We start from the raw sequence: 56,575 nt of genomic DNA, 5'->3' as shown, positions 1-56,575 counted from the left end.
CGAGGATGCGGGAGTCGTCGGCGGCGGCGGTGCGCAGTTCGAAGAGCTGGCGTTCGGCGGCGGCGACGGTGTCGGCCAGCAGCGCGCTCAGGTCGTCGGCGGTGCGGTCGAGGTCCTCGGCGGTGAGCCGGCCGGTGGCGGTGGCGAGGGCGGTGGGGCCGGCGGCGGACGCCGCGCCGTGGACGGCGGCGGCCTGGGCACCGCCCTGCGGGCTGCCGGGGGCTCCCGGGCCGGCGGCGCCGCCCTCCCCCGCCGTTCCGGGCCGGCCGGGTGCGGCGGGGCCGTCGCCCGAGCGGGGTGACGGGACCGGGGCGTCCGCGGTCGAGGGCAGGCCCAGGAGCTCGGCGAGGCGCGGGGCGGCGGCGAGGGAGGCGGCGGCCCGGTGTTCCGCGTCGTGGGCGGCTTCGGCCGCGTCGGCCGCGTCCGCGGCGCGGGCGGCGGTGAGTTCGGCGCGGGACTCCGCGGCGGCGGCCTCCCGGGCCGCCTCGGCGGCGGTACGGGCGGCCTCGCGGGCCTCGTCCCAGGCCGACACGGCGGTCTTCTCGGCGTCGGCGGCGGCGAGCGCCGCGCGGGCCGGGTCCGCGTCGGGGGCGGAGTCGTCGAGCCAGCCCGCCCGGACGGCCTCGGCGGTCTCCTGCTGGACCTCGCCCAGGCGTGAGCGCAGGTGTTCCGCCTCGCTGCGGGCGCGCTGCGCGGCCGTGGCGGCGGAGGTGGCGTCGCGGTGGGCGGCCTCGCCGGTGGCCTGGAGGACGGCGGAACGCTCCTCCTCCTCGTTGGCGACCCGTTCGCCCTGCTCGGCGGCGGTGTGCAGGGCCCGTACGAGCTCGGCGGCGGCCCGGGAGCGGGCGGCGAGCGCCGGGGCGGCGTCCCGCTCGGCCTCCAGGATCGCGGCGGCGACCCGGGCTGAGCGGTCGGCGGCGGCGCGGTGGCGCAGCACGTTCTCGGCGGCCTGCCAGGCGGAGTGCAGCGTGCGCGCTTCGAGGAGTTCGCGGCGCTGGGCGGCGGCGGCCCTGTCGGCGACGGTCAGGGCCAGCGAGGCGTGCCGGTAGGCGAGTTCCGCGGACACGGCGGCGCTGCGGGCGCGGGTGGACTCGGCGGCGGTGACCTGGTGGGCGGCGGAGGTGACCCGCTGGGCGAGGTCGGCGGCGCGGCCGCGTTCCTCGGCGGCGCGGGCGGACAGCCGCCGGGCGAGGGTGCGCGTACGGCGCTCGGCGCCCGCGTGCACGTCACGGAGGCGCGAGCGGGTCGCGGCGGCGTCGACGATGCGGTTGAGGAGGTCGACGGAGCCGGCGGTGAACTCGCGTTCGGCCATCAGCTCGGAGCGGCGACCGAGCTTGTTGCCGAAGCCGTGGACGAGGTCGGCGAGGCCGTCGGTGTCACGGGTGTCGGTGACGGCGCGCAGCAGGAGGTCGGTGAAGTCGGAGTCCTTCTTGACCGCGAAGAGGCCGGCGGCCTCGCCCTCGTCGGCGTTCATCTCGCGCTGGTAGCGGAAGAGTTCCGGGTCGAGGCCGAGCTCGGTGAGGTGCTCGTTCCAGCGGTCGTGGATCTCCTCCCAGCACACCTCCAGGTGCGGGTACGCCTTGCCCGCGTCGGTGAGGGCGTCGCGGAAGCCCTTCATGGTGCGGCGGCGGCCCTGGGCGCGGGAGGCGCCTTCGACGGGCGGGCGGACGGCGGTGGCCTCGGCGACGGGGAGGTTGTCGAGGCTCAGCCCGGGTCCGGGGCGGAAGGAGTACCAGGCCTCGGCGAACTTGCGCGGGTCGTTGGAGACCTGGCGGCCGCGCCATTCGCTGACCTTGCCGACGACCACGCACTCGCCGGTCCGGGTGTGCTGCCACTCCAGGGCGACGTGACCGCAGTCGTCGGCGAGGAGGAACTTGCGGAGCACGCCGGAGCTGGCGCCGCCCAGGGTGTTGCGGTGGCCGGGGAGCATCACCGAGAAGATCAGCTTGAGGAGGACCGACTTGCCGCCGCCGTTCTCCAGGAAGAGCACGCCGGCGGGCGCGGGACGGCGCGGCGGGCCGGTGGGCTCGTCCTCGAAGAACTCCGCCTGAGCGGGTGCCGGGTGGGGCACCGGCTCACCGACTCCGCGCAGGTCGAGCACCGTGTCGGCGTAGCGCGCGCCGGCGGGCCCGATGGAGTAGAGGCGGATCCGGGACAGCTCGTACATGGCGGCGGACTCTCGTGGTCTCTCGTGGGTCGGTCGTACGGGGGCGGGTGGCGCGGGGGCCGGTTCCCGGGGCGGGGCTCAGGCGTGGAAGGGGAGTCCGGCGTCGGCGGCCAGGTCGAGGTCGTCGCCCTCGGGCGGGGGCAGCAGGGTGGCGCTGCCGTCGCTGACGGGGACCACGCCGAGTTCCAGGAGTTCGGCCATGGCCGAGCTGCCCGCCATGTCGCGGACCTGGAGCTGGTAGCGCGGGGTGGTGCGGTAGGTGCCGCCCGCGTCGTCCCCGGTGCGCTGGAGGAAGCCGGAGTCCGTGAGGAAGGCGGCGGCCTTGCCGACGATGCCGGTGGTGGAGCCGGCGAGGCGGCGGGCGTCCTTGGTGGCTCCGGTCGAGCTGCGCCGGGCGTAGACGCGCCAGGCGGCCTCCAGGCCGGGGGCGTCGCTGGCCGGGTCGGTGTTCTCGCCCAGCTCCTCGGCGCGCTCCTCCAGGCGGCGGCAGGTCTGGCGGACGAAGGCGTCGACGCCGTTGACGGTGATGCGGCCGATGTAGCCGTCGTCGGCGAGGTCCTCGGGGCGGGGGAACGCGAGGGCCGCCACGGCGAGGTGGGCCAGGCCGTGCAGGAAGCGGTCGGCGGAGTCGGCGGTGGTGCGGCGGGCGTAGTCGCCCATGCGGACGGCGAAGACGGAGTCCTCGCCGGCGGCGACGGCCATGCCGGCGCGCGGGGACACCTCCAGGACGACGAGACCGAGGCCGGTGGCGACGGCGTCGGCGAGGCGGCCGAAGGCGGGGTCCTCGCGGTAGCGGCGGAGCAGCTCGGCGTACTCGGCGTCGCGGGCGGGCAGCAGCTTCGGCTGCAGCCCGAAGGCGACGAGCCGGGCCGCGTCGGCGGCGTCGGCGGGAGTCACCGCCGCGGAGCCGGGAGCCGGGGCCGTCGCGGGACCGGCGGAGGCGTCGGGCTCGCTCCACGCGGGGTGCTCGGCGTGGTGGTCGCTCACTGGTACGTCTCCTCGGCGGTGCGGTGGGCGGCGGAGCCGCCGGTGGCGGTACGGGTGCCGGAGCCTGCGGCGCCGGTACGGGTGCGGGGGCCGGCGGCGCCGGGGGTGTGGTCGGCAGGGTCGGCGGCGGGGGTGCCGGGTCCGGGTGTGCGCCGGGGCCTCTCCCCGGGTGCCGAACGTGACGGGCCGTCGGAAATCGGGGCGGAACTGTGTTCGGCACCCTGCGGGGAGCGCCCCGGCGCACACCCGGACCCGGCCGCCGACTGCGTGGCGGCACGGCGGTGACGGGGCGATGCGAAGGGGGCGGGGAGCCGGAGGGGCGCGAGGGTCATGAGGCCTCCGCCCGGTCGGCGGCCATGCCGGCGGCGTCCAGCAGTGCGGTGCCGACGATCAGGTCGGCGCCGCCGAATTCGGGGTCGTCCAGCTGCGTGCCGTCGTCCACCGCGAAGAGGAACCGCTCCTCGCCCTGGCGGTAGGCGGTGCCGACGGCCGGGCTCGCGGCGTGGACGGCCAGCAGTGCCACCAGGTACGGCAGGTCGGCGTCATCCCGGCGGGCCTCCGCGAGGAGTCCCGACAGGCGGCGGGGCGCGTCGTGCGGCAGGTCCAGCAGCCGCATCGCGGCCGCGAGCTGCTCCTCGCTGAAACGGCTGTCGTCCGGGGTGGCGATGAGGTCCGGCTCGGGCATCTCCACGCCCAGGTGCTCCCGCTCGACGGGCGGCGTGAGCAGGATCTCGACGAGGTCGGCGACGCGGACCGAGACGGGGGTGCGCAGGCCCGTGCCGGCCGCGAAGAAGGCGTCCGTGACCCGTCGGGCCTGCGCGACGGGCAGCGGCAGGACCGGTGCCACGAGCTGGCCGTACAGGTCGATGCCCGAGCGCGGCGCGGGAGCCGCGAAGGCCTGCCGGTCCTGCTCGGCGCGGAAGAGCGGGCCGGCGTCGAGCAGCCGGGACTGGAGCTGGGTGTGGCGGCGGATGCAGTCCTTGACGATGTCGACGAGCTCGGCCGCGCGCCGCTTGTTCTCGGGCTCCTCGGCCTCGTCGCGCGCCTTGCGGATGTTGGTCAGGATCGCGTTCTCGTGGCGGTAGCGGTCCGCGACGTGGTCGAGGGCTTCCGCGATCATGTCGGGTACGGCCTGGAGCCAGTCCACCGCCCGGACGTTGCGCCGGGTGGCGTCGAGCGTCCGGCGCAGGGTCTCGGCGTACTGCACGGTGCGGTAGCGGGCCTGTTCGGCCGCGAGCTGGGCGTCGGCGAGCCGGCCGCGGCTGATCAGCACCTCCAGCTTGACCTCGGCCGCGATCTGGGCGCTGGTGACGTCGGTGTCGAGGGCGCCGACGAGTACGTTGACGGCCTCGTCGGTGGTGCGCAGGTAGACCGCGCCGCCGTAGCCCGGCACCTCTTCGATCAGCTTGAAGTCGTAGTCCCGGCGGACGTAGACGCCGTCGGGGCCGAACGTGCCGTAGATCGCGCGGAACCCCCGGTCCACGCTGCCGACGTTGACCAGGTTCTCCAGCACCCAGCGGGCCACCCGCTCGTGCTCGGCGGCCGGGCGGCCCGGGGCCTGGGCGGCGACGCGCGGGAGCAGCCTGGCCACTATCTGGTCGTGGTCGGCGCCCGTGTCGAAGTCCATGTTGAGCGTGACCAGGTCGATCGCGGCCAGGGCGACCTCCGCCATCGCGTAGACCCCGTACTCGCCCGCCAGATTGGCCTTGCGGACGTCGAGGTCGTGGAGCGGGGCGGTGCAGGCGAGGGCGCGCAGCCGCCGGGCCAGGCCCTCGTCGGCGGCCGGGCCCGGCGCCGGGGACGGAAGGGTCTTCGCCGGGGCGGGGAGAGTCACGGACAAAGACTAGGCGCTGACCCTGACAACATCCCAAACGGCATGGTTCGGCCGGATCGTCCCCGACTGCCGGGGGAACGGCGGGCCCGCTGTTCTACGCTCACCGCATGGCTTCCATGATCACACCTGCCGCGGCCGCGATCGACCTCAACGCCGACCTCGGCGAGGGCTTCGGACGCTGGACGCTCACGGACGACGAGGCGCTGCTGTCCGTGGTTACGAGCGCCAACGTGGCCTGCGGGTTCCATGCCGGTGACCCGTCCATCATGCGCCGGGTCTGCGAGCTGGCCGCCGCGCGGGGTGTGCGGATCGGCGCCCAGGTCTCCTACCGGGACCTGGCGGGTTTCGGGCGGCGAGCGATGGACGTGCCGGCCGGGGAGCTGGCGGACGAGGTGGCCTACCAGATCGGGGCGCTGGAGGTCTTCGCGCGGGCGGCCGGCTCCCGGGTGTCGTACGTGAAACCGCACGGGGCGCTGTACAACCGCACGGTGTACGACGGCGACCAGGCCGCCGCCGTGGTGGCGGGCGTCCGCCTGGCCGCCGGGGACTCCGGGCTGCCGGTGCTGGGACTGCCCGGGTCGCTGCTGCTCGCCGTCGCCGCCTCGGCCGGGCTGGAGGCCGTACCGGAGGCCTTCGCCGACCGGGCGTACACGCCCGCCGGGACGCTGGTGCCGCGCTCGGAAGCGGGCGCTGTGCTGCACGACCCGGACGCGGTGGTGGCCCGGGCCGTGCGGATGGCGGCGCGGGGAACCGTCGCCGCGGCCGACGGCTCCGTGGTGCCGGTGGCCGCGCGCTCGCTGTGCCTGCACGGGGACACGCCGGGGGCGGCGGGGCTCGCCGTGCGAGTCCGGGAGGCGCTGGGCACGGCCGGGGTCCGGGTGGAGGCCTTCGCGTGAGGAGCCTCGTGACGGGCACGGACGCGCTGCTGGTCGAGCTGGACTCCGCCGCCGAGGTGGCCGCCCTGCACGCGGAGCTGGTGCGGCGCCGGGACGCGGGCGAGCTGGGTCCCGTACGGGACCTGGTGCCCGCCGCGCGGACCGTACTGCTGGACGGCGTACGGGAGCCCGCAGCGCTCGGGGCCCGGATCGAGCGGTGGCGGGTGCCGCCGCTCGCGGAGACCGAGGGGCCGCTGGTGAGGGTGCCGGTGCGGTACGACGGGCCGGACCTGGCGGAGGCGGCCCGGCTGTGGGGGGTCGCGCCCCACGAGGTGGCGGGCATCGTCGGCGGGACCGTCTTCCGGGTCGCGTTCTGCGGGTTCGCGCCGGGATTCGGCTACCTGACGGGGCTGCCGGAACGCTTCCACCTGCCCCGCCGCGCCACGCCCCGTACGGCCGTCCCGGCGGGCTCGCTGGCCCTGGCGGGCGAGTACGCGGGGGTCTACCCGCGCTCCTCCCCCGGCGGCTGGCAGCTGATCGGGTCGACGGACGCGGTCCTGTGGGACGCGCGGCGGGAGCCGGCGGCGCTGTTCGAGCCCGGGGTACGGGTGCGGTTCACGGAGGAGGGCGCGTGAGCGGGACGCGACGTACGGGCCCGGGGCCGGCCCGCGGGAACGCGGGCGCCTCCGCCGGGCCCGGGGGAGGCGACGGCCCCGGGGCCGTCGGAGGCCCCGGCGTTGGCGGAAGCCCCGGCGTTGGCGGAAGCCCCGGCACTGTCGGAAGCCCCGGAGCAGTTGTCGGAAGCCCCGGAATGGCCGGTGCCCTCGGGCCGGACGACTCCCCCGGGGCCGTCGGCATCGCCGGGCCCGCCGGCCGGCCGGGGCGCGGCCTGCTCGTCCTGCGGCCCGGGGCACTGACGACCGTCCAGGACCTCGGCCGGCCCGGGTACGCGCACCTGGGGGTGCCGCGCTCCGGCGCGCTCGACACGGCCGCGTACGCCCTGGCCAACCGGCTGCTCGGCAACGCCCCGGACGCCGCGGCCCTGGAGACCACCCTGGACGGCGTCGGCCTGCGGGCCCTGGAGGCCGTGACGGTGGCCGTGACGGGCGCGCCCTGCGCGGTACGGGTGGCCGGCCGGCCGGTGGCCTGGGGAGCCCCCGTGCGGGTGCCGGCCGGGGCGGAGCTGGAGGTCGGCCGGGCGGAGTCTGGGCTGCGCGGCTACGTCGCGGTCCGCGGCGGCCTGGCCGTCCCGCCGGTCCTGGGCAGCCGTGCGACGGACCTGCTGTCGGGGCTGGGGCCGCCCGTGCTCGCGGCGGGCGCCCTGCTGCCGGTGGGGGTTCCCGGTCCGGGCCCGGCGCCGGGGGCCGACCTCTGCACTCTGCCCGCGGCGCCCGCGGAGCTGCTGCTGCCGTTGCGGCCGGGGCCCCGGGCGGACTGGTTCGCCCCGGACTCCCTGACCGGGCTGTGGCGGTCGGTGTTCCGGGTCTCGGCGATGTCCAACCGCATCGGCCTGCGCACGGAGTCGGGAACCCCGCTGGTCCGCGCCCGGGCCGGGGAGCTGCCGAGCGAGGGCATGGTGCTGGGTGCGGTGCAGGTGCCCCCGGACGGCCTGCCGGTGGTGTTCCTCGCCGACCACCCGGTGACGGGCGGCTACCCGGTGGTGGGTGTGGTCCCGCCGGGCCCGGCCCTGGACGCGGCGGCGCAGACCCGTCCCGGAACGCCGGTGCGGTTCGTGCGGGCCCGGTGAGGCGTACGAGGCGGAGCCCCCGCCGTGCGCGCAGGCACCGGGCGCGGAGGCCCTCGGGGCGGGGACTGCGTGCGGCCCGGCCCCCTCATGTGAGGGGGCCGGGCCGCACGGGTGTCGGATCGGGTCGGGCCCTATACGGCGGACTCCGGCATGATGCGGCTCCGGACCGCGGACTGGACGTCCTCCTCCTCCGCCGGGTCCGCCGCCAGGCGGCGCAGCCGGGGGGCGACGCGGGCGTCGGCCGTCTCGGCGTGGCGGGCGGCCACCTCGCGGGTGGTCTCCTCGCAGTCCCAGAGGCATTCCACGGCGAAGCCCGCCGCGAAGGTGGGGTCGGTACTGGCCAGGGCTCGCGCGGTGCGCCCGCGCAGGTGGGAGGAAGCCGTCTCGCGGTAGACGTGCCGCAGTACCGGCGCCGCGCAGCCGATCGCCAGCCGTCCGGCGCCGTCCACCAGGGCGAAGAGCCGCTGCGTGTCGGGGCCGGCGCCGCGGACCGTGGAGCGCAGCGCCCCCAGGACCAGAGCGGCGTCCTCGGCTCCGCCCCGGGCGGCCAGGGTGGCGGCCGCGGCAGCCCCCAGGGCGTCGGGGCGGTGGATCCAGCGGCGGGCCCGGTCGACGGCCTCGGGGCCGCACATGCGCTCGTAGGCGGCCACGGCGGGCTGGTCGGCGGCGGATTCGATGAGGTCCAGGACCGCCGGGTTGTCCGGTTCGGCCAGGACCAGGTGGTGCAGGGCGGTGGCGCGGGCGGCCTCGCCGGAGGCGCCGGCCGCGGCGGCGAGGATCGCCGGACGGTCCTCCGGGGCGGCCACGGCGCCGAGGCAGCGGGCGGCGGGCACGTGCAGCGGGGTGCCGCGGCGCAGGCCGTCGGCGGCCCAGTCGAAGACCGCCTGGACGCCCCAGCCGGGGCGGGGCCCGCTGGGGGTCATCTGCCGCTGCCAGCGGTCGAAGGAGCCCTGCTGCCGGGCGGCGCGCAGGCGCTGCCCGTACTGCGGCGTCTCCTCCCACAGGCACCACGGCCGGGGTTCGTACGCGTCGCGGACGGCGGCGGCGAGCCGCGCCTCACCCTCCGCCGTGGCGGGGAACCGGGCGAGCACGGGGTCGGCGAGGGACCGCAGCCCCTCGTCGTCGTCGCGCAGGGCGAGCTCGTCGAGGGCCCACGCCCAGTTCGCTCCCGAGGCGGCGTAACGGCGCAGCAGCATGAGCGCGTCGTCGCGGCCGTACGAGGCCAGGTGGCCCAGCACGGACAGCGCGAGGCCGGTCCGGTGGTCCGCCTCGTCGACGAGGTCGTCGACGGAGAAGAGGTGTGCCTCGATCTCGCCCAGGGGGCCGTCGAGGTCCACGTACAGGCGCGCGTAGTACAAGGAGCGGTTCTCGACCTGCCAGTCCTGGCGCGGGTCTCGGAGCACGCACTGGTTCAAGGCCTCCAGGGCCTCGTCCCTCGGTGCCGCGAGAGCGTGCAGCGTGCCGTCGCCGCGGCCGCGCTGGAGGAGTCCGAGCAGGGTGCCGCTCGGCGCTATGACTGGTTCGAACATGGGAGTGGCCTCAAATCAAGCTGGGGACGCAACCGGGAATCGGGATTCACAGGGCCGCGTAACAGCATGTGAGGACGTCCGCCGTCATGTTCCGCTCGATGTAGACCATTGCCTTCTCACTCTCGTCGGTGCTTCGCGACCGGGCGGCCGGGCCGGGCCCGGACACCTGTCGTGTCCTGCCCGCTCTTGCCCGTCCGCCGTGCGCGCGAATCGAATCCGTCGCCATGATGACCCAGCCGGTTTGTGCACCGCGACCACATTTACGGCCGCCGTGACCAACCTGTGAGGTCAGTACGGGCCACGGCCCGGCAAAAAGCGGACTACTTGGCTCCGAAGAGTTCCAGCAGGTCGGCCTTGGCGAACATGCGCGCCGTGTCCACGGCGGAGGGCGTGCCCGCATTCGGGTCGGCACCGCCCGCGAGCAGGGCGCGGATGACGGCTTCCTCACCCTTGAAGACGGCGCCGGCGAGCGGGGTCTGGCCCCGGTCGTTGGCGCGGTCGGCCTCGGCGCCGCGGGCCAGCAGGGCCGTCACGGCGTCGGCGTGGCCGTGGTAGGCGGCCAGCATGACGAGGGTGTCGCCGCGGTCGTTGGTGAGGTTCGCCGGGACTCCGGCGTCGAGGTACGCGGCGAGCGTCTCGGCCTCGCCCTGGCGGGCGAGGTCGAAGATCTTGGTGGCCAGTTCGATGACGTCCTCGTCGGGAACGTCCGGGGCGCCGGCGCCGCCTTCGGTGTGCTCGCTCATCGTGCGTACCGCCTTTCAGTCGCTGGTGGCACGGTCCGGCCGGCCCGCCCGCCCCGGGCCGCGAGGGCAAGGGGGAGCCGGGAACCGGGTCCGTACGGGTGAAGCGTCAGAGTAGCGCCCGGACCTGCACATGCCGGGCCCGGGCCGCGGCAATGATCAGCCCTGCCACCGCGTGCGGCGGGCGCGCCAGCCGGAGTGAGCCGGTCAAGTGAAAAACAGCTGAAGTCACCCGTATGCACCTTTTGTCGCATTGATACTTCCTGTGAGCCTGGAAGAACTGATGGTGACTGTCCCTACTACCAGGAGAGCCACTCATGGTCCTGTCCATCTCCGGTGTCGTCCTGCTCGGCATCATCTGCTTCCTGTTCTTCAAGAAGGACGGAATGAAGCTGTCGCACGCGTTCGTGTGCTCGCTGTTCGGCTTCTTCCTCGCCGGCTCCGCCATCGCCCCGAGCATCACGGCGAGCACCGCGAGCCTCGCGAGCCTCCTCGGCGGGATCAAGCTCTAGCCCGCCGAGGCACAGGACATCCAGCGCCACCCGATTCACCCCGCCCCACACAACTCCAGGAGACGCCCGTGGCCCGGCGCCCACTTCCCCGCATCCTCAGCAGCGGCACCGTGTCGCTGAACCGGGGCCGCGACCTCGCTCGCACGGCCGCCGACAGCGCCACGGACGTCCTCCATCCGCTCCTCACCATCGGACGCGGCCTGCGCATCCTGGCCTCGGCCGGGCGGCGCACATGGTCCGAGACCCCCAAGGACAAGCGTGGTCCCGCGCTCTTCCTGGTGGCCGCCTGCGTCCTCGTGGTCGCGCTCGTCCCCTACGGTCCGCCCCTCGCCCTGATCACCCTCATGGCGGCGGCTGCCTGGCGGGGACGCGACCGCACTCCGGTGAAGACCGGTCCCAGCGATGCCGAGACCGAAAGGCTCGGTTCCCTCTACGAAGCACTCGTGCCGTACTTCTCCATCCCGGAGGATCCGAGTCCGCTCTTCGCCCACGGCGGGGAATGGGACAAGGCCTTCAGCGGCTACGAGTTCGACGAGGCGGGCCGTGTCACCCGGCTGCGCATCCGCTACCCGGCCTACTTCACCGATGGCGAGGCCGCCTCACGGGCCCGGATCGAAGCACTGCTGCACGCCAAGTCCGGGCGCGGACGGGAGTATCTCTTCGACTGGGACGAGGAGGGCAACCAGCTCGACCTGAGCGTGCTGGCGGCGCTGCCGACGGGCATCGCCGCCCAGCCGTTCGTCACCTCGCCCGGCGAGACCGTGCTGGGCTTCACCGACGCCGCCGCGGTGCGGCGCACCCTGCCCGTCCTGGAGGCCGACGAGCCCCGCGACGTACCGCCGGTGATCTGGCGCACCGGCCCCCGCTCGACCGAACCCCACCTGCTCGCGGTGGGCCAGCCCGGAGCCGGCACCTCCACCCTGCTGCGCTCGATCGCCCTGCAGACCCTGCGGCACGGCGGTGACGTCGTGGTCGTCGAGGGCGGCAGCAGCGGCGAGTACTCCTGCCTGTCCGGGCGCCGCGGCGTCCTCGCCGTGGAATGCGGCCCCACCGGGGCGCCGGCCGCGCTGGAGCGGGTCGCCCGGGAGACCGAGCGCCGGCTCGCCGCCACCCACCGGGCCCGCGAGGCCGGTCAGCCCGCTCCCGAGGACACCCGCCGCCCGCTGTGGATCCTGCTCGACCGGCCCGGTGTGCTGTCGCACCTCGCGGCCGCCGAGGGGCGCCCGGACCCGCTCGCGCTCCTCCAGGTGCCGCTGCGGCACGGCAGGGCGGCGCACATCACCGTGGTGGTGGCCGAGCAGTTCGACCACCTGGAGCTGCTGAGCGACGCCGTATGGCAGCACACCCGGGCCCGCATCGTCCTCGGGCCCGCCACGATCCAGCAGATCGCCGACGTCCTGGGACTGCCGCCGCACACCACCCCCACCGCCCAGGTGCCGCCGGGGCGCGGATACGCCCGACTCGGCGGCGGGCCCGTGCACCGGCTCCAGGTCCCGGCCACGCCGGACCCGTACGACGACGCCGCGCACCCGGCGTACCGGCAGGCCGTACTGGAGCTGCTGCCCGAGCGGCAGCACGCGCTGCCGGACGGGCGGGGGCCGGCCGACCCGCCCCTCGATTCCGCGCGGGCCCGGCCGGACGGGACGGCGCCGACAGCGCCGGGCCACCCGGTCCTCGGCAAGCCCCTCCACGGCCCGCCCCCCGCCCGGGCCCAGGGGCCGGCCGTCGACGCCGCCGGGACGGAGGTCCCGGCCGAGGCGCCCTGAGCGGTGCGCCCGGGGCGCTCCTACGCGACGAACGTGCGAGGAGGCTCCGCGCCGCTGCCGCCCGCGCCGGTACCGACCAGATCGGCGGCGGCGGCCAGCCGGACGGCGGCCTCGTCCGCCACCGCACCGCCCACCGTGAACGGCAGCCGGACATAGCCCTCGAAGGCCCCGTCCACGCCGAACCGGGGGCCCGAGGGGACCCGTACGCCGACCCGCTCCCCCACTTCGGCCAGCCGGGAACCGGAGAGCCCGCCGGCGCGGGCCCACAGGGTCAGGCCGCCCCGGGGCACCTCGAACTCCCAGTCCGGCAGCTCCCGGCGCACTGCCGCCACCAGTGCGTCCCGGTTGTCCCGGGCCTGGTCGCGGCGGATTCCGACGGCCTCCTGCCAGCCCCCGGTGCGCATCAGCCAGTTCACCGCGAGCTGCTCCAGCACCGGGGTGCCGAGGTCCGCATAGGCGCGGGCGGCGACGAGACTGCGGATGACATCGGGCGCCGCCCGCACCCAGCCGATGCGCATGCCGGCCCAGAAGGCCTTGCTCGCGGACCCCACGGTGACGACCGTGCTGCCCGCCGGATCGAAGGAGCACACCGGCCGGGGCATGACCAGACCGGGCTCCAGACTCAGCTCCAGCATGGTCTCGTCGGCGACCAGGACGGTTCCGGCGGACCGGGCCGCCTCCACCATGGCGCGACGCTGCTCCTCCGAGGCCAGGGCGCCGGTGGGGTTGTGGAAGTCGGCGACCACGTACGCCAGGCGCGGGGCCGAGTCGCGCAGCACCTGCCGCCAGACGTCCATGTCCCAGCCGCGCAGTCCGTCGGCCATGGCCACGGGGACCAGGCGGACACCGGCGGCGCGCATCAGCTGCAGGATGTTGGCGTAGGAGGGGGACTCGACGGCGATCCGCTCCCCGCGTCCCGCGAAGAGGCTGCAGATGGCGTCGATCGCGCCCATCGCCCCGGTGGTGACCATGATCTGCTCGGGCATCGTGGGGATGCCCTGCTCGGTGTAGCGGTCGGCCAGCATCCGGCGCAGCGCGGGGAGGCCCGCCGGGTAGTCGCCGTGGGTGTGCGCGTACGGGGGCAGCTCCTCCAGGGCGCCCTGGACGGCCTTGGTGAGCCACGGTTCGGGCGCGGGGAGCGCCGCGCAGCCGAGGTCGATCATCGAGCCCCGGGACTCGGGGGGCAGTGGTTCCAGGCCCCGGGCGGGCAGCGGGTTCCCGGCCGGTACGGAGGTCCAGCTGCCGGCGCCCCGCCGGGACTCCAGGAACCCCTCCCCGCGCAGGGCCTCGTACGCCGCGGCGACGGTCGTGCGGCTGAGCGAGAGGGCGGCGGCGAGCTCGCGCTCGGCGGGCAGCCGGGCGGCGACGGGGACGCGGCCTTCGAGGACGAGGAGCCGGATGCCGTCGGCGAGGCCGCGGTACGCGGACGGCTTGCGGGCACCGGTCGCCGCGGCGCGGTCCTGCTGGGAGGTGATGAGCCGGGCGAGCTGCGCGGCACCGACCGCCGAGGTCCATTCGGCCATGGGGTCCGGTCCACCTTTGCGCGATTGGCCTCGGCCGGAGCGACCGGGGCCGGGATTGGATTGCTCTACGGCTGCCCAGGGTGTCACGGCGCGGTCCACCTCCACCAGCCCGGAGGCCGCGCCCGCCCGCCGGGCGCCGGGCGTCCTCCGGCTGCCGGGCGCCCTCCGGTCGGGAGATACTGCGGACGTGACACACGTACGCGTTCGCCACCCGTATCTGGACCACCCGGCTCCGATCCCCTTCGCGCACCGGGGAGGCGCCGCGGACGGGCTGGAGAACACCGTCGCCGCGTTCCGGCGGGCCGCCGAGGCGGGCTACCGGTACTTCGAGACCGATGTGCACGCCACTGCCGACGGGAAGCTGGTCGCCTTCCACGACTCCACCCTGGACCGGGTCACCGATGCCCGGGGCAGGATCGCCGAGCTGCCCTGGAGCCGGATCCGCGAGGCACGGGTCGCGGGCACCGAGCCCCTGGCGCTCTTCGAGGAGCTGCTGGAGGAGTTCCCCGACGCCCGCTGGAACATCGACGTCAAGGCCGAGGCGGCACTGCACCCGCTGGTCGACCTGATCGCGCGGACCGGGATCTGGGACCGGGTGTGCGTGGGCTCCTTCTCGGAGGGCCGGGTGGCCCGCGCCCAGAAGCTCGCCGGCCCCCGGCTGGCGACCTCGTACGGCGTGCGCGGCGTGGTGGGCCTGCGGCTGCGCTCGTACGCGATCCCGGCGGCGCTGCGGGTGGGCGCGGTGGCGGCCCAGGTTCCGGAGACGCAGGCGGGGATCCGCGTGGTCGACCGGCGGTTCGTGCACACCGCGCACCGGCGCGGGCTCCAGGTGCACGTGTGGACCGTGAACGAACCGGAACGCATGGAGGCTCTGCTCGACCTGGGTGTGGATGGCATCATGACCGACCGGATCGACATCTTGCGCACGGTTTTGGACCGACGCGGAGCCTGGGCCTGACGTGGCCGCACGGCCTCCGCCCGGACGGCGGCCGTGCGGTACGGGGACCAGCGAGGGGGGCACCAGGTGAGTGCGCGGGACAGCGGGACGTCCGACGACGCGGAACCCGGGGCGGCGGGCCGGACGGAGAGTGCGGCGGGCGCCGCGACCAAGGACGGCGGGGCCGCGGACGCGGCGGCGGCCTCGGCCGCCGCACGCAGACGCGAGCAGCACGGCTGGTACTTCTACGACTTCGCCTGCTCGGTCTACTCGACGAGCGTGCTCACCGTGTTCCTCGGGCCGTACCTGACGTCGGTCGCCAAGGCGGCGGCGGACGCCGAGGGCTACGTGCACCCGCTGGGCGTTCCCGTCCGGGCGGGGTCCTTCTTCGCGTACTCCGTCTCGGCCTCGGTGATCGTGGCCGTACTGATCATGCCGCTGGTCGGCGCCCTGGCCGACCGCAGCGGCCGCAAGAAGCCCCTGCTCGCGGTGGCGGCGTACACCGGCGCGGCGGCCGCGGCCGGGATGTTCTTCCTCGACGGCGACCGCTACCTGCTGGGCGGCCTGCTGCTGGTCCTGGCGAACGCCTCGCTCGCGGTCTCGATGGTGCTCTACAACGCCTTCCTCCCGCAGATCGCCACCCCGGACGAACGCGACACCGTCTCCTCCCGGGGCTGGGCCTTCGGCTACACCTCGGGCGCCTTCGTCCTCCTGCTGAACCTGGTGCTGTACCAGGGGCACGACTCCTTCGGCCTGACGGAGGGCGAGGCGGTGCGGATCTGCCTGGCCTCGGCGGGCGTGTGGTGGGGCGCCTTCGCGCTGATCCCGCTGCGCCGGCTGCGGGACCGGGCCGTGGTCCGCGAGGCGGGGGCGGGTCCGGCCGTCAGCGGCTGGAAGCAGCTCGTCGCGACCCTGAAGGACATGCGGCGGTACCCGCTGACCCTGTCGTTCCTGCTCGCGTACCTGATCTACAACGACGGCGTGCAGACGGTGATCTCCCAGGCGTCGGTGTACGGCTCCGAGGAACTGGAGCTGGAGCAGTCCACGCTGATCGTCGCGGTGCTGCTGGTGCAGGTGCTCGCGGTGGCCGGGGCGCTGGGCATGGGCAGGCTGGCGCGCGTGTACGGCGCCAAGCGGACCATTCTGGGCTCGCTGGCCGCGTGGGCCGTCACGCTCGCGGCCGGATACTTCCTTCCCGCGCGGACTCCGATGTGGTTCTTCGCGCTCGCCGCGATGATCGGACTGGTGCTGGGCGGCAGCCAGGCACTGTCGCGCTCGCTGTTCTCGCACCTGGTGCCGGCGGGCAAGGAGGCCGAGTACTTCTCCGCGTACGAGATGAGCGATCGCGGGCTGAGCTGGGTCGGGCCGCTCGTGTTCGGCCTGACGTACCAGGTCACCGGCAGCTACCGGGACGCGATCATCTCGTTGGTGGTCTTCTTCGCACTGGGTTTCGTGCTGCTGGCGCGAGTGCCGGTGCGGCGCGCCGTGGCGGCGGCAGGGAATCCTGTACCCGAACGGATCTGAGCACGATCCACGAGCACTTCCGGCCGGATGCGCGAACGAATTCCGAACGAATTTAGACGTTGAAGCAAAGGGCCGGTAGTATACGCCTTTGGCCTGCCAGGCGGACCGTTACTGCGCGCTCAAGAAGTGTAGACGTTGGGTGACATCTGCTGCCAGATGTGACAAAACGGGCATTGGTGGGTACAACAAGGGGCGGCACGACGGGCGACGCACGACCCGGAGCGGGAATCTATACCGCCGACCGGACGTTGACCGGATGACGACGACAGCGACACCTGTCCTGTGGGCGACAAAGCCCGGGAGGCACGATTCATGAGTGAGCGAGCTCTCCGCGGTACGCGCCTCGTGGTTACCAGCTACGAGACGGACCGCGGCATCGATCTGGCCCCGCGCCAGGCGGTGGAGTACGCATGCCAGAACGGACATCGATTTGAGATGCCGTTCTCGGTTGAGGCAGACATTCCGCCGGAGTGGGAGTGCAAGGCGTGCGGCGCCATGGCACTCCTGGTGGACGGGGACGGACCCGAAGAGAAGAAGGGCAAGCCCGCGCGAACGCACTGGGACATGCTCATGGAGCGACGCACCCGCGAGGAGCTGGAGGAAGTGCTGGCCGAGAGGCTGGCGGTCCTTCGTTCCGGCGCCATGAACATTGCCGTGCATCCGCGGGACAGCCGCAAGTCCGCCTGACAGCCGGACGAAGAACGAAGCCGAGGGGCCCCGCCACACCGTGGCGGGGCCCCTCGGCTTTCGTGTCCGCAGCGGGAGGGCGCGGACGCACGGATGCCGCCCCCGGCAGCCGAGGGCGGCATCGGTCGACGCGCTACGGGGTGAGCGGCGGGCGGTGGCCCGCCTGCGGGCCGGACGCTCCGCCCGGCCGCTCCTCACGGATGACCTCGCCCGGAACGACCTTGCCGTCGGGGTAGCGGATACGGGCCTGCTGGAAGGCGTCGCCGAAGGTGCCGGCGGAGGCCGAGGCCATCTTGCGCTCCAGCGAGCGCGCCGCGCGGCGACCGATCCGTGCCCGGACCGGCGGGAGCAGGACGAGGAGCCCCGCCACGTCGGAGAGCAGCCCCGGCAGGATCAGCAGGAGACCGGCCAGCATGGTGAGGCCGTTGCCCTGGCCGGGCGGGGTGGCGGCGGGCTGCTGCCCCTGCTGCGCCTGCTGGAAGGTGTCCGCCAGGTTCTTGAAGGCACGCCGCCCGGCACGCTTGACGACCACCACGCCGAGGATCATCCCGCCCGCGAGCAGCGCGGCGACGCCCAGGCCGCCGACCGCTCCGGCGACCAGGCCGAGCAGCCAGATCTCCAGGATCAGCCAGGCGGCGAGCGCCAGGGGGATGAACGTACGGGCGGGCGTGCGCCGCCGGGGGGCCGTCGAAGTGGGAACGCCGGTCGTCATACCCCCAGTGTGCCCGGTCCGGCGTAAGGAAGGCCTCAGCCGGAGGTACCGGCCGCCCCCTAGGGGACCCGAGGGGGCGAGGGCGCCGGCATCCGCCGGAGACGGCCGGGGCGATGCACCTAGCCCTTGGCCGTGCCCTCGCCCGTGCCCTTGGCCTCGCCCGTGCCCTCGCCCGTGCCCTTGGCCCTGCCCTCGTCCGTGGCCTTGACCCGGTCGTGGCCGGTGACCTTGCCCGCCAGTTTGGCGGCCTGGGCCTTGAGGCCCCACTGGGTGACCCGCCACAGGGCCTCCACCACGATGTCCTTGCTCATCTTGCTGTCGCCGAACTCGCGCTCGACGAACGTGATCGGAACCTCGACGACGCGGAAGCCCTTCTGCACGGCCCGGCGGGCCAGGTCGACCTGGAAGCAGTAGCCCGCGGAGGCCACCTCCGCCAGGCCCAGCCCCTCCAGGGTCTCGCGGCGGAAGGCCCGGTAGCCGCCCGTCACGTCCCGGATCGGGACGTCCAGCATCAGCCGGGAGTACGTGGAGCCGCCGCGCGAGAGGATCTCCCGGCTCTTCGGCCAGTTCACCACGCGGCCGCCCGGCACCCAGCGGGAGCCCAGCACCAGGTCGGCGCCGGCCAGCGCGGTCAGCAGGCGGGGCAGCTCCTCCGGCTGGTGCGAGCCGTCGGCGTCCATCTCCACGATCACCCCGTAGCCGCCCTCCAGACCCCAGACGAAGCCCGCCAGGTAGGCGGCGCCGAGGCCCTCCTTGCCCTTGCGGTGCAGGACGTGCACGTGGTCGTCGCCGGCCGCCAGCTCGTCCGCGAGCTTGCCGGTGCCGTCGGGGCTGTTGTCGTCCGCGACCAGGATGTGCGCCTCGGGGACCGCCGCCCGCACACGGCCGACGATCAGCCCGATGTTCTCCGCCTCGTTGTAGGTCGGAATGATCACCAAGGCCGTACCGAGCGGCCCGTAGGTCCGCTGTCCGCCGCCGTCACTCACTGAGACCCCTTTTGTGCTCTTGCACGTCCTGTACGTCTTGTCGCAGAGGATGACTTTAGAACAGTGATCGGGGCCCGCGGTCCTTCGGGCCGGTCGGACGCCCGCTGGCTGCGGGCCGCCGTGACCGTTGTCTACTGGACCGCCGGACCCCGATCCGGGGCCACCCGCCGCCCGGCGAAACCTTCCCTCGCCCCCGAGGCGCGGGTGCGCTGAGCAGACGGATCCGTCGGCGCGGACGTCCTGTGGTGGACCCGGCCGAACCTATCCGGGTCCGGCCGCCCACACCGAACCGAGGCCCACCGGATCACCCCTGTGGGCGTACGAATACCTCCCGCCCGCCGACCACGGTGGACAGGCACACGGGCAGTTCCGCCCCGGGAGTCAGGTCGGGCAGCCCGGGGGTGCCCGAACGGGGGTCGGTGGACCAGCGGGCGACCCGGTCGTCCGGGGCCTGGACCACCAGTTCCGAGGTGCGCCACACCGCGTAGTCGGCGGGCGCGCCCGGCACCAGCACGCCCGCGTCGTCGCGGCCCAACGCCCGCCAGCCGCCCCGGGTGTGGGCGGTGAACGCGGCCCGTACGGAGATCCGGTGCTCGGGGGTGCGGTGGAAGGCCGCCGCCCGGACCGTGCCCCAGGGGTCGAGGGGGGTGACCGGCGCGTCCGAGCCGAAGGCCAGCGGCACGCCCGCCCTGAGCATGGATGCGTACGGGTTCAGGGTGCGGGCGCGCTCGGCTCCGAGCCGGTCCGCGTACATCCCCTCATCCCCTCCCCAGGCCGCGTCGAAGGCGGGCTGGACCGACGCCGTGAGGCCGAGCTCCGCGAAAGCGGCGATCGTCCCCGGGGTCATCATCTCGGCGTGCTCGACCCGGTGCCGGGCGGCGCGCACGCGGCCGAGACCGACCTTCTCGGCCGCCGCCCGGACGCCCTCGACCACGGCGCCGATCGCGGCGTCCCCGATGGCGTGGAAGCCGGCCTGCAGCCCCGCCTCGGTACAGGCGGCCACGTGCTCGGCGACGGCCCGCGCGTCGAGGTAGCCCGTACCCGCGTGGGGGGCGTCGGCGTACGGGGCGTGCAGGCAGGCCGTGTGGGAGCCCAGGGCGCCGTCGACGAACAGGTCCCCGGCGGCCCCGACGGCCCCCAGCGCCGCGGCCAGGTCGAGGTCGCGGTCGGCCCAGTACCCGAAGACGCGCGGTCCCGGGTGCCGGCCGGCCAGGTCCAGCAGGGCGGAGAAGTCCTCCGCGGAGGAGATGTGGGGACCGCCGCACTCGTGCAGGGATCCGATGCCGAGGGAGGCGGCCCGCTCCAGAGCGGCCCGCTGGGCCTCGTCGCGCTGCGCGGGCGTGACGGCGGCGAGGGCCGCGGCGCGGACGCAGTGGTGGTCGTCCCGGGTCAGCGGCTCGTCACCGCGCGGGGTCACGCCGGGGACGAGGTCGAGCAGCGCCGTGGTCACCACCGCCGAGTGCACGTCGATGCGGCTCAGGTAGAGCGGACGGCCGCCGGCGGCCTCGTCGAGCTCCGACCGGCGGGGCGCACGGCGCTCGGGCCAGCGCGCGGCGTCCCAGCCGTGCCCGAGGAGCACGCGGTCGGCGGGGCGCCGCGCGGCGTACTCCCGTACGAGTTCCAGCGCGGCCGGGAGCGACCGGGCGCCGGTGAGGTCCAGCCCGGTGAGGGCGAGGCCGGCGGAGGTGGTGTGGACGTGGGCGTCCGTGAAGGCGGGCGTGACGAGCGCGCCGTCGAGATCGACGACCTCGTCCACGCCCTGCGCGAAGGCATCGGCCGCGCCCTCGGAGCCGACCCAGGCGATGCGGCCGCGTTCGACCACCATCGCGGTGGCGAAGGGGTCGGCGGGGCTGTGTACTTCGCCCCGGCGCAGGAGGACGGTCCGGGCCGGTGCTACGGCTGCGTCGGGGGAGGTGGCGGTGCGGTCAGTCATGCGGACCAGTCTCCCGCGTCCCGCTCCCCCGTCCGACCGCCGGGTCCCGCGGGTCGTCTTCGAGGCAGCCCCGGCCGTTGCGCCCGACCGTCACACCCGGGGCGGGCGGGCCTCGTAGGGGGTGGAGAGGACCACCGTCGTACGCGTCGAGACATGCGCGAGCGCGCGGAGGCGGCCCAGGAGGTCCTCCAGTTCCAGCGGAGTCGCGACCCGGACCTTGAGGATGTAGTTCTCGTCGCCCGCGACGCTGTGGCAGGCCTCGATCTCGGGGACGCCGGCCAGCCGCACGGCGATGTCGTCCGGCGCGCTCGGGTCGAACGGTTTGACCGAGATGAACGCCGTCAACGGCAGGCCCACGGCTTCCGGGTCGACCACGGCCGCGTAGCCGCGGATCACGCCGCGCTGCTCCAGGCGTCGTACTCGCTGGTGGACCGCCGACGTGGACAGCCCCGTGGCCTTGCCCAGGTCCGTGTAGCTCATCCGCCCGTCCCGCACGAGCAGATCCACGATCTGGCGGTCCAGCTCCTCCATTGCGCTCATAGCCGCTCAACCTAAGGCCCAAGGGCACTCCAGGCCCAGTGCTGTCCGCCCACTGGAGGCATCTGCGCCGGGCATGTGACCAAGGCCACAGGGGTGTGCGGGCGTAGGCCGGTCGGTTGTGGTTACTCGTGCCGCGCGGCGGGAAGTGCTTGCTGTGGCCGTGGTCGAAGAACCTGCCCGACCGGCCCACCCGAGGGGGAGTACATCCATGCCGAACACCAAGCGCGCCGGTCGCACCGAACCGGAGCCCCTGGAACTGCTCGAAGGCGACTACGCCGACGACGCGGACTACCTCGAAGAACTCGCGGAGTCCGAGGGATTCGACATCCACCACGCGATCTGCCCCGACTGCGGCCAGTCGATCGCCCTCGTCGCGGACGAGGAGTACCTGCCGCAGCACGCGCTCTGCCTGACCCCGTGGAACCCCTTCGGGCTCACGGTGTGCGCGGGCACCGGGCGACCCGCCACCGACGCGCTGCCCACCGTCGGGGGGCTGCAGCCGGAGGGGGCCCAGGACCTGGAGCCGGTCGTGCACCTGACCCTGCCCCAGGGGCTGGACTGGCGGACGCAGCCGTTCTCGCACGTCGGCGGTCCGGGCTCGCGCCCGGTCCACATGGTGCGCCCCGCCGTCCCGCAGACCCGGCAGCAGCACGCCCAGGCGGCCTGAGGCCTGAGGGAGCCCGGCCGCCGAGGCCCGGGCGGGGGCCCGGAGCCCGGGGTTCCGTCCCCGCTGGCTCCGGGCCCCCGCTGTGTCCTAGCCGCTCGGGCCGACGGCGGCCCGGCGCCCGGGCATTGGCGCCCGGGGTCCTGGCGCCAGCCCGTGATCCTTGCCGCGCGTGGTCCTGCCCGTATATGTACGGGGGGCACTTACCAGTACGTGCCTCGGACCATGGCGTCCAGGCCGGCGCGGTGCATGATCAGAGCGTCGGGATCGGCCGGGACCTCCACCTCGCCGAAGTGCGCCTGCCGGTAGGCGATGCGCAGCATCACGATCCCGTGCCGCAGGGCGGCGTAGAGCGTGTGGAACTCCATGTGCCGAGGTGTGTGTCCGGTGAGCTCGGCGTACCGGCGCTCCAGGTCGTCGCGGCGCAGGAAGTCCGGCAGTCCGGGCTGTCCGAAGCCGACCGTGAGGTCCTGGAAGAACCGGTGCAGGTACACCGTCCAGCCGAGGTCCACCTCGCGCGGGGCGTACGCCGCCATCTCCCAGTCCAGGACGGCCACCGGCGTGAAGCCGTCGTAGACGACGTTGCCGATGCGGGCGTCACCCCAGTTCAGGACCGCTTCTCCCTCGTCCTCGGGCCACAGCTCCTCCAGGCGGGCGAAGGCCCTCTCGATGAGCGGGGACGGGGCGAGTCCGGCCACCACCCACGCGTAGTAGGCGCGTTGGGCCTCCACGTGCCGGCGCAGCGGGGTGCCCTCACCCTCGGGGAGCAGGAACTCGGCCTCCTTGCCCGGGAACTGGTCGTGCAGGCGGGCCAACAGCGAGATGCTCGCCTCCTGGAGGCCGGCGCGCTCGGCGTCGGTCGCGGCGTGCAGCCAGTTGCCCTCGTAGGTGTAGGGCATGACATCGGGCGGCACCCGCCCCTCGGCCCGGGCCATCACGAAGAACGGCGCACCCAGCGGGCCGGGGTCCTCCTCCAGCCACTGCACGCGCGGGACGGGCAGGTCCGTGTGCGCGGCGACCAGGCTCATCACCCGGTGCTGGCGCGGCATGTCGTAGACGGGGAAGACGGTGTAGGCGTCCGGGTCGGCCGCGAGGCGCAGCGCGCAGGCACGGAGGGGGGTGTCGGGGTGGTCCACGTCGAAGAGGAGCGTCTCGCTGGACATGCCGTTGGAGGCGGGGACGGAGACGTTGGTGACCCGCGCACCGGGGAGCCTGGTGTCCAACCAGGCGGTGAGGAGCCGACCGAGCTCCTCCGGCTCACGGGTGGAGGTGCGGGGACGTGGTGCCGTTGCCATGGGTACCCCTCTTCTGCTGGGTGGGATCGCGGGAGTCGCCGGGCCCTTGTCGGACCGTCCGGGACCGCTTCTCGGACTACTGGGCCACGGAGGAGTAGTCGGTGAAGCCGCTCGGATCGTGCCGTCCGAAGCTGCCGTGCTCGAAGATGCCGTGCCCGGTCCGCCCGTCGAGGGTGAAGCGCGCCGAGTGGTCCGTGACCCCGAAGGCCGCCATGGGGTGGGCTCCGGGGTCGGCGAGGTCGTAGACCCGCCGGTCGCTCCATCCCCGGCCCTGCCAACTGCCGTGCTGCCAGTCGGCGGCGGGCGGATAGCCCGCGCCGACGGCGAGCGGGGAGGAGTTCAGGATCTCCACGCCCAGTTCGAGCGGCTTGCGGGCGGGGTCGGTCAGGTGGACGACGGCGCTCTCGGGGTGCCTGCTGCCCGGCCGGTAGCGGATCTCGGTGTGCGGCCAGCCGAGTTGCACGTCATGGCGGCCGCTGCTCTCCGGGAAGACCTGCACGGCCTCGCTGAGCGTGCGGTGCCCGTCGGCGTCCTCCTGGGCGATCACCATCAGGAAGCGGTCCTCGAAGCGGACGGGTATCCAGAGCCAGTGGAAGCCCTCGGGACGGTACTCCTCAGCCGCGCGGCCACCCTCCTCCCCCGGTATCGGCCGCACACCCCAACTGCGGTCACGGGTACCGGTCCACTCCCCCGGCGTCGGGGTGAACTCCTCGCCCCGCGCCCGGATGGTGCCGGTGACGCTGCCGGCCTGCACGAAGCGGCGCCCCTCCAGCATGAGCCGGTCACCGCGCCGCTGGACGTGGTGCGGTTCCCAGACGGCGGGGAACTCGGCGGTCCAGGTGACCTCGTACGAGAGCCCCTGCGGGTCGTCCGGATCGGCCGCGCAGCGCAGGGTCAGCTGCTTGAGCGGGACGTCGACGGTGATGGAGAGGGGGCCGACGGAGAGGTCCATCCGGTCGTCGCCGAGGGCGTCCGAGGCGCGGACCGCGAGGAGTTCGTCGCCGAGGCGCAGGGTGGCGTAGGCGTCGATGACCCCGGCGTTGGGATAGACCCCGAGCCCGAGGATGAGGACGGCCCGTCCGGCGTGGTCGAAGACGTGGAAGATGCAGCGGTCGTAGGCGTTCCGGTCGCCGCTGATGAGGTGCTTCATCGACAGGGGGGCCTGATGGATCGGGTACTCGTCCAGAGCGACGGGCCGGTCGGCGGACATGGCGGACCTCCTGGGGCGGGTGGGCTGGGTCGGGGCAGGGTGAGCGCGGTAGGGGTGCGGTAGAGGTGAGCCCGGGAATGGGTGCGGGCGCGGGCGCCGAACAGATATGACGGTACGTCAGAATATGCTGCACGGACCAGGGTTGTGGCACGTACTGACACACAGGCACGCTGCGCCGGGCGATGTCCGCCTCGGCGCACGACCGGCACGCGGAACGCCACTGGCCCAAGGTGCGCGATCAGCGCCGGCACACCCCAGCGCGCCGGAAGCCACCCCGGGCGGAGTGCGGGTGCGGGTGCGGGTGCGGGGTGACGGCAGAGACACCGCCGTGTCCCGCGGCACGCGCGCACCGGTCCTGGGGGCGGACCGACATGACCGTGCCCCGCCGAGAAGGAGCAGCGGGGCCACCCTCGGCAAGCCCGGCCCGGCCACGAAGGGCGACCGGGGCCACCTGCCGGGCGAAAGGACGCCAGCACGCACGCCATGTCGACCAGGAACCCTTCCGGAACCAAGGGCGCGTCAGATCGCTACACCCTCCTCACCTCTCAGCGTCCGACGAACGTCTGGGGCCTGGACATGGCCGCCCCAATTCGCCAAGCGCTTCTGCGTGAACGGGCCCGCCCCCGTCCGTCGGAATGCAGAGGCGAACCTGCGACAGCCCGGTACTCGCGAACACTTCCTGGCTTTTCCCGCATCGCCGGCACCCTCATCTGCCGCCGGAGACAGGTCAGATGAGACGACACCCGAGACGGACTGTCCAGAAACAAGCTCATCGCTCACCGTGCGAACCATTCTCAACATGCCGCTCCGTTTGGGGAGTGCTGTACTGGAAGGGCCAAGGGACCACAACAGAAAGGGTGGTTGAGATGGCAACGACTAACTTGATTTTCGGTGGAGAATGGACTGGCACGCTGGCACCAGGCGCCTCACTGAACTGCTCGTCCGGCCGCCTGGCAACGGCTGGAGTCGATGCCGCATTGTCCGTCCTTACCCAAGCCAGACGGACGAGTGCTTCTGCCGTGTACTCCGTCGCTTCGAAGGACGTCAGGATCGTGACATCTGCGGACGGGATGAACTTGAATTGGGTGACGGCCAATGCCCACACCTCGACCATTACCACCCTGCGATTCACGTACTGCGTGACTCTATAGCACAGAGGAGTTCGGCGATGAGGCTGTTTGCCGTACACGATGAGGTCGGGCACATCGACCAAGTTGTTCGATGTCCGTCAGATGCACCCATCCTGATCGTAACCCCCCCGACGGGGTACTTCTATACGGAATGCGAACCACCGGCGGACTTCGCCGAGGACGGGGACCTCGGCGAGATCGTCCAGGCATACCGTGTTGACGTGTCGCGCGCCAAGGCAGCACTGGTGCAGCGCACGGACTCGGACTAGAAGCCGCCCTCCATTCAAGACGCCGGCCAGGCCCGGTCATTCATAGGACCGGGACCGGGGCTCCGGGTGGTGCCGTAATGGTCGAGCGCCATGACGGCTTACCGACTTCGCCCGTAATTGGAGCCCCGCGCCGAGTCGACCGCCGATGGGGATACGACTACGCCTCCCACACGGAGAGACGATGAGACTGACGGGAGACCCCCAAACCCCTTTCCCTACGGTCCCGCTCAGGTCCGGTCCCTTCGCCACCGACCCGCCCTCACATCCCCCGCCACACCCCGGTCACCGCACCGCCGCCCGCCCACCCCCGCGTACCCCTCGAACGGAAACCCGGCACTCCCAGGCGGTTACCCGTCGGCGCGGTGTCGCGTTGCCCCTGCATGACCACGGTTGAGACTTCCACGCCACGGGCAGGTCGCCGGCGGCGGCCGATGGCGCCCGGATACGAAGAATCGGTTCAGCAGGGGGCCCGGCCGCGGCATCCCGATCCGCCCATCTACAGCGCCCTGATCGCGCGCTGGACCGAGGACGGCCGGACCGTGCCCGGGCGGCGCGATCCGGAGTGGTCCCGAGTCGCCTCGTCCCCGATCTGGCCGAACGGTCCGCTCTTCGGGAGCTGACCGCCGGCCGACCCGCCGGCCTCCGGCTGCCCGCACCGACTTCGTCGGCTCCGGGCGGGCGCATGCGCAGGCTCCCTCGCCCCGGCATGCCGTCGATGCCGGCGGCTACCAGCATGCGTCCGCCGCTGCCGGCCGGCACCCGCGCTGCCGGCAGGCGTCAGCGGGTTTCCGGGCCTGCCAGGTGGCGGGCGATGACCATGCGCTGGATCTGGTTGGTGCCCTCCACGATCTGGAGCACCTTCGCCTCCCGCATGAGCCGCTCGACCGGGAAGTCCGCCGTGTAGCCGTAGCCGCCCAGGACCTGGACCGCGTCCGTGGTGACGGCCATCGCCGCGTCGGTGCAGAAGAGCTTGGCCATCGCCGCCTGGCGGGAGAACGGCTTGCCCGCGTCCCGCAGCCGGGCCGCCGCGAGGTACAGCGCGCGCCCCGCCTCGATCTTGGTGGCCATGTCGGCCAGCATGAAGCGCAGTCCCTGGAAGTCCGCGATCGGGTGCCCGAACTGCTTGCGGTCCAGTGCGTACACCAGGGCCTCGTCCAGCGCGGCCTGGGCGACGCCGATGGCGCAGGCGGCGATGCCCAGGCGGCCGGCGTCGAGCGCCGCCAGGGCGATGGTGAAGCCCTGCCCCTCCTGGCCGATGCGGCGCGCGTCCGGCACCCGTACGCCGTCGAAGTGCAGCTGGGCGGTGGGCGAGCCCTTCATGCCCATCTTCTTCTCGGGCACGGCGGCGGTCAGGCCCTCGGCGTCCCCGGGGACCAGGAAGGCCGTGATGCCCTTGGGGCCCTCGGCTCCGGTGCGGGCGAGGACGGTGTAGAAGTCGGCGACTCCGCCGTGGGTGATCCAGGCCTTGGTGCCGGTGATGATCCAGTCGTCGCCGTCGCGCACCGCCTTGGTGGAGAGCGAGGCGGCGTCGGAGCCGGCGGCCGGCTCGGAGAGGCAGTAGGCGCCCAGCAGGCCACCGCCGAGCATCGCCGGGAGGTGGGCCCCCTGCTGCTCCTTGGTGCCGTAGCCGGCGAGGCCGTGGCAGGCGAGGGAGTGCACGCTGACGCCGAGCCCGACCGTCAGGCGGGCCGCGGCCAGCTCTTCCAGGACCTGGAGGTAGACCTCGTACGGCTGCTCGCCGCCGCCGGACTCCCCGTCGTACGGCAGACCCAGCAGGCCGGCCTCGGAGAGCAGGGTGAAGACCTCGCGGGGGAACCGGCCGGACTCCTCCTCCTCGGCGGCCCGGGGGCGGATCTCCCGCTGGGCGATCTCGCGTACGAGTGCGAGGAGGTCCCGGGACTCCTCGGTGGGCAGCTGACGGTCCACCGGCTGCGGGGCGCGTTCGGTCATGGCGGCGCTCTCCTCCCTGGTCGGGCACGGCGGCGACGCGCGAGGTGTGGGACGCGCCGCCGGGTCTCGGTGCTCTCACAGCCGATGGTGCCCTCCCGGATCACGGAAGGTGCTGTTCAGCGGCTGCGGCGGGTTGAGTATGCCCGATCAGGGGCTTCCCGTCACCGGTGCAAGATCGTTCCGCTGGCCGTCCCTCTCCCCGTCCACCGACGGAGCAGGACATTGCGGGGCGAACTCCTCGATCACCGCGAGGGTCGCCCGCAGCTGGCGGACGAGCAGGGCTCCCAGTTCCACGCGCCGGGGCCGACCCGCCCCGGCCGTGGCCGCGCCGCCCGTACGCATCCTGTCCGCGCCGGACCCGCCCACCCCGCCGATCCACTCCAGCGTGATCCCCTCGACCGCCGAGAGCCAGCCCACCAGTGCGAGCCGGGCGATCGGCGGGACGGAGCGGGTGCCGTAGGCACCCTCGGCGATGGTGGCGACCAGCTCCTCCCGGACGCCGTCGCGGATCGCGAGCACCTCGGCGTCGGAGCCGACACCGCCGGTGACGATCGTGCGGTACGCGGCCTGGTGGTGCTCGGCGTACCGGAGGTAGCCGTCGACGGTGCGGCGGACCCGCTCGGCGTTGGGGAGGTCGGTGTCCCCGCCGGCGCGGGCGACGAGCTCGGTCACGGAGTCCTCGACGATGGCGAGGTAGTAGCCGCGCTTGCTCTTGAAGTAGTAGTAGATCAGGCCCTTGGCCACGCCGGCGTGCTTGGCGATGTCGTCCATGTTGAGGGCGTCGTACGAGGTGCCGGCGAACAACTTGCGGCCGATCGCTATGAGTTCGGCCCGGCGGACTTGCGAACGGCCGGTCGTTCCGCGTTGTTGACTATTATTCAAATTCGGCCCCAGCCTCGAACTGCCACAGGATGCCCGCAGTATGGCAGACCCACCCTGTCCGCTACCGGTGACCGTTTGCACGTGCCGCCTCCTGATCCCGGCGGACGTCCGTGCCCGCGGACGTCCGTGCCCGCGAATGCCCCCCGGTGCGGGTCAGCCGACGGTGACGCGGAGCTTCGACTGGCCGTGGCCGAACCGCTCCCAGTCGTCCATGAAGCGGGCGGTGAGGCCGTGCTTCGCGGCGAGGTCCACCAGGGTCCGGGTGCGGTAGTAGAAGTCCTCGCGCAGGACCTGGTGTTCGGCGCCCTCGGTGCGGTCGAAGGTGAAGTCGAACCAGCCGCCGGGGGCCAGGACCCGTTCCACGTGCGCCAGGCACTCGTCGATGATCTCGATCGGCGAGTGGGAGAAGACGCTGTGGGCGTGCACCACGTCGAAGTGGTGCTCGGGGAGGAAGTCCAGGGTCAGGTCGCGGGTGATCGTCAGGTGCGGCAGCTTCGCCTGGAGACCCTTGCGGGTCAGGGTCTCCTTGGCGGAGATCAGGATGTCGGGCGAGATGTCGATGCCGTAGTAGTGCCCGGTGTCGAGGTGCTCGATGAAGCGCCAGCCGGCCCGCAGGTTGCCGCAGCCGATGTCGAGCATCCGGTGGCGCGCGGTGAGGCCGTGTTCCACGAGGTAGTCGAACTGCATCTTGCCGAGGGCCAGCCAGCGGTCGTGGCTCCGGCTGCCGACGGCGGCCTCCGGATTGCGGCCGGTGTCGGACGCCATGACGGCGCGGTAGTAGGCCACGTGGTCGGGGTGCTTGCGGCTGAGCCAGGCGTCGCGGGCAGCGCGGCGCACGTACGGGGCGATGCGGGTGGGGTTGCTCAGGGCGTAGCGGACCTTGTGCGTGACGCTGGTGCGGTCGGCGTGCAGGTTCTTCTTCGTGGCCATCGGGTTCCCCTGGGGTGGTGGGCGGGACGTGGTCGGACGCGGGCCGCGGCAGCGGCGGCGGTGTCGGCGGCGGTGTCCGGGCAACGGCGGCGCCGTCGGGGCCCCCGGTGGCGGAGCCGGCGGACGGTCCGGGGGAGGCCCCGGCGGCGGGTCCGGTCGCGTTGTGAACGGGGACGTCGTGCCAGTAGAGGCCGTAGAGGGTGTTCGATGCGTGCTCCCACCACCGGGCCATGAGGGCGGCGACAACGGTCCGTCGTGCGCAGTGCCGCGGTGACGGTCCGGTGACTCACGTGGATTCCTCTCGGTCGGGGGCCCCGGTGGTGTTCCGGGCCCGGCGTAGCTCTGGTCCACGACGGCGGCGATGAGCGCGGTGACGTCCTCGCGTTTCGGTCCAGCCTCGCGCGCCTGTGCCATCCAGGCAGCCAGGGCGAGGCCCAAGGGTGAATCCGCAACGGCCGCGGGGCGCGAGAGCGAGCGCCGTACGAAGGTGCCGGCGCCGGGGCGGGGCCCCACGAGTCCCTTGTGCTGGAGCTCCCGGGTAGGCCTTCAGCACCCTCCACCTCATTCCACTTGCTGGTGAGTGAAATGGTGCAAAGGTGATCCACTTCCGTCGACCCGACGGGCCCGGACACGCGAAAACGCCCGCCACGGCCGGCGTGACGGGCGTACGGGAGGTGCTGGAGCCGGTGCTACAGCCAGCCGATCTGGGTGACGAACATGGCGACGACCACCACGAGGGTCCAGCCGAGCACGTGCTCCGGCCAGGAGGACTCCTCCTCGGGTCCGCCCGTACGGACGAGCTTGCGGAGACGCGAGGCGGTGGCGGTGGCGGTGGCGGCAGTCATGATGTCCAATGTGCCAGCATTCGCGGCCTTCGCGGTAGAGACGACGCTCACGCGTGGCGCGCGTCACGTCCGGCACCGGGCGGCCGGCGTGCGGCCGGGCCCCGACCTGCGGGCGGTCGGGGCCCGGATGCGGGGCCGCGTTCGTCAGGCGTCCGGTCAGGCCCGGTTCTCGCGGTTGCGGCCGGCCATCGCCGCCATGGCGAGGCCGAGGCAGAGGGCCACGATTCCGGTGATCACGTTGCTGACCACCGTGCGGGTCGTGTCCATCTCGCCGGCGATGACCCATGGGGCGACGATCGTCCACGCGCCGAGCACGACCGCCGTCCAGGCCATCGCGTGGGTGCGCTCGTAAGCGGAACCGAGACCGCCCATGCACAGGCAGAAGGCCAGTCCGGCGATGAGGTTGTTGATCGCCAACGGGGTCAGCGTGCTGAACCCGGCGATCCACGGCGAGGCCGCCAGGTACAGGCCCGTGATCAGGGCCAGTGCCTCCACGGCCTGTGCGGCGGGCGTGGTGGTCACCCGCTCGAACCGGGTGCGCATCTCGGCCAGGTCGGGGTGGTGCTCGATGCTCGGATGGGTGGTCATGGCGGGCCGCCTCCTATGAGAAGCCTTTATGTGCCCTTTACCCCAATATATTCCGATTACCCGGATGCTCCGGTCAATCCGTATCCCGAAGAATCCCCACCTTCGTCAGCGCCTCGATCCTCGCGGCACCCGGTCGGGCCGGGGCGTAGACGTAGCAGATGCCGCCGGCGCCCGAGACGACCTTCCCGGTGGCGTTGTGGCGCTTCGTGCGCAGCCAGATGGTCTCGAACTCCGTCCGCCGGTAGACCCGGCGGACGGACGCGTTGTCGGGCGAGTGGGGGTCGTTGGCGACCACGTCTCCGTCGGCGGTGAAGCCGATCACGGTCATCAGGTGACCCGCGGTGCCGTAGCCCGCGCCGGTCAGCTCCTCGGACCGGAAGGACTGCGAGGTGATGACCGGAATCCCGGCCCGGATCAGGGTCTCCACCTCGGTGAGGGAGCCGAGGCGGGTGACTACGCCGGCGAACTGCCGGTAGGTGGCGGCGTAGGCGGCGTTGAACGGCCAGTTCCCGCAACCCCGGTAGGCCGCATCGTAGGTCGAGCGGGCGGCGTGGCAGATCTGCGGGTCCGCGTACTCGCGGTTCACCCAGGCCACGGCGCCGGCGCCGGCCTTGCGACCCCAGAACTCGATGGTCATCTGCGAGGAGGTGGGGCTGCACCAGGCCTCGCCGCCGTTGTCGTACTCGGGGTACCGGCCGAGGTGGATCTCCTGCGAGTAGCGGGGGACGTTCAGCTCCCGGGCCGTGCCGGAAGGCGTGGAGGCGGGGACGGTGAACCGGTCCGGGACGTCGGAGGCCATGGCGCCGGCCAGCCACACCGTGGGGCCCCGCAGGGCGCCCGGCTTGCGGTGGAGGGTCAGCCGCAGCTGCCAGGCGGCGATGCGGACGCCGCTCGCGGGGGCGTCGACGGCGAGGGTGTCGGTCCAGACCGTGGAGCGGCGGTCGGTCTGGCCGTCCACCGAGGTGCGGCGGATGTCCCCGTCGCCGGAGGCCCAGCGGCCCATGACGTACCAGGGGCTGGTGCCGCCGTCGGCGTAGGTGCCGCGCAGCTCGATCTGGATCCAGGTACCGGCGGGCGTGCGGGCGTTCCAGGAGGCGACGACCTCGGTGGCCGGTACCGCGGAGCGGTGCGGCGGGGAGGTCCAGGTGGCGTACTCCCAGGTGCTCTTGCGCCCGGTGTGGGGGTCGGCGTACTCGGTCCGGCCGGCCGGAGTGCCGATCTCCAGGCCGGGACGGATGCCGCCGACGGCGGTGGTGCCCTGGTGGCTGCCGGCCAGCCAGTGCGCGCGCGAGAACCAGAACCGGTTGTCCACGGTGCGCCCGGTGGAGCGCGGGCCGGGCGCGGCGGGGGCGGCGGGCGCGCCCGGCAGGGTGGGCGGGGAGGCGGCCGACGCCCGGCCGCCCGAGGATGCGGCGGCGGTGGTCGCGGTGGCGGCCGCGAGCGCGGCGACGAGTACGGCCCTGCGCGGTGTGGGTGCGGTCATCGCGAGGTTCCCCCAGGGGTGGGTCGGTGCTTCGGTGGCATCACCCTTCCAGTTCCCGCGGGCCGGGGGCCGAAGCCGGACACCCGTGTCGGGGGTGACGACCGGTCCGGTCGTAAGGTGGCCGCGTGGAGCCGCACCAGTCACTCGAACCGCTCGCGCGGGAGCTCGCCGCGCTGCCCCCCTCGCTCGGCCCGGTCCGGCTGATCGGTGTCGACGGGCACGCCGGCTCCGGGAAGAGCACGTTCGCGGGGCGGCTCGCCGAAGCGCTCGGGGGTGCGCCGGTCCTGCACCTGGACGAGGTGGCGACCCACGAGGAGCTGTTCGGCTGGGTGGAGCGGCTGCGGGCGCAGGTGCTGGAGCCGCTCGCCGCCGGACGGCCCGCGCGCTGGACCCCGTACGACTGGGTGGCGCGCCGCTCCGGTCCGCAGCGGGTGCTGGAGCCGGCCCCGGTGATCCTGGTGGAGGGGGTCGGCGCGGGCCGGCGGGCGCTGCGCCCGCTGCTGGCGCGCCTGCTGTGGATGGAGGTGCCGCGCGCGGCTTCCTGGAGGCGCGGACGAAACCGGGACGGGCGTGAACTTTCCGACTTCTGGGACGGATGGGAGCGCGCGGAGCTCGCGCACTTCTCGCACGACCCTTCGCGCCCCTACGCCGACACTCTGGTACGCCAGAGCGGTACGGGATACGAGTGGACTTCCGGGACTCCTGCGACGGCACCGGAGCCGCCGTCCGTCACCGACAGTCACGAACTCCCCCGGGCCTGAGCGGCCTCGCACCGCCGCGTCGGCGGGCCTCCGCGGACCCGCTTGACCCGGGCCCCGCAGCGGCCTTACGTTCTCAATGCACGGTCCTCACCGGCCGTCGCGGACACGAAGCCCCCGATCGTTCCCCCGTGATCGGGGGCTTCGTTCTGCCTCCGCGCCCCGGCCGTCCGGGGGTCGGGCGGGACGAGCCCCCTCCCCTCCTTCACCCTGAGTCACCGGACCCCGTGGGGGCGCGCGCTCGAACCCGCCCCGCCGCACCCTACGTAAGGTGCGTGACCGCAGGTACGATGCAGCCCTGATTTCATCGGCGCAGTGGGCAACTCGCTTGCACGAGGCGGGGGTTGCCGCGCACCACGGGGGCAGGCTTGTGGGGGACGTGATGGATTTCGCCGCGCCGGGCAGCATGCACGCCCCGGCCGAACTCGCCTGGCTGCGCGGGGTCGACGCCTGCACCATGGGTGCCTATCCGCAGGCCGAGGAGGAGTTCCGGACGGCCGTGGAGCTCGATCCGTCGATGGCCGACGCCTGGCTCGGCCTGCACGCCCTGCGGGTCGACACCACCAACGCGTTACTGCGCATGTACGCGCACCGGGACCGCTTCGGCGAGCAGCGGGCCCGGCACCGGCGGACCCTGAACTCCTGGTACTGGCTCGGCTGGTGGGTCCAGCCCGTGCTGGAGAACCGGCGGGACCTGCTGCTGGCGCACGCCTCGCACTGGCTGGACGGGCGGCACGTGCCCGAGCTGGACCAGGCCCTCGCGTCGCTGCCGCCGGTGGACGCCGACCAGCACGTGCGGTTCCTGCACGCGTGCCGGGCCTACCTGGTCAAGGACTGGGAGCAGTTGGTCCGGCACACCGAGCCGCTGGTCGACGATCCGCTGCTGGGCATCGAGGCCGGCCTGTTCGGCGGGATGGCCCGGGTCCGGCTGGAGATGTACGGGCAGGCGGAGCCGATGCTGTCGGCGGCGCTGATGCGGTGCCGCAGCGAGCAGCCGCAGCGCAAGGAGCTGCGGTACTGGTTGGCGCGGGCGCACGAGGGGACCGGGCGCAGTGCGGCGGCGCTGCCGCTGTACCGGGCGGTGCACCGGGTGGACCCGTCCTTCATGGACACCGCGGCCCGGCTGACGGCCATCGAGGACAGCGACGACTCCGACGGCATGGCGGGCCTGGCGGGTCTGGCGGGGTACGCCGGCCACGCGGGCTTCGCCGGGCACGGCCCGGCTCCGGCCGGCGGTGACTTCGCGGCGGTGGTGCTCGGCGGCGGGCCCGTGCAGGACATCGCGGCGGACGGACAGGCGGAGCCCGATCCGCTCGTTCCGCCGGCGCCGCCCGGCCGCCGCGGGGAGGGCGCGCGGCGCAAGGTGGCCGTTCCTCCGCAGGGAGTGCCGCCGGGCCTGCCGACCGGGCCCGCCGATCCGGCGGCCCTCGCCGAGGCCCTGGCGGAGCTGGAGCGGATGGTGGGCCTGGAGCCGGTCAAGCGGCAGGTCAAGGCGCTCTCGGCGCAGTTGCACATGGCGCGGCTGCGGGCCGGTCAGGGGCTGCCGGTGCAGCCCCCGAAGCGCCACTTCGTGTTCTCCGGGCCGTCCGGCACGGGCAAGACGACGGTGGCCCGGATCCTGGGCCGCGTGTTCTACGCGCTGGGGCTGCTGGGCGGGGACCACCTGGTGGAGGCGCAACGCGCGGACCTGGTCGGCGAGTTCCTCGGGCAGACCGCCGTGAAGGCGAACGAGCTGATCGACTCGGCGATCGGCGGGGTGCTGTTCGTGGACGAGGCGTACAGCCTCTCCAACTCGGGCTACAGCAAGGGCGACGCGTACGGGGACGAGGCCCTCCAGGTGCTGCTCAAGCGGGCCGAGGACAACCGGGACCACCTGGTGGTGATCCTGGCGGGCTATCCGGCCGGGATGGACCGGCTGCTCGCCGCCAATCCGGGGCTGTCCTCGCGGTTCACGACCCGGGTGGACTTCCCCAGCTACCGGCCGCTGGAGCTGACGGCGATCGGCGGGGTGCTCGCGGACGCGAACGGGGACCGCTGGGACGAGGAGGCCTTGGAGGAGCTGCGCAGCATCAGCGGGCACGTGGTGGAGCAGGGGTGGATCGACGAACTGGGCAACGGCCGCTTCCTGCGCACCCTGTACGAGAAGAGCTGCGCGTACCGCGACCTGCGGCTGGCGGGCTTCCCGGGCGACCCGTCCCGGGACGACCTGTCGACGCTGCGGCTGGCGGACCTGATGCAGGCGTACGGGGAGGTCCTGTCGGGTCGCGGCCCCCAGGACCGCCCCGAACCGCCGCCCTTGTGAGGGGGGGGGTTCGGGACGGCCCGGCAGCCGGTCGGCCGTTCAGCCGGTCAGGGCGCCCTGCTCGCGGCGCTCGCCCCGGCGGGTCGGCGCAGCGGTGCGGTGCGCGGGGTCGCGTACCTCGCCGACGAGCATCTCCAGGACGTCCTCCATGGCGACGAGGCCCAGCACCCGCCCGGACGGGTCGGCGACCTGGGCCAGGTGGGTGGCGTCCCGGCGCATGACCGCGATGGCGTCGTCCAGCGGCAGGGTGGAGCACACCGTGGTCATCCGCCGCCACACCCGCCGGGGCACGGCCCGTTCCCGGTCCTCCAGGTCGAGCACGTCCTTGACGTGCAGGTAGCCCATGAAGGCACCGGTGGCGGAGCGGACGGGGAAGCGCGAGTAGCCCGTGCGCACCGTCAGCTGCTCGATCTGCCGCGGGGTGACCGAGGGGCCGACGGTGACGAGCCGGTCCCTGGCCAGGAGGACGTCGGTGACCGGGCGGCTGCCCAGTTCGAGGGCGTCCTCCAGCCGCTCCTGCTCACCGGGCTCCAGGAGTCCGGCCTGGCGGGAGTCCTCGACGAGCCGGCCGAGCTGGGCCCTGGTGCAGACGGCCTCGACCTCGTCCTTGGGTTCCACCTTGAAGAGCCGCAGGACGAGCGCGGCGCAGGCGCCGAGGCCGGTGGTGACCGGCCCGCACAGGCGGGCGAAGGCCACCAGGCCCGGGCCGAACCACAGGGCGGTCCGCTCGGGGGCGGCCATGGCGAGGTTCTTGGGGACCATCTCGCCGATGACCAGGTGGAGGAAGACCACGGCGGTGAGCGCGATGGCGTACCCGAGGGGGTGGATCAGGCCCTGCGGGACGTGCAGGGCATGGAAGACGGGCTCCAGCAGCCGGGCGACGGTCGGTTCGGCGACCGCGCCGAGGGTGAGGGAGCACAGGGTGATGCCGAACTGGGCGGCGGCCATCATCCGGGGCAGGTTCTCCAGGCCGTACAGCACCTGGCGGGCCCGCTTGGAGCCGGCCGCGAGGGGCTCGATCTGACTGCGCCGTACGGAGACGAGGGCGAACTCGGCGGCCACGAAGAAGCCGTTGGCCGGTACCAGGAGCAGCGCGAAGGCGAGCTGGAGGGCGTTCACCGGCCCACCGCCCCGAACGCGGCACCGGCACCGGCGGGCACGGCGTCGGCCGGGGCGCCGGCGGCGTCGGCCGGCACGGCGTCCGCCCGGGTGCTGTCGGCCGGGACTCGGTCGGCGGGGACGGCGGGGACGGCGGCGCAGGCCGGGACGGCGTCCGCGGCGACACCCGGGTGCCCGGCGGCCTCGGCCGTCCCGGGGATCCCGACCGGAGCCGTGCGCACCAGCCGGACCCGTTCGGCCCGGTAGCGGCCGACCCGGCGGACCGACAGCTTCCAGCCGGGGAGCTCCGCGCGGTCCCCGGGAGCGGGGATCCGGCCGAGCAGGTCGGCGACGAGTCCGGCGACGGTCTCGTAGGGGCCCTCGGGGACCTCCAGGCCTATCCGGCGCAGGGTCTGGACCCGGCAGCTGCCGTCGGCCTCCCAGGAGGGGCGGCCGTCCTCGGCGGGTACGGAGGTCAGCTCGGGGTGGGCGTCCTCCGCGAGGTCGTGCTCGTCGCGGACCTCTCCGACGAGTTCCTCCACGATGTCCTCCAGGGTGACCACGCCCGCGGTGCCGCCGTACTCGTCGACGACCACGGCCATGGGCTGTTCGCTGCGCAGCCGCTCCAGCAGCGGCTGCACCGGCAGCGAACCGGGCACCAGCAGCGGGGCGACGCAGATCCGGCCCACTGCGGTGCGGGCGCGTTCGGACTCGGGCACGGCGAGGGCGTCCTTGAGGTGGACCACGCCGGTGATCTCGTCGATGCGTTCGCGGTAGACCGGGAAGCGGGACAGGCCGGTGGCGCGGGTCAGGTTGAGCACGTCGGCCGCGGTCGCCGTGTGCTGCAGGGCGCTGACCTTCACCCGGGGGGTCATGACGTGCTGGGCCGTGAGCCCGCCCAGCGAGAGGGTGCGTACGAAGAGGTCGGCGGTGTCCTGTTCGAGGGCCCCGGCCCGGGCCGAGTGGCGGACCAGGGAGACCAGTTCGCCGGGGGTGCGGGCGGAGGCCATTTCATCGGTGGGCTCCACGCCGAGCGCCCGTACCAGGTGGTTGGCGACGGCGTTGAGGCCGGCGATGACCGGCCGGAAGGCGCGGGAGAAGGCGTGCTGGGGGCCGGCGACGAAGCGGGCGACCTGGAGCGGCCGGGAGACCGCCCAGTTCTTCGGCACGAGCTCGCCGACGACCATCTGGACGGCGGAGGCGAGCAGCATGCCGATGGCGACGGCGACGCCGGGGACGGCTCCCCGGGGAAGGCCGGTCGCGGCGAGCGGCCCGGCCAGCAGTGCGGCCAGGGCGGGCTCGGCGAGCATGCCGACCACGAGGGAGGTGAGGGTGATGCCGAGTTGGGTGCCGGAGAGCTGGAAGGACAGCTCCCGCAGGGCCTCGACGACGGTACGGGCACGGCGGTCCCCGTCGGCGGCGGCGCGTTCGGCCTCGGGTCTCTCGACGGTGACCAGGCCGAACTCGGCCGCCACGAAGAATCCGTTGGCGAGGACGAGTACGAAGGCCGCGGCGAGCAGGAGTAGCGGGATGGTCATGCCGCTGCCTCCGGGGGGAGGGCGGCGGGGATATTACCGGACGATCCGTCCATTGCTGGAGGGAGTCACTCCTCAAGTCGCAGGGTTCCCTCGGGTCCCGGGGGTCCCGGGGCCGTCGGCAGGGCGCACGGCTGCGCCCCGCCCACCAGGGTAGTCACTGAGATCGCCGCCGCAATGGGACGCCGCGACGAGGCTCGGAGTGCTCAGTGGTCGTTCGCGCCGGTCCCCCGGGTCTCGACGAGGGCGCGCAGGGCGCGGGCGTCGCCGACGGCCTGCTGCTTGGCGACCCCGGGCTGGATGCCGAGGACGGGCAGGCTGGTGCCGTCGCTGAGGTCGAGGAACACCCACGGGTCGCCGGGGCGGAGATTGACGCGCAGGATCTGCGCCCATTCCAGGCGGCGGGTGGTGGTCAGGTTGACGACGGTGACGCCGGCCTCGTCGGCGACCACCTTGGGCCGGCTGAGCAGGACCAGTACGGAGCTCAGCAGGGCGGCGGTGAAGACGAAGCTGATCCGCTCGCCGGGGGCGAGGCGCTCCAGCATCAGGGCGATGGTCGTGATGGTGAGGAACATGGCGAGCCCGACGCCCAGCAGGACGGCCCGGGTGCGGGTCGGCCGGAAGGTGACCGGCAGGGCGGGCGGTGTGGACGGGGCGGCGGGCTCGGCCATGGTGGTTCAGTTGCCTTCTGGGGTCGGCGTGGAGATCAGAGACGGCAGGCGTGGATCGAGGTGGTGAGGATCGCGCGCGCGCCGAGCTCGTACAGGTCGTCCATGATCCGCTGGGCCTCCTTGGCGGGGACCATGGCCCGGACCGCGACCCAGCCCTCGTTGTGCAGCGGGGAGATGGTGGGCGACTCCAGCCCGGGGGTGAGGGCGACCGCCCGCTCCAGGTGCTCGGCGCGGCAGTCGTAGTCCATCATCACGTAGCTGCGGGCCACCAGGACGCCCTGCAGGCGGCGCAGGAACTGCTGGGTCTGCGGGTTCTCGGCGTCGGCGCCGTTGCGGCGGATGACGACGGCCTCGGACTTGAGGATCGGCTCGCCGATGACCTCCAGGCCGGCGTTGCGCAGGCTGGTGCCGGTCTCGACGACGTCCGCGATGATCTGGGCGACTCCGAGCTGGATGGCGGTCTCCACCGCGCCGTCGAGGTGGACGACGGAAGCGTCGATGCCCTGTTCGGCGAGGTGCTTGGCGACGATTCCCTCGTACGAGGTCGCGATGGTCATCCCGTGGAAGTCCTCGGGACCCTTCGCCGTGCCGGGGAGGGTCGCGTAGCGGAAGGTGGAGCGGCCGAAGTTCAGCGGCAGGATCTCTTCGGCGCTGGCACCGGAGTCGAGCAACAGGTCGCGGCCGGTGATGCCGATGTCGAGCTTGCCCGAGGAGACGTAGATCGCGATGTCCTTGGGGCGGAGGTAGAAGAACTCCACCTCGTTCTCGGGGTCGACGACCACGAGCTCCTTGGACTCCTTGCGCATCCGGTATCCGGCCTCATGGAGCATCGCCGACGCCGGTCCGGAGAGTGAACCCTTGTTGGGGACGGCGATGCGCAGCATGGGGCTTCCTCGGGTCGGGTGCGTAGGTGCGTTGATACGGAAGGGGGGTGCGGACGGGCGGCCGGAGGTCCGACCGGGCCCGCGGGGCGAGGCCCGCGGCCTAGAGGTGCGCGTAGACGTCTTCGAGGGTGATCCCGCGCGCGACCATCATCACCTGGACGTGGTAGAGGAGCTGGGAGATCTCCTCGGCGGCGGCTTCCTTGCCCTCGTACTCGGCGGCCATCCAGACCTCGGCGGCCTCCTCGACGACCTTCTTGCCGATGGCATGGACGCCCTTGCCCACGAGCTCGGCGGTGCGGGAGGTGCTGGGGTCGCCGTTGGCGGCCTTGGCCTGGAGCTCCGTGAAGAGCTCTTCAAAGCTCTTGGGGGGTTTGTTCGCCATGATGGTCCTCAGAATACGGGGTCTGGCGCTGCCACTCAGCGCCAGGGTTCGCTGACCGTCCGCAGGGTCATGGCCGTGGAGACGGCGGCGGTGACCGCTTCGTGCCCCTTGTCCTCGTTCGACCCTTCGAGTCCGGCGCGGTCCAGCGCCTGCTCGTCGTTGTCGCAGGTCAGTACGCCGAAGCCGACGGGGACTCCGGTGTCGATCGACACCTGGACCAGGCCTTGGGTGACGCCCTGGCAGACGTAGTCGAAGTGCGGGGTGCCGCCGCGGATGACCACGCCGAGGGCGACGACGGCATCGTAGCCGCGGCCGGCCAGTACCTTCGCCACGACGGGGAGCTCGAAGCTGCCCGGGACGCGGAGCAGGGTGGGCTCGTCGATGCCCAACTCGTGCAGGGCCCGCAGGGCGCCGTCGACCAGTCCGTCCATGACCTTCTCGTGCCACTGGGCCGCGACGACGGCGACTCGGAGGTCTCCGCAGTTCTTCACGCTCAGTTCGGGTGCGCCCTTGCCGCTCACAGCTCTGCTCCTCGGTGGTTCGTGGTGGTGTGGTGGGTGACGTGGTGTACAGGGTGCCGGGGGGGACGGGGGTTACTGGTTGCCGCAGGCGGACGTGGTCACGGGCCCGTCCAGCCAGGGCAGGTCGTGACCCATCCGGTCGCGCTTGGTGCGCAGGTAGCGCAGGTTGTGCTCCCCCGCCTCCACCGGCATGGGCTCCCGGCCGGAGACCGCGATGCCGTGCCGGACGAGGGCGGCGGACTTGTCGGGGTTGTTGGTCAGCAGCCGGACCCGGCGGACGCCGAGGTCGGCGAGGATCTGCGCGCCGGCCCCGTAGTCGCGGGCGTCGGCGGGCAGGCCCAGCTCCAGGTTGGCGTCGAGGGTGTCGCGGCCGCGCTCCTGGAGTTCGTAGGCGCGCATCTTGGACAGGAGTCCGATGCCCCGGCCCTCGTGCCCGCGCAGGTAGACGACGACGCCGGCGCCCTCGGCCCTGATGCGCTCCATGGAGGCGTGCAGCTGGGGGCCGCAGTCGCAGCGCAGCGAGTGGAAGATGTCGCCGGTGAGGCACTCGGAGTGCATCCGGACCAGGATGCCGCCGTCGGTGGACGCGTCCGGGTGTCCGCCGTCTCCGCCGTCGGTGATGTCGCCGTGGACGAGGGCGATGTGCTCGACGCCGTCGACGGTGGAGCGGTATCCGTACGCGGTGAACTCGCCGAAGGCGGTCGGCAGGCTGACCTCGGCCTCGCGGCGCACGGTCGGCTCGCTGGAGCGGCGGTAGGCGATCAGGTCCTCGATGGAGATGATCGTCAGGCCGTGTTTGCGGGCGAAGGGGATCAGCTCGGGCAGGCGCAGCATGACGCCGTCCTCCCCCGCGATCTCCACGATGGCGCCGGCCGGGCGCAGGCCGGCCAGGCGGGCGAGGTCGACGGCGGCCTCGGTGTGGCCGTTGCGGACCAGGACGCCGCCGGGCTTGGCGCGCAGCGGGAAGACGTGGCCCGGGCGGACGAAGTCCTCGGGGCCGGACACGCCGTCCGCGAGCATCCGCAGGGTGGTGGCGCGGTCGGCGGCCGAGATGCCGGTGGTGACGCCGTGGGCGGCGCTCGCGTCGACGGAGACGGTGAAGGCGGTCTGCATCGACTCGGTGTTGTGCTGGACCATCTGGGGAAGTTCGAGCCGTTCCAGCTCGGGGCCCTCCAGCGGCGCGCAGATCAGGCCGCGGCACTCGCTCATCATGAACGCGATGATCTCGGGGGTGGCCTTCTCGGCGGCGATGACGAGGTCGCCCTCGTTCTCGCGGTCCTCGTCGTCCACGACGACCACCGGCCGGCCGGCCGCGATGTCGCGGATGGCCTGCTCGACGGGGTCGAGCAGGAAGTTCTCTTCGAGGTCGGCGTCGGGCACGGGCTTGAGGGTGGTCATGCCGTTGCTCCTTCCAGGGCCGGGGCGGTGGTGCGCGAACGCTGGTACCAGTCGTAGGCGCCCCAGAGGACGAGCGCGAAGTACACGACGTAGACGAGGCCGGAGAAGGCCAGTCCGCCGCTGAAGGCGAGGGGGACGCCGACCAGGTCGACGAGGAGCCAGGCGAACCAGAACTCGACGAGGCCGCGGGCCTGGGCGACCATCGCGACGATCGTGCCGACGAAGATGTAGGCGTCGGCCCACGGGCTCCACGACAGGTGCGGGAAGAGCGTGAACAGGCCGCCGACGGCGAGGGTGCCGAGCACGGCTCCGGCGAGGAGCAGCGCCCGCTCCTTCCAGGTGGCGGTGCGTACGGCGAGGGAGCCGTCCTGGGCCCGGCGCTTGCCGAGCTGCCAGGCGCGCCAGCCCCAGATCGCGACGCCGATGACGAGGAGCTGCTTGCCGACGCCGCCGGTGAGGTGGGCGGAGGCGTAGGCGGCGATGAGGATCAGGCCGGAGAGGAGCTGGGCGGGCCAGGTCCACAGGGAGCGGCGCCAGCCGAGGGCGAGGGCGGCCAGGCCCATCAGGTTGCCGATCATGTCGGACCAGATGACCTTCTGGCCGAAGACCGTGAAGGCCTCGGTGTTGAGCCAGGTCAGGGCGTTCACCGGCCGGCCTCCCCGGTGTGCGGCGGGTTCACGCCGGCGGCGAGCAGGCGCTCGACGTACTTGGCGAGGACGTCGACCTCCAGGTTGACCGGGTCGCCCGGCTGCTTGATGCCGAGCGTGGTCAGCGCGAGGGTGGTGGGGATGAGGCTGATGGTGAACCAGTCGGCGGCGGCCTCGACCACGGTGAGGCTGACGCCGTCGACCGTGATGGAGCCCTTCTCGACGACGTAGCGCGAGAGGTTCTCGGGGAGCGCGACCTTGACGAGCTCCCAGTGCTCCGAGGGGGTCCGGGAGAGGATCTCGCCGGTGCCGTCCACGTGTCCCTGGACCAGGTGTCCGCCGAGCCGTCCGCCGAGGGCCATCGGGCGCTCCAGGTTGACCCGGGAGCCCTCGGTCAGGGCGCCGAGGCCGGAGCGGTCGAGGGTCTCCTGCATGACGTCGGCGGTGAACTCGCCGTCGGCGGTCTCCACGACGGTCAGGCAGACGCCGTTGACGGCGATGGAGTCGCCGTGCTTGGCGTCCGCGGTGACGACGGGGCCGCGCAGCCGGAAGCGGGAGGCTTCCGCGAGCTGCTCGACTGCGGCGACCTCGCCCAGTTCTTCGACGATTCCGGTGAACACTCAGTGCTCCTTGGGGGCGGTGGGTACGGCGGCGGCGGTGGGTACGGCGGTGTCGGCGGGTACGGCGGTGATGCGGATGTCCGTGCCGATGCGGACGCTCTCGGTGATCCGGAGGCGCAGCGCTTCGGTGAGGGTGCCGATGCCCGCGTCGGCGAGGGCGGCGGGGCCGGCGCCGAGCAGGACGGGGGCGAGGTAGCCGACGACCCGGTCGACGGCGCCGGCGGCGACGAAGGCGCCGGCCAGGGTGGGGCCGCCTTCGAGCAGGACGGAGCGGATGCCGCGCCCGTACAGCTCGGCGAGCAGGGCGGGGATCGCGATCCCGTTCTTGTCGTACGGGAGCCGGGCCACGTCCACGCCGGCCAGGTGGCGGGTGGCCTCTTCCCCGAGGTCCTCGCCCACGACGACCAGGGTGGGGGCGGCCGCGTCCAGGACGCGGGCGCCGGGCCGGACGGTGGCGCGGGTGTCGAGGACGACGCGCAACGGCTGCACGGCGTCCTCGACGCCGCGGACGGCGAGGTGCGGGTCGTCGGCGCGCAGGGTGCCGGAGCCGACGACGACGGCGTCGGCCCCGGCGCGCAGCCGGTGGACGTCGGCGCGGGACTCGGCGGAGCTGATCCAGCGGCTGGTGCCGTCGGCGGCGGCGATCCTGCCGTCCAGGGTGGCGGCGTACTTCCACAGGACGTGGGGGCGGCCCAGACGTACGGAGGTCAGCCAGGCGGCGTTGCCTTCTTCCGCCTCCTCCCGGAGGAGGCCGGCGCGGATGTCCACCCCGGCGGCGCGCAGGGTGGCGGCGCCTCCGCCGGCCGGCGGGTTCGGGTCGGGCACCGCGTAGACCACGCGGGTGATGCCGGCGTCGAGGAGGGCGCGGGCGCAGGGGCCCGTACGGCCGGTGTGGTTGCAGGGTTCGAGGGTGACGTAGGCGGTGCCGCCGCGGGCGGCGTCGCCCGCGGCGCGCAGCGCGTGGACCTCGGCGTGCGGGCCGCCGGCCCGCACGTGCCAGCCTTCGCCGACGACGGCGCCCGAGGCGTCGGTGATCACGCAGCCGACGACGGGGTTGGGGCTGGTGGAGCCGAGTCCGCGGGCGGCGAGCTCGACGGCTCGGCGCATGGCACGGGTGTCCGCGTCGGGTGCTGTCTGCGCGGCGTGTGTCGCCACCGGGTCCTCCTGCCTCATCGGGCACGGACTCCGGGGCCTGTCGGGATACGACAGATGAAGCGGTACAGCGCACGTGGGGACGCCGAGGCCGGAAAACGGTTCGCGGGGCACATCACGGGGATGTGCCGACGAACCGCCGACGGCGGCGTACCGGTGACTGGCCCGCCGCGCACTGCCTCCCATCCGGACTTTAACCGTCGGTCCAGGAATCTCACCTGGTCAACCGGCCGCTGGCTGCGGACGGGTCGCGGACTATAACCGCCGGTTCGGAATTGCACCGACCCCGGAGTGCGCTGCTACTGGTACTGGAGCCAGTCTGCCACGGGTGATCGGCGGCCATGCGGGTGAGGATGTGTGGCCTGGCTCACAAGCGAGGGGATCGGGGGCTTCGACGGAGGCGTCGGGGAGGCGTCGGCGGGAGCTCCGGAGGGGGTGTCCGCGGAAGCTCCGGGCGAGGCGCCCGCGGGGGGGTCCGGGGGCGATCTCCGCGGGGGGTCCGGGGGCGGCGGACGATCTCGCGGAGTCCTTCGGGGCCGCGCGGAGGCGGCCCCGACGGATCGCGCCGCAGGGACCGGCGGTTGGTCCAGACCTATTGACGAGTTGGTCTAGTCCTCTTAACGTTCCCCTCATCCTGCCAGGGAACAGCCCGTCAGATGTGCGCACGTCACGGGTCAACGAGCACCACCCGTAGGCATGTTGTGTCCCTTGCGTCCTGCCGCCCCTCCCCTCCCCAGGAGGCCCCATGCTGTCCCCCACACGCACCAGAGCCATGCTCCTGGCATCCGGCGCCGCGATCGCCGGACTGCTCGTGGGCGGGCTCTCGACAGGCGTCTCGCACGCCGCCGACCACGAGAGCTGTCGCCCCGACGGGCTGTACAAGACCACCGGCGTCGACGTGCCGTACTGCTCGGTCTACGACACCGAGGGCCGCGAGAAGATGGGCGCCGACCACCAGCGCCGCGTCATCGGCTATTTCACCGGCTGGCGCACCGGCAAGAACGGCGAGCCGGCGTACCTGGCCAACAACATCCCGTGGTCGAAGATCACCCACATCAACTACGCCTTCGCACACGTCGGCTCCGACAACAAGATCTCGGTCGGCGCGGACAACGTGAACAACGCCGCCACCGGCATGACCTGGCTCGGCGTCGCGGGTGCCGAGATGGACCCGGCGCTCCCCTACAAGGGCCACTTCAACCAGCTGACGAAGTTCAAGAAGCAGTACCCGGACGTCAAGACGCTCATCTCGGTGGGCGGCTGGGCCGAGACCGGCGGCTACTTCGGAGACGACGGCGGCCGCGTCAACTCCGGCGGCTTCTACTCGATGGCCACCAACGCCGACGGCTCGGTCAACCACGCCGGCATCAACACCTTCGCGGACTCCTCGGTCGCCTTCATCCGCAAGTACGGGTTCAACGGCGTCGACATCGACTACGAGTACCCGACCACCATGAAGGACGCGGGCAACCCGCTGGACTGGCAGCTGGCCAACGCCCGCCGCGCCGGTCTCGTGCAGGGCTACGACGCCCTCATGAAGAGCCTGCGCGAGAAGCTCGACCGGGCCGGCGCCGCCGACGGCAAGCACTACCTGCTCACCGTCGCCGCCCCCTCCTCCGGCTACCTGCTGCGGGGCATGGAGACGTTCCAGATGCAGAAGTACCTGGACTACGTCAACATCATGTCCTACGACCTGCACGGTGCCTGGAACGAGTACGTCGGTCCGAACGCCTCGCTCTTCGACGACGGCAAGGACGCCGAGCTGGCGGCCGCGAACGTCTACGGCAGCTCCCAGTACGGCGGCATCGGCTACCTGAACACCGACTGGGCCTACCACTACTTCCGCGGCTCGATGCCGGCGGGCCGCATCAACATCGGCCTGCCGTACTACACCCGCGGCCACAAGAACGTGCAGGGCGGCACCGACGGCCTGTGGGGCAAGGCGGCCGCGACCACCTGCCCGGCCGGCGCCGGTCTGACCAAGTGCGGTGACGGCGCCGTCGGCATCGACAACCTGTGGCACGACAAGGACACCAACGGCGCCGAGTCGCCTGCCGGTTCCAACCCGATGTGGCACGCCAAGAACCTGGAGAAGGGGATCGTCGGCGACTACGTCACCAAGTACGGCTTCCCCGCGAACACCACGCTGACCGGCACCTACGCCCGCAAGTACGACTCGACCCTGGTCGCGCCGTGGCTGTGGAACGCGCAGAAGAAGGTCTTCCTGTCCACCGAGGACGAGCAGTCGGTGGCCGCCAAGGCGGACTACGTGGTCAACCGCGGCATCGGCGGCACCATGGTCTGGGAGATGGCCGGCGACTACTCCTGGAACGCCGCCAAGAACCAGTACGAGATGGGTGACACGCTCACCTCGCTGATGTACGACAAGTTCAAGGCGGCCACCCCGTACGGCTCCACGAAGTCCAACACCGCGCTGCCGACCCGGGCCGTAGACGTGAAGGCGGAGTTCACCGAGTTCAAGCTGGGCGACTCCAACTACCCGATCACCCCGAAGATCAAGATCACCAACAACACCCAGGTGGCGCTGCCGGGTGGCACCGAGTTCCAGTTCGACTACGCGACCGCGGCTCCGGCCAACGCCTCCGACCAGTCGGGCTTCGGCACGAAGGTGATCAAGAGCGACCACACCGGCAGCAACGTGGGCGGTCTGAAGGGCGACTTCCACCGCGTCTCCCTCAAGCTGCCGGCCTGGCAGTCGCTGGCCCCGGGCGCGACGGTCGACCTGGCGTTCAACTACTACCTCCCGGTGTCCACGCCCTCCAACTGGACGGTGAACATCTCCGGCACGACCTACGCGCTCGCCGGGGACCTGGCCCGCGGCGTCACGGTGGTCCAGCCGGGCGGCGGCACGACGCCTCCGACGACCACCCCGCCCACGACGACCCCGCCGACCACCACGCCGCCGACCACCACCCCTCCGACGGGCGGCGCCTGCACCAACCCGGCGTACGTGGCGGGTCAGGTCTACAACAGCGGCAACGTCGTCTCCCACAAGGGCCGCAACTGGCGGGCCCAGTGGTGGACGCAGAACGAAGAGCCCGGCACCACCGGTGAGTGGGGCGTCTGGAAGGACCAGGGCGCCTGCTGACCGTCCGTAGGTGAAGGATCGCGAGGACCCGGTGGCCCGGCGGCCACCGGGTCCTCGCGCGTGCGCCTCGTAGGATCCCGCGGGAGCTCCCACGTCCCCGCGTCCGCAGCGGACTTCGAGGAACACCGGCCCCGGATGTTCGCCATCACCGTTCCTGACCGCTGTCCGGTCCATGCTGGTGTACGCAGCTCCAGTTCCTCGGGAATCCAGGGAAGGACCGACACCATGAGCACCGTCCTCGTCACCGGAGGCACCGGGACCCTCGGCACTCCGCTCGTCGCCCGGCTGCGGGAGGCCGGCCACGAGGGCCGGGTCCTGAGCCGGCACGCACCCGACCATCCGGTCGATCTGCGCGACGGCAGGGGGCTGGACGCGGCGATGGCGGGCGCGGAGGTGGTCGTGCACTGCGCGAGCGCCCCGCGGGGCGGCGACGAGGTGGCCGCCGGGCACCTGATCCGGGCGGCCCGGCGGGCGGGGACGGTCACCAACGTCGTCTACATCTCGATCGTCGGGGTGGACGTGGTGCCGCTCGGGTACTACCGGACGAAGCTGGAGGTCGAAGGGATGCTGGAGGCGTCCGGGCTGGGTGTGACCATCCTGCGCACGACGCAGTTCCACGACTTGGTGGCGCGGATGGTGGACTCGGCCGCGAAGCTGCCCGTGGTGGTGCTGCCGAAGGGGGTGCGGGTCCAGCCGATCGCCGCCGGCGAGGTGGCGGAGCGGCTGGCGGAGCTGGCCGTGCCGGAGCCGGCAGGCCGGGTCCCGGACATGGGCGGCCCGGAGATCCACGGCTTGGCGGAGCTGGGCCGCGCCTGCCTGGAGGCCTCGGGGCGGCGCCGGCGGATCGTGCCCGTGCCGCTGGCGGGGAAGGCGTACGCGGGCTTCCGGCGGGGCGGCCATCTCGCGCCGTCGCGGGCGGTGGGGCGGGAGACGTTCGCGCGGTTCCTGGCGGCCCGGTCCGCCGGCGCCGCCGCGGGCGGGCGGGGCGGCCGCGCCTGACGCGCCGGGACGGCGCCGCCCCGTGCGCGCTCGGTCCGCACGGCCCGCACCCCTGCGCCCCGGTCCGCGCGACCCCGCGGGGCGGTGTCCCCGGACTCCGCCCCACCCCGCGCCCCGTCCGCGCGCCCAGCGGGCCGGCCTCCCGGGGCCCCGCCCCGGCGGCCGCGCCTCACTCGTCGGCGAGGCCGGGGTTGCCCGGCGGGCCTCGGGCTCGAACAGGCGCTAGCCGCCGAAGAGGGTGTCCTGGGCCGCCTCGCGGGCCGCCAGGCGGGCTCCCGCCAGGACGGCGGGGCCGCCCAGGGCCGTGGCGCGGACCTGGGTGGGGACCGGGGTGAGGGTCGACAGCCGGGCCGCGACCCGATCGGCCAGGGCGGGGCCGCCGGCGCGGCCGAGTTCGCCGGCGAGGACCACGCACCCGGGGTCCAGGACGGCCGCGACCGCCGCCGCGCCCAGGGCCAGCCGCTCGGCCAGGACATCGAGGAACGGCTCCCCCGCGGCCCCGGCGACGGCCTCCTCGGCCGGGCCGCGGAAGCCGTGTTCGGCGGCCAGGGCCGTCACGGCGTCGCGGCCCGCCAGGGCGTGGAAGCCGCCCGCGCAGTCGGTGGCCGAGGGCAGGCCGCCGGTCCCCGGTACCGGCAGGAAACCGATCTCGCCCGCCCCGCCGGAGGCGCCCCGGCGCAGGCGGCCGTCCAGGACCACGGCGGCGCCCACCCCGGCACCGAGCCACAGCAGGACGAAGGAGTCCAGGTCTCGGGCGGCGCCCAGGCGCTGTTCGGCGAGGGCGGCCAGGTTGGTCTCGTTCTCGACGACCACCACGGCCGGCAGGCTCCGCTGGAGGGCCGTGACCAGGTCCCGGTGCCAGGTCGGCAGCCCGGTGCTGTCGCGGAGTTCGCCGGTGGCCGGGTCGACCAGCCCGGGGGCACCCACGACGACGGTGTGCAGGGCGTCGGCCCCCGCCTCGCGGGCGGTGCGCAGCAGGGCCGCCACCGCGTCGTCGGGGGCGCCGACGGGCAGCGCCGCTTCGGCCAGGGGCCGGCCGAGCAGGTCGGTGACCACCGCGGTGACGCTGTCCGTCCGTACGTCCAGGGCGGCCAGGTGGGCGCGGTGGGCGACGATCCCGTAGAGCTTGGCGTTGGGTCCGCGCCGCTGCGCGCCGGACTCCCCGACCACCTCGACCAGTCCGGCCTCGGTGAGCCGCTCGACGAGGTCGGCCACCGAGGGCCGGGAGAGACCGGTCCTGGTCTTGAGCTGGGTGGCCGTCAGCGGCCCCGCCTCCTGCAGGAGTCGCAGGGCGAGGCGGTCGTTGATGGCGCGGGCCGTGCTCGGCGAGGCGGGGGACGGGGGCGGCGGGGCCGGGGTGGGGAGGGCCTTGGCAGGAGTCACGGCGCCCATCCTAGGGAGATCGGGACCTTAACTATCAGGCAGGGTCCCTGATAGTTTAATGGTCATGACCGGGGAAACCGACCTCAGCCCGGCGCGCCTGCGCCACGCCCGCTTCGCGATCGCCGCCGTGTTCTGCGCCCACGGCGCCGTGACCGGCTCGTTCGCCACCCGCATCCCCTGGATCCAGGACCACGCCCAGCTCAGCGCCGGCACCCTGGGCCTGGCCCTGGCCTTCCCCGCCCTCGGGGCGGCGCTCGCGATGCCGCTGGCCGGCCGGATCAACCACCGCTTCGGCGCCCGCGCGGCACTGCGTGCGCTGCTGGCGCTGTGGACCCTCTCCCTCGCCCTGCCGAGCCTGGCGCCGAACCTGCCGGTCCTGTGCGTCGCGCTGTTCGTCTACGGAGCCACCTCCGGCATGTCGGACGTGGCCATGAACGCGCTCGGCGTGGAGACGGAGAACCGCCTGGGCCGCTCGATCATGTCCTCGCTGCACGGCATGTGGAGCGTGGGCGCGCTGCTCGGCTCGGCCGCCGGTACGGTCGCCGCGCACACGGGGGCCGACGCGCGGGTGCACCACCTGGTCGCGGCGTTCGCGCTGACCGCCACCGGGCTGGTCGCCGTACGGGGAGTGCTGGACGTGAGGAGCGGTCAGGAGGAACAGGCGCCGCCGCACTTCGCGCTGCCTCCGCGCTCCGCTCTGCTGATCGGCGCCATCGGGTTCTGCGCGGTCTTCGCGGAGGGCGCCAGCCTGGACTGGTCGGCGGTCTACCTCCGCGACGTGCTGCACACGGACGCCGGTCTCGCGGCCGCCTCCACCACCGCCTTCGCGCTCACCATGGCGCTCGCCCGGCTCGTCGGGGACCGGGTGGTGGACCGGTTCGGGGCGGTGCGCACGGTCCGGGCGGGCGGGTTGCTGGCGACCTGCGGCGGGCTGCTCGTGGTCCTGGTGCGGCATCCGGTGGCGGCCTTGGCGGGCTTCGGGCTGATCGGGCTCGGGATCGCGGTCGTGGTCCCGCTGGCCTTCGCGGCCGCGGCGCGCAGCGGGCCGGCTCCGGCGCAGGCCATCGCCGGGGTCGCGACGATCACGTACACCTCGGGCCTGATCGCGCCGTCCGCGATCGGCGCGGTGGCCGACGCCACCTCCCTGGTGGTGTCCTTCGGGCTGGTCACACTGCTGGCTTTCGCGCTGGTCGCGGGGGCCGCGGTGCTGCGGCGGAAGCCGCTCGTGGGGCAGGGTGGGGCGCAGACCTCGAAGGAGGCGGGTCCGCCCCACAGGGACGAACCCGCCGGAACCCGGCCGTGACATATCGCCGGCCGCAGCGGCGACCCCGCGCTGCGGGCCCGATGCGTGCGCGATGTGTGCTCGGTGTGTGATCGGCCGGAGAAACGGAGCGGAACATGGGCCTCGGCGTGCGCTGGACCCTGCACGGAGACGGGCGGACCCCCGCTCCCGGCGCGGTGGTGCGGCCGGACGAGCGGCTGTCGTGGCCGCGGACCGCCGGGCTCGGCGCCCAGCACGTCGTGGCGATGTTCGGCGCGAGTTTCGTCGCTCCGGTCCTGATGGGCCTGGACCCGAACCTCGCCATCATGATGTCCGGCGTCGCCACGGTCATCTTCCTGCTCGCGACGCGCGGCCGGGTCCCGTCCTACCTGGGCTGCTCGCTCTCCTTCGTCGGCGTGGCGGCGGCCATCCGGGCCTCGGGCGGGAACAGTGCGGTCGTCACGGGCGCCGTCTTCGTCGTCGGCGCGGCGCTGTTCCTGGCCGGCCTCGCGGTCCAGCGCTTCGGCGCGCGGATCATCCACGCGGCGATGCCGCCGGTGGTGACCGGCGCGGTCGTCATGCTGATCGGCTTCAACCTGGCGCCGGTGACGGCGTCGACGTACTGGCCGCAGGACCAGTGGACGGCGCTGCTGGTCATGCTGTTCACCGGGCTCGCGGTGGTGTGCCTGCGCGGTTTCTGGTCGCGGGTCGCGATCTTCCTGGGGCTGCTCTTCGGCTACGGGATCTCCTGGGTCTTCGACCGGCTCTTCGGCAAGATCCATTCGACCGCGGGCGGGCCCGAGGCCGTCGACCACTGGCGGCTGGACCTCTCCGGGGTGGGCAAGGCCGACTGGATCGGGCTGCCCACCTTCCACGCCCCGGCCTTCGAGTGGTGGGCGATCCTGATCGCCCTGCCCGTGGTGATCGCGCTGATCGCCGAGAACGCGGGGCACATCAAGGCGGTCGGGGAGATGACCGGCGACCCGCTCGACGACAAGCTCGGTACGGCGATCGCCGCCGACGGCGCCGCGTCCATGCTCTCCACGGCGGTGGGCGGCCCGCCGAACACCACCTACTCCGAGAACATCGGCGTGATGGCGGCCACCCGGGTCTACTCCACGGCCGCCTACTGGGCGGCGGCCGGCTTCGCGCTGCTCTTCGGCCTGTGCCCCAAGTTCGGTGCGGTCGTCGCGGCGATCCCGGGCGGGGTGCTCGGCGGCATCACCGTGATCCTGTACGGCATGATCGGCCTGCTCGGCGCCCAGATCTGGATCAACGGCCGGGTGGACCTGCGCAATCCGCTGAACCTGGTGCCGGCCGCGGCGGGCATCATCATCGGCGTCGGCGGGGTCACGCTGCGGATCACCGACAGCTTCGAGCTCGGCGGCATCGCGTTGGGCACCGTCGTGGTGATCACGGGCTACCACACGCTGCGCTACTTCGCCCCGGCGCACCTGAAGGGGCAGGAGCCGCTGCTGGATTCGGGCACCTCCGCCTACGACGATCCGGACGGCGGGGACACGCCGCGTTGACGCGGTTTCGCCCGAACCGGCGAAGCGTACGGCCAGGTTCCCCGGATCCGCGCCGGCGCCTGCGACCCTGCCTCCCATGGATGCGGTGCTGGCGCGGATGCGCGCCCTGGACGAGCGGCTCCCGCCGCAGGACGGTGTCGCCGTCTTCAACAGGGTCTACCTGACGGTGACACAGACCCTGCACCGGCGCATCGAGCGCGGGGGCTTCCCCGCGCCGAGGGCGGCGCGGACCCTCGGTGTCCGCTTCGCGGAGCGCTATCTGGCGGCGGTGGACTCGGCCGCCGACGGGCACCGGGCGGTCCCGGCGTGCTGGCGTCCGCTGTTCCAGTACCGGCGCCATCCGGGCGTCCGCCCGCTCCAGCACGCCCTGGCCGGGATCAACGCGCACATCGGCCACGACCTGGCGCTGGCGGTGGTCTCCACCTGCCGCGCCCTGGACTGCGCGCCGGCGGCCCTGGAGGCCGACTTCGACCGCGTCGGCGACACCCTGGTCGCCCTGGAGGAACGCATCCGCGAGGACCTGATGCCGGGTCCGGACCTGCTTCAGATCGCCGATCCGCTGACCCACCTGCTCGGTTCGTGGAGCCTGGACCGCGCCCGCTCGGGCGCGTGGGCGGCGGCCCGCCTGCTGTGGACCCTGCGCCGCTCCCCCGACCTCGCGGAGGAGTTCACCGAATCCCTCGACGCGGGCGTCGGCCTGGTGGGCCGCTGCCTGCTGACGCCGCTGCCGGCCCCTTCCCCCACCGCGAGACCCTGCCCGGCGCTCTTCACCACCGCGGACCGGGCCTCATGACGGGCACGGACGCGGAACGGGGCCGCCTCCACCACGACGACGTGGCGGAAACGACCCCGCTCCTCCCGGAACCTACCGGGTACGGCCGTTACGGCTGGTAGATGTCCTTCCCAGCCGCCCGCGCACGTCGTCTCCGACGACCGCACCCCGTACGACAGCAAGGCCTTCGGTGAGGCCCCGACCAAGGCGACGCCACCAGCGCCGAGGAGCCGGCCGAGTGCCGTCGAATTGGGACGAGATCGAAGGTCGGGCGATCGGCCTGGCGGCGACTGAGAAAGCAGAGGAACTCGGCATTCCACCGGAAGAGCGGCAGGGCTGACGTCCAGGCCTCGCACGGGACTTCGTGTCCGGCGTGCGGACACGGGTGGTGAGGCCGGCATGAGAACGGGCCGTCACCGCGCTGCTCGCGCGGGGACGGCCCGTGATCGTGGGGCCGGAGCGGTTCCGTACCGGAAGCGGCTCCGCAGCGGAAGCGGCTCCGTACCGGAAGCGGCTCCGCAGCGGGAGGACTCAGTCCTCCGGGAGTTCCACCGGGGCGATGTCGTCGTAGCGGTCGCCCGGGCCCGGGTTGGTGGCGTCCGTGGAGCCGCCGAGGTGGTGCATGACGCCCCAGACGGCGTTGAGGGCGGTCTGGACCGCACCCTCGGCCCAGCCGGCCGTCCAGGAGATGTCGTCGCCCGCGAGGAAGATGCCGCGCTTGTCCTCGGGGAGGCGGTCCTGCATGAAGTGGGTGAACAGGCGGCGCTGGTAGCGGTAGTGACCCGGCAGGTTCGCCTTGAACGCGCCCATGAAGTAGGGCTCGTTCTCCCAGGACACGGTCACCGGGTTGCCGATGATGTGGCGGCGGATGTCGACCTTCGGGTAGATCTCCCCAAGGGACTTCAGCATGACCTCCATCCGCTCGTTCGCGGACAGCGGCAGCCACTTCAGGCTGTCGTCGCACCACGTGTACGAGAGGCAGATGACGGCGGGCTTGTCCGGGCCGTTGTCCAGCAGGTACGTGCCGCGGGTCATGCGGTCGGTCAGGGTCATCGACATGACGTCGCGGCCCGTCGGGTTCCCGGCGTCGTCGACGGCCTCGTCCAGCCAGAACGGCCGGTCCACGGGCACGAAGAGCTTGCTCGACTCCATGTAGTGGGTGCGCTCGATCGCCGTCCAGTGGTCGATCGGGAACAGCGTGTCGTCGCACTCGATCTTGGAGAGCAGCATCCAGGACTGGGCCGTGAAGATCGCGGCGCGGTACGTGCGGATGTCGCCGTCCGCGTCGGTGACCGTGATCCGGTTGCCGGCGGTGCGGTGGAGGCGGGTGACCGCCGGGCGCGGGGTGCCGTCGTGGAGGGAGGACAGCGAGGTGCCCTGGGCCCAGTGGACGATCTTGCCGGGCTCGCGCTCCCACAGGCGCAGCGGGAGCTGCTGCGAGCCTCCCACGATGCCGCGGTGGTGGTCGTCGGCCTCGGTGTAGACGACGCGCAGGATCTCCAGGATGGAGTTCGGGAAGTCGGTGTCCCAGCCGCCCGTGCCGAAGCCGACCTGGCCGAAGATCTCCCGCTTGCGGAAGGACTGGAAGGCCTCGGACTTGCAGAGGAAGCCGTAGAAGGTCTCGTCGTCGAGCTTCTCGACGAGCTTGGCCCAGATCTCGCGGATGCGCGGGACGTCCCGCTCGCGCATCGCGGTGTTCATGTCGGAGAAGTCGGCGCCCTCGTCGAGGCAGGCGTTCCACGCGTCGGCGACGTCGCGGTAGACCTGCGGGAGGTCGGCGATGGTCTCGGCGTAGTGCGACTCGCCCTTGAGGTCCACGACGGTCGAGGGGGTGGCCTCGGACAGCGGGTTCGGGAAGGGTTCGGTGACCAGGCCGACGAGGTCGATGTAGTGCTGCAGGGCCGTGGAGGAGGGCGGGAAGCGCATGGCGCCCATCTCCGCGGTCAGCTCCTCGGTGCCGGCGCCCTCGAAGCCGACGGTGCGCAGGCGGCCGCCGATCTGGTCGGCCTCGTAGACGACGGGCTTGAGGCCCATCTTCATCAGCTCGTACGCGGAGATGATGCCGGACAGCCCGCCGCCGATGACCGCGACCTCGGTGCCGTGCTCGGTGGCCGGTATCTGGCCCAGGCCGGCCGGGTGGGCGAGGAAGTCGTCGTACGCGTACGGGAAGTCCGGGCCGAACATGGTGATCGGCGGCTGTCCGTCGCTGTGCGGGACGGCGGTGGTGGGCACCGTGGACGTCATGGGGGTACGTCTCCTTGCGGCTGAGCTGGTGAGGAGCGGGGGGAGGGGAGGGTCAGGCGAGGGAGGCGTAGAGCCCGGGGCGCCGGTCGCGCAGGTAGGGGTTGTTCTCGCGCGAGGCGGACAGCAGCTCGGGGTCGGCCTCGCCGAACACCAGCTCCTCGCCGCGCCCGGCCCGGGTGCGGGTGGCCCCGTCGGGGCTCGCCAGGCAGCTGAGTCCGACGAACTCGAACTCGCCTTCCGGGCCGGTGCGGTTGACGTACGCGATGTACATCTGGTTCTCGAAGGCCCGTACGGGGACGACCTGCTCGGCGACGAACTGGAACGGGTGCATCTGCGCGGTCGGCACCAGCAGGAGGTCGGTGCCGGCGAGCGCGTGGGCCCGTACGTTCTCCGGGAACTCCACGTCGTAGCAGATCATGATGCCGATGCGGAGACCGCCGAGGTCCGCCTGGACGACGGGGGTGTCGCCGGGGGTGAAGGCCTCCTGCTCGAAGCAGCCGAAGAGGTGCGTCTTGCGGTAGTTCGCGAGCGCCGTCCCGTCGGGGCCGATCAGCTGGGCCGCGTTGTACACGGCGTCCCCCGCGCGCTCCGGGTAGCCGTACAGGACGGCGACCCCGTGGCGGCGGGCGATCTCGCCCACGGCGCGGGCGGACGCGCCGTCGGCCGTCTCGGCCAGCGAGGCGATCTCCTCGACCGGCAGGGCGTAGCCGGTGAGGAACATCTCCGAGGTCACGAGCAGCCCGGCCCCGCTGTGTGCGGCGCGTGCCGCGGCCTCGTCGAGCGCCTTGAGGTTCTCGGCGGTGTCGCCGAGCCGTCCGGAGCTCTGGAGGAGGGCGGTGCGCAGCGGGGGCATGGGCGTACCTCTGGGGCAGGAGGGGTGGGGTCATAAAACGGTACGTTCGCGCGTTCGGCCCCGACAAGCCGTGACCGTTGCGCTCGGCGCATCGATTCGTTGCGTCTTGCCGGGCCTGCCCGGTGATTCGTTGCGCGGGGCCCCGACGGACCCCCTCCGGCCCCCGCGAAGGCCCCCGCGGGGGCCTTCGCGGGGGCCTCCCAGGGGCC

46 protein-coding genes, 1 pseudogene and 1 riboswitch (1 of these 48 cut by a window edge) are annotated in these 56,575 nt (G+C 73.4%); of the genes and pseudogenes, 16 read left to right on the top strand and 31 right to left on the bottom strand.

The features are described 5' to 3' along the window. The 3 genes from ACWFQ8_RS25120 to ACWFQ8_RS25110 form a co-directional block, all read right to left on the bottom strand. On the bottom strand, nt 1-2,167 hold the 5' portion of the coding sequence (locus ACWFQ8_RS25120) for a hypothetical protein (RefSeq protein WP_453788524.1). The gene continues 2,600 nt to the left of window position 1, outside the view; 2,167 of the gene's 4,767 nt are visible here — the first part of the coding sequence; it begins with the start codon at nt 2,165-2,167; its stop codon lies beyond the left edge, outside the window. 78 nt (nt 2,168-2,245) lie between these two features. Next, nucleotides 2,246-3,154: a hypothetical protein gene (locus ACWFQ8_RS25115; protein ID WP_453788523.1), complete on the bottom strand. Its 909-nt coding sequence runs from the start codon at nt 3,152-3,154 to the stop codon at nt 2,246-2,248. Between the two features lie 328 nt (nt 3,155-3,482). After that, complete coding sequence (locus tag ACWFQ8_RS25110) at nt 3,483-4,988, bottom strand: hypothetical protein (RefSeq protein WP_453788522.1); 1,506 nt, start codon at nt 4,986-4,988, stop codon at nt 3,483-3,485. Nucleotides 4,989-5,104: 116 nt separating this feature from the next. Here ACWFQ8_RS25110 and ACWFQ8_RS25105 point away from each other — a divergent pair, with 116 nt between their 5' ends. The 3 genes from ACWFQ8_RS25105 (at nt 5,105) to ACWFQ8_RS25095 (ending at nt 7,610) form a co-directional block, all read left to right on the top strand. Then, nucleotides 5,105-5,884, top strand: coding sequence for a LamB/YcsF family protein (locus ACWFQ8_RS25105; RefSeq protein WP_453788539.1), 780 nt, complete (start codon nt 5,105-5,107; stop codon nt 5,882-5,884). Then, complete coding sequence (locus ACWFQ8_RS25100; protein ID WP_453788521.1) at nt 5,881-6,498, top strand: 5-oxoprolinase subunit B family protein; 618 nt, start codon at nt 5,881-5,883, stop codon at nt 6,496-6,498. The genes ACWFQ8_RS25105 and ACWFQ8_RS25100 overlap by 4 nt, the downstream gene beginning before the upstream one ends. Nucleotides 6,499-6,674: 176 nt before the next feature. Next, on the top strand, nt 6,675-7,610 hold the full coding sequence (locus ACWFQ8_RS25095) for a 5-oxoprolinase subunit C family protein (protein WP_453788520.1): 936 nt from the start codon (nt 6,675-6,677) through the stop codon (nt 7,608-7,610). Between the two features lie 131 nt (nt 7,611-7,741). Here the strand turns inward: ACWFQ8_RS25095 and ACWFQ8_RS25090 are convergent, their stop codons facing one another. Together ACWFQ8_RS25090 and ACWFQ8_RS25085 are read right to left on the bottom strand one after the other, a co-directional pair. Next, nucleotides 7,742-9,139, bottom strand: a complete 1,398-nt coding sequence (locus ACWFQ8_RS25090; RefSeq protein WP_453788519.1) for a HEAT repeat domain-containing protein — start codon at nt 9,137-9,139, stop codon at nt 7,742-7,744. A gap of 320 nt (nt 9,140-9,459) precedes the next feature. Further along, nucleotides 9,460-9,882 carry an ankyrin repeat domain-containing protein gene (locus tag ACWFQ8_RS25085; RefSeq protein WP_453788518.1) on the bottom strand — a complete coding sequence of 141 codons (423 nt, stop codon included), beginning with the start codon at nt 9,880-9,882 and terminating at the stop codon, nt 9,460-9,462. Between the two features lie 314 nt (nt 9,883-10,196). On the opposite strand from ACWFQ8_RS25085, the gene ACWFQ8_RS25080 reads away from it, so the two are divergent. Both ACWFQ8_RS25080 and ACWFQ8_RS25075 read left to right on the top strand, forming a co-directional pair. Next, nucleotides 10,197-10,391, top strand: a complete 195-nt coding sequence (locus tag ACWFQ8_RS25080; RefSeq protein ID WP_030706611.1) for a hypothetical protein — start codon at nt 10,197-10,199, stop codon at nt 10,389-10,391. Between the two features lie 68 nt (nt 10,392-10,459). Beyond that, nucleotides 10,460-12,157 (top strand): hypothetical protein, encoded by a 1,698-nt coding sequence (locus ACWFQ8_RS25075; protein WP_453788517.1) that lies wholly within the window; start codon nt 10,460-10,462, stop codon nt 12,155-12,157. Between the two features lie 20 nt (nt 12,158-12,177). Here ACWFQ8_RS25075 and ACWFQ8_RS25070 read toward each other — a convergent pair whose 3' ends face one another. Then, nucleotides 12,178-13,680, bottom strand: a complete 1,503-nt coding sequence (locus tag ACWFQ8_RS25070; RefSeq protein WP_453788516.1) for an SCO1417 family MocR-like transcription factor — start codon at nt 13,678-13,680, stop codon at nt 12,178-12,180. A 187-nt stretch (nt 13,681-13,867) separates the two neighbouring features. Here ACWFQ8_RS25070 and ACWFQ8_RS25065 point away from each other — a divergent pair, with 187 nt between their 5' ends. The 3 genes from ACWFQ8_RS25065 (at nt 13,868) to ACWFQ8_RS25055 (ending at nt 16,828) form a co-directional block, all read left to right on the top strand. Continuing rightward, nucleotides 13,868-14,638, top strand: coding sequence for a glycerophosphodiester phosphodiesterase (locus tag ACWFQ8_RS25065; RefSeq protein ID WP_453788515.1), 771 nt, complete (start codon nt 13,868-13,870; stop codon nt 14,636-14,638). Between the two features lie 66 nt (nt 14,639-14,704). Then, entirely contained in the window at nt 14,705-16,141 is a 1,437-nt protein-coding gene (locus ACWFQ8_RS25060; protein ID WP_453788514.1) for an MFS transporter, read from the top strand. Between the two features lie 312 nt (nt 16,142-16,453). Continuing rightward, on the top strand, nt 16,454-16,828 hold the full coding sequence (locus ACWFQ8_RS25055; RefSeq protein WP_031146696.1) for an RNA polymerase-binding protein RbpA: 375 nt from the start codon (nt 16,454-16,456) through the stop codon (nt 16,826-16,828). 133 nt (nt 16,829-16,961) lie between these two features. Here the strand turns inward: ACWFQ8_RS25055 and fxsA are convergent, their stop codons facing one another. The 4 genes from fxsA to ACWFQ8_RS25035 form a co-directional block, all read right to left on the bottom strand. Beyond that, complete coding sequence (fxsA, locus tag ACWFQ8_RS25050; RefSeq protein ID WP_453788513.1) at nt 16,962-17,540, bottom strand: FxsA family membrane protein; 579 nt, start codon at nt 17,538-17,540, stop codon at nt 16,962-16,964. Between the two features lie 119 nt (nt 17,541-17,659). Next, complete coding sequence (locus ACWFQ8_RS25045) at nt 17,660-18,526, bottom strand: polyprenol monophosphomannose synthase (RefSeq protein WP_453788512.1); 867 nt, start codon at nt 18,524-18,526, stop codon at nt 17,660-17,662. Nucleotides 18,527-18,830: 304 nt separating this feature from the next. Further along, on the bottom strand, nt 18,831-20,459 hold the full coding sequence (locus ACWFQ8_RS25040) for an amidohydrolase (protein WP_453788511.1): 1,629 nt from the start codon (nt 20,457-20,459) through the stop codon (nt 18,831-18,833). A 90-nt stretch (nt 20,460-20,549) separates the two neighbouring features. Continuing rightward, nucleotides 20,550-20,990: an Lrp/AsnC family transcriptional regulator gene (locus tag ACWFQ8_RS25035; protein WP_384544154.1), complete on the bottom strand. Its 441-nt coding sequence runs from the start codon at nt 20,988-20,990 to the stop codon at nt 20,550-20,552. A gap of 217 nt (nt 20,991-21,207) precedes the next feature. On the opposite strand from ACWFQ8_RS25035, the gene ACWFQ8_RS25030 reads away from it, so the two are divergent. Next, nucleotides 21,208-21,666: a hypothetical protein gene (locus ACWFQ8_RS25030; protein ID WP_453788510.1), complete on the top strand. Its 459-nt coding sequence runs from the start codon at nt 21,208-21,210 to the stop codon at nt 21,664-21,666. A gap of 200 nt (nt 21,667-21,866) precedes the next feature. Here ACWFQ8_RS25030 and ACWFQ8_RS25025 read toward each other — a convergent pair whose 3' ends face one another. The 8 genes from ACWFQ8_RS25025 to ACWFQ8_RS24990 form a co-directional block, all read right to left on the bottom strand. Beyond that, nucleotides 21,867-22,958: a phosphotransferase family protein gene (locus ACWFQ8_RS25025; protein WP_453788509.1), complete on the bottom strand. Its 1,092-nt coding sequence runs from the start codon at nt 22,956-22,958 to the stop codon at nt 21,867-21,869. 76 nt (nt 22,959-23,034) lie between these two features. Next, nucleotides 23,035-24,168, bottom strand: a complete 1,134-nt coding sequence (locus ACWFQ8_RS25020) for a hypothetical protein (RefSeq protein ID WP_453788508.1) — start codon at nt 24,166-24,168, stop codon at nt 23,035-23,037. 2,176 nt (nt 24,169-26,344) lie between these two features. After that, entirely contained in the window at nt 26,345-27,517 is a 1,173-nt protein-coding gene (locus ACWFQ8_RS25015; RefSeq protein WP_453788507.1) for an acyl-CoA dehydrogenase family protein, read from the bottom strand. Nucleotides 27,518-27,664: 147 nt separating this feature from the next. Then, a complete protein-coding gene (locus ACWFQ8_RS25010; RefSeq protein ID WP_453788506.1) occupies nt 27,665-28,399 on the bottom strand; it encodes a TetR/AcrR family transcriptional regulator in 735 nt (244 codons plus the stop codon). Nucleotides 28,400-28,552: 153 nt separating this feature from the next. After that, nucleotides 28,553-29,329 carry a class I SAM-dependent methyltransferase gene (locus tag ACWFQ8_RS25005; RefSeq protein ID WP_453788505.1) on the bottom strand — a complete coding sequence of 259 codons (777 nt, stop codon included), beginning with the start codon at nt 29,327-29,329 and terminating at the stop codon, nt 28,553-28,555. Nucleotides 29,330-30,018: 689 nt separating this feature from the next. Next, complete coding sequence (locus ACWFQ8_RS25000; RefSeq protein ID WP_453788504.1) at nt 30,019-30,174, bottom strand: SCO1431 family membrane protein; 156 nt, start codon at nt 30,172-30,174, stop codon at nt 30,019-30,021. Nucleotides 30,175-30,330: 156 nt separating this feature from the next. After that, nucleotides 30,331-30,762 carry an SPW repeat protein gene (locus ACWFQ8_RS24995; protein ID WP_453788503.1) on the bottom strand — a complete coding sequence of 144 codons (432 nt, stop codon included), beginning with the start codon at nt 30,760-30,762 and terminating at the stop codon, nt 30,331-30,333. 73 nt (nt 30,763-30,835) lie between these two features. After that, a complete protein-coding gene (locus tag ACWFQ8_RS24990) occupies nt 30,836-32,245 on the bottom strand; it encodes a peptidase C39 family protein (RefSeq protein WP_453788502.1) in 1,410 nt (469 codons plus the stop codon). 125 nt (nt 32,246-32,370) lie between these two features. Between ACWFQ8_RS24990 and ACWFQ8_RS24985 the strand changes: the two genes are divergently transcribed. Together ACWFQ8_RS24985 and ACWFQ8_RS24980 are read left to right on the top strand one after the other, a co-directional pair. Further along, the gene (locus tag ACWFQ8_RS24985) at nt 32,371-33,006 is read left to right on the top strand and encodes a uridine kinase family protein (protein WP_453788501.1); all 636 of its coding nucleotides are present in this window, start codon (nt 32,371-32,373) and stop codon (nt 33,004-33,006) included. Between the two features lie 379 nt (nt 33,007-33,385). Next, entirely contained in the window at nt 33,386-35,305 is a 1,920-nt protein-coding gene (locus tag ACWFQ8_RS24980; RefSeq protein WP_453788500.1) for an AAA family ATPase, read from the top strand. A 39-nt stretch (nt 35,306-35,344) separates the two neighbouring features. Here ACWFQ8_RS24980 and ACWFQ8_RS24975 read toward each other — a convergent pair whose 3' ends face one another. The 10 genes and pseudogenes from ACWFQ8_RS24975 to ribD all read right to left on the bottom strand — a co-directional run bounded on the left by ACWFQ8_RS24975 (nt 35,345) and on the right by ribD (nt 44,234). Beyond that, complete coding sequence (locus ACWFQ8_RS24975) at nt 35,345-36,424, bottom strand: hemolysin family protein (protein ID WP_453788499.1); 1,080 nt, start codon at nt 36,422-36,424, stop codon at nt 35,345-35,347. 203 nt (nt 36,425-36,627) lie between these two features. Further along, nucleotides 36,628-37,941: pseudogene (locus ACWFQ8_RS24970) on the bottom strand (hemolysin family protein); the annotation flags it as partial. A 203-nt stretch (nt 37,942-38,144) separates the two neighbouring features. After that, nucleotides 38,145-38,609 carry a PH domain-containing protein gene (locus ACWFQ8_RS24965; protein ID WP_453788498.1) on the bottom strand — a complete coding sequence of 155 codons (465 nt, stop codon included), beginning with the start codon at nt 38,607-38,609 and terminating at the stop codon, nt 38,145-38,147. Between the two features lie 35 nt (nt 38,610-38,644). Next, on the bottom strand, nt 38,645-39,493 hold the full coding sequence (gene hisG / locus ACWFQ8_RS24960) for an ATP phosphoribosyltransferase (RefSeq protein ID WP_384543562.1): 849 nt from the start codon (nt 39,491-39,493) through the stop codon (nt 38,645-38,647). Nucleotides 39,494-39,593: 100 nt separating this feature from the next. Continuing rightward, a complete protein-coding gene (locus tag ACWFQ8_RS24955) occupies nt 39,594-39,875 on the bottom strand; it encodes a phosphoribosyl-ATP diphosphatase (RefSeq protein ID WP_453788497.1) in 282 nt (93 codons plus the stop codon). 35 nt (nt 39,876-39,910) lie between these two features. Then, a complete protein-coding gene (ribH, locus tag ACWFQ8_RS24950; protein WP_384374874.1) occupies nt 39,911-40,396 on the bottom strand; it encodes a 6,7-dimethyl-8-ribityllumazine synthase in 486 nt (161 codons plus the stop codon). A 72-nt stretch (nt 40,397-40,468) separates the two neighbouring features. Next, nucleotides 40,469-41,794: a bifunctional 3,4-dihydroxy-2-butanone-4-phosphate synthase/GTP cyclohydrolase II gene (locus ACWFQ8_RS24945; RefSeq protein WP_453788496.1), complete on the bottom strand. Its 1,326-nt coding sequence runs from the start codon at nt 41,792-41,794 to the stop codon at nt 40,469-40,471. Then, a complete protein-coding gene (locus ACWFQ8_RS24940; protein WP_453788495.1) occupies nt 41,791-42,441 on the bottom strand; it encodes a nicotinamide mononucleotide transporter family protein in 651 nt (216 codons plus the stop codon). Before ACWFQ8_RS24940 ends, ACWFQ8_RS24945 begins: the two co-directional genes overlap by 4 nt. Continuing rightward, on the bottom strand, nt 42,438-43,061 hold the full coding sequence (locus ACWFQ8_RS24935) for a riboflavin synthase (protein ID WP_453788494.1): 624 nt from the start codon (nt 43,059-43,061) through the stop codon (nt 42,438-42,440). Before ACWFQ8_RS24935 ends, ACWFQ8_RS24940 begins: the two co-directional genes overlap by 4 nt. Beyond that, nucleotides 43,062-44,234, bottom strand: a complete 1,173-nt coding sequence (ribD, locus tag ACWFQ8_RS24930) for a bifunctional diaminohydroxyphosphoribosylaminopyrimidine deaminase/5-amino-6-(5-phosphoribosylamino)uracil reductase RibD (protein ID WP_453788493.1) — start codon at nt 44,232-44,234, stop codon at nt 43,062-43,064. Nucleotides 44,235-44,381: 147 nt separating this feature from the next. Then, nucleotides 44,382-44,512, bottom strand: a riboswitch (FMN riboswitch). 446 nt (nt 44,513-44,958) lie between these two features. Here ribD and ACWFQ8_RS24925 point away from each other — a divergent pair. Together ACWFQ8_RS24925 and ACWFQ8_RS24920 are read left to right on the top strand one after the other, a co-directional pair. After that, on the top strand, nt 44,959-47,322 hold the full coding sequence (locus ACWFQ8_RS24925) for a chitinase C-terminal domain-containing protein (RefSeq protein ID WP_453788492.1): 2,364 nt from the start codon (nt 44,959-44,961) through the stop codon (nt 47,320-47,322). A gap of 225 nt (nt 47,323-47,547) precedes the next feature. Continuing rightward, nucleotides 47,548-48,321 carry an SDR family oxidoreductase gene (locus ACWFQ8_RS24920; protein ID WP_453788491.1) on the top strand — a complete coding sequence of 258 codons (774 nt, stop codon included), beginning with the start codon at nt 47,548-47,550 and terminating at the stop codon, nt 48,319-48,321. Nucleotides 48,322-48,543: 222 nt separating this feature from the next. On the opposite strand, the gene ACWFQ8_RS24915 is transcribed toward ACWFQ8_RS24920, so the two are convergent. Next, complete coding sequence (locus ACWFQ8_RS24915) at nt 48,544-49,713, bottom strand: ROK family transcriptional regulator (RefSeq protein ID WP_453788490.1); 1,170 nt, start codon at nt 49,711-49,713, stop codon at nt 48,544-48,546. 55 nt (nt 49,714-49,768) lie between these two features. On the opposite strand from ACWFQ8_RS24915, the gene ACWFQ8_RS24910 reads away from it, so the two are divergent. The 3 genes from ACWFQ8_RS24910 (at nt 49,769) to ACWFQ8_RS24900 (ending at nt 53,290) form a co-directional block, all read left to right on the top strand. Next, nucleotides 49,769-51,007 carry an MFS transporter gene (locus ACWFQ8_RS24910; RefSeq protein WP_453788489.1) on the top strand — a complete coding sequence of 413 codons (1,239 nt, stop codon included), beginning with the start codon at nt 49,769-49,771 and terminating at the stop codon, nt 51,005-51,007. Between the two features lie 95 nt (nt 51,008-51,102). Continuing rightward, nucleotides 51,103-52,497 (top strand): uracil-xanthine permease family protein, encoded by a 1,395-nt coding sequence (locus ACWFQ8_RS24905; protein WP_453788488.1) that lies wholly within the window; start codon nt 51,103-51,105, stop codon nt 52,495-52,497. A gap of 76 nt (nt 52,498-52,573) precedes the next feature. Continuing rightward, entirely contained in the window at nt 52,574-53,290 is a 717-nt protein-coding gene (locus tag ACWFQ8_RS24900) for a DUF5995 family protein (protein ID WP_453788487.1), read from the top strand. Nucleotides 53,291-53,800: 510 nt separating this feature from the next. Here the strand turns inward: ACWFQ8_RS24900 and ACWFQ8_RS24895 are convergent. Beyond that, nucleotides 53,801-55,513, bottom strand: coding sequence for a flavin monoamine oxidase family protein (locus tag ACWFQ8_RS24895; RefSeq protein ID WP_453788486.1), 1,713 nt, complete (start codon nt 55,511-55,513; stop codon nt 53,801-53,803). A gap of 52 nt (nt 55,514-55,565) precedes the next feature. Further along, the gene (locus ACWFQ8_RS24890; protein ID WP_453788485.1) at nt 55,566-56,366 is read right to left on the bottom strand and encodes a carbon-nitrogen hydrolase family protein; all 801 of its coding nucleotides are present in this window, start codon (nt 56,364-56,366) and stop codon (nt 55,566-55,568) included. Between the last annotated feature and the right edge of the window lie 209 nt (nt 56,367-56,575).

The sequence above is a fragment of the Streptomyces sp. NPDC055254 genome, assembly GCF_053606025.1.
The sequence above is the reverse complement of the archived record's forward strand: the minus strand, read 5'-3'. Positions and strand labels throughout refer to the sequence as shown.

Excerpts from the sequence above, each read along its gene's own strand:
- ACWFQ8_RS25105 (WP_453788539.1), top strand. The coding sequence starts at position 5,105 with ATGATCACACCTGCCGCGGCCGCGATCGACCTCAACGCCGACCTCGGC.
- ACWFQ8_RS25095 (WP_453788520.1), top strand. The coding sequence starts at position 6,675 with ATGGCCGGTGCCCTCGGGCCGGACGACTCCCCCGGGGCCGTCGGCATC.
- ACWFQ8_RS25090 (WP_453788519.1), bottom strand. The coding sequence starts at position 9,139 with ATGTTCGAACCAGTCATAGCGCCGAGCGGCACCCTGCTCGGACTCCTC.
- ACWFQ8_RS25085 (WP_453788518.1), bottom strand. The coding sequence starts at position 9,882 with ATGAGCGAGCACACCGAAGGCGGCGCCGGCGCCCCGGACGTTCCCGAC.
- ACWFQ8_RS25080 (WP_030706611.1), top strand. The coding sequence starts at position 10,197 with ATGGTCCTGTCCATCTCCGGTGTCGTCCTGCTCGGCATCATCTGCTTC.
- ACWFQ8_RS25070 (WP_453788516.1), bottom strand. The coding sequence starts at position 13,680 with ATGGCCGAATGGACCTCGGCGGTCGGTGCCGCGCAGCTCGCCCGGCTC.
- ACWFQ8_RS25055 (WP_031146696.1), top strand. The coding sequence starts at position 16,454 with ATGAGTGAGCGAGCTCTCCGCGGTACGCGCCTCGTGGTTACCAGCTAC.
- fxsA (WP_453788513.1), bottom strand. The coding sequence starts at position 17,540 with ATGACGACCGGCGTTCCCACTTCGACGGCCCCCCGGCGGCGCACGCCC.
- ACWFQ8_RS25040 (WP_453788511.1), bottom strand. The coding sequence starts at position 20,459 with ATGACTGACCGCACCGCCACCTCCCCCGACGCAGCCGTAGCACCGGCC.
- ACWFQ8_RS25035 (WP_384544154.1), bottom strand. The coding sequence starts at position 20,990 with ATGGAGGAGCTGGACCGCCAGATCGTGGATCTGCTCGTGCGGGACGGG.
- ACWFQ8_RS25030 (WP_453788510.1), top strand. The coding sequence starts at position 21,208 with ATGCCGAACACCAAGCGCGCCGGTCGCACCGAACCGGAGCCCCTGGAA.
- ACWFQ8_RS25025 (WP_453788509.1), bottom strand. The coding sequence starts at position 22,958 with ATGGCAACGGCACCACGTCCCCGCACCTCCACCCGTGAGCCGGAGGAG.
- ACWFQ8_RS25020 (WP_453788508.1), bottom strand. The coding sequence starts at position 24,168 with ATGTCCGCCGACCGGCCCGTCGCTCTGGACGAGTACCCGATCCATCAG.
- ACWFQ8_RS25015 (WP_453788507.1), bottom strand. The coding sequence starts at position 27,517 with ATGACCGAACGCGCCCCGCAGCCGGTGGACCGTCAGCTGCCCACCGAG.
- ACWFQ8_RS25005 (WP_453788505.1), bottom strand. The coding sequence starts at position 29,329 with ATGGCCACGAAGAAGAACCTGCACGCCGACCGCACCAGCGTCACGCAC.
- ACWFQ8_RS25000 (WP_453788504.1), bottom strand. The coding sequence starts at position 30,174 with ATGACTGCCGCCACCGCCACCGCCACCGCCTCGCGTCTCCGCAAGCTC.
- ACWFQ8_RS24995 (WP_453788503.1), bottom strand. The coding sequence starts at position 30,762 with ATGACCACCCATCCGAGCATCGAGCACCACCCCGACCTGGCCGAGATG.
- ACWFQ8_RS24990 (WP_453788502.1), bottom strand. The coding sequence starts at position 32,245 with ATGACCGCACCCACACCGCGCAGGGCCGTACTCGTCGCCGCGCTCGCG.
- ACWFQ8_RS24980 (WP_453788500.1), top strand. The coding sequence starts at position 33,386 with ATGGATTTCGCCGCGCCGGGCAGCATGCACGCCCCGGCCGAACTCGCC.
- ACWFQ8_RS24965 (WP_453788498.1), bottom strand. The coding sequence starts at position 38,609 with ATGGCCGAGCCCGCCGCCCCGTCCACACCGCCCGCCCTGCCGGTCACC.
- hisG (WP_384543562.1), bottom strand. The coding sequence starts at position 39,493 with ATGCTGCGCATCGCCGTCCCCAACAAGGGTTCACTCTCCGGACCGGCG.
- ACWFQ8_RS24955 (WP_453788497.1), bottom strand. The coding sequence starts at position 39,875 with ATGGCGAACAAACCCCCCAAGAGCTTTGAAGAGCTCTTCACGGAGCTC.
- ACWFQ8_RS24945 (WP_453788496.1), bottom strand. The coding sequence starts at position 41,794 with ATGACCACCCTCAAGCCCGTGCCCGACGCCGACCTCGAAGAGAACTTC.
- ribD (WP_453788493.1), bottom strand. The coding sequence starts at position 44,234 with ATGAGGCAGGAGGACCCGGTGGCGACACACGCCGCGCAGACAGCACCC.
- ACWFQ8_RS24925 (WP_453788492.1), top strand. The coding sequence starts at position 44,959 with ATGCTGTCCCCCACACGCACCAGAGCCATGCTCCTGGCATCCGGCGCC.
- ACWFQ8_RS24920 (WP_453788491.1), top strand. The coding sequence starts at position 47,548 with ATGAGCACCGTCCTCGTCACCGGAGGCACCGGGACCCTCGGCACTCCG.
- ACWFQ8_RS24915 (WP_453788490.1), bottom strand. The coding sequence starts at position 49,713 with ATGGGCGCCGTGACTCCTGCCAAGGCCCTCCCCACCCCGGCCCCGCCG.
- ACWFQ8_RS24910 (WP_453788489.1), top strand. The coding sequence starts at position 49,769 with ATGACCGGGGAAACCGACCTCAGCCCGGCGCGCCTGCGCCACGCCCGC.
- ACWFQ8_RS24905 (WP_453788488.1), top strand. The coding sequence starts at position 51,103 with ATGGGCCTCGGCGTGCGCTGGACCCTGCACGGAGACGGGCGGACCCCC.
- ACWFQ8_RS24900 (WP_453788487.1), top strand. The coding sequence starts at position 52,574 with ATGGATGCGGTGCTGGCGCGGATGCGCGCCCTGGACGAGCGGCTCCCG.
- ACWFQ8_RS24895 (WP_453788486.1), bottom strand. The coding sequence starts at position 55,513 with ATGACGTCCACGGTGCCCACCACCGCCGTCCCGCACAGCGACGGACAG.
- ACWFQ8_RS24890 (WP_453788485.1), bottom strand. The coding sequence starts at position 56,366 with ATGCCCCCGCTGCGCACCGCCCTCCTCCAGAGCTCCGGACGGCTCGGC.